Annotated in this window: 43 protein-coding genes and 1 other RNA gene (1 of these 44 running past the window's edge); 33 read left to right on the top strand and 11 right to left on the bottom strand. The window is 44.9% G+C overall.

All coding sequences use genetic code 11. The features are described 5' to 3' along the window. The 5 genes from FK220_RS02275 to FK220_RS02255 all read left to right on the top strand — a co-directional run. A protein-coding gene (locus tag FK220_RS02275; protein ID WP_152572655.1) for a CotH kinase family protein crosses the window boundary here: on the top strand, positions 1-585 show its 3' end. It extends 822 nt beyond the left edge of the window; only the last 585 of its 1,407 coding nucleotides appear in the window; the start codon falls outside the window, past its left edge; it ends in the stop codon at positions 583-585. Positions 586-591: 6 nt separating this feature from the next. Then, a complete protein-coding gene (locus tag FK220_RS02270; protein WP_152572654.1) occupies positions 592-1,890 on the top strand; it encodes a M20/M25/M40 family metallo-hydrolase in 1,299 nt (432 codons plus the stop codon). 1 nt (position 1,891) lies between these two features. Continuing rightward, the gene (locus FK220_RS02265) at positions 1,892-2,668 is read left to right on the top strand and encodes an aldose 1-epimerase (RefSeq protein ID WP_152572653.1); all 777 of its coding nucleotides are present in this window, start codon (positions 1,892-1,894) and stop codon (positions 2,666-2,668) included. Positions 2,669-2,683: 15 nt separating this feature from the next. Next, positions 2,684-3,316, top strand: coding sequence for a Crp/Fnr family transcriptional regulator (locus tag FK220_RS02260; protein WP_152572652.1), 633 nt, complete (start codon positions 2,684-2,686; stop codon positions 3,314-3,316). Positions 3,317-3,402: 86 nt separating this feature from the next. Beyond that, a complete protein-coding gene (locus tag FK220_RS02255; protein WP_152572651.1) occupies positions 3,403-3,993 on the top strand; it encodes a DinB family protein in 591 nt (196 codons plus the stop codon). A gap of 15 nt (positions 3,994-4,008) precedes the next feature. On the opposite strand, the gene FK220_RS02250 is transcribed toward FK220_RS02255, so the two are convergent. Then, a complete protein-coding gene (locus FK220_RS02250) occupies positions 4,009-4,371 on the bottom strand; it encodes a DUF1801 domain-containing protein (RefSeq protein ID WP_152572650.1) in 363 nt (120 codons plus the stop codon). Between the two features lie 94 nt (positions 4,372-4,465). On the opposite strand from FK220_RS02250, the gene FK220_RS02245 reads away from it, so the two are divergent. The 7 genes from FK220_RS02245 (at position 4,466) to FK220_RS02215 (ending at position 9,597) form a co-directional block, all read left to right on the top strand. Further along, a complete protein-coding gene (locus FK220_RS02245; protein WP_152572649.1) occupies positions 4,466-5,578 on the top strand; it encodes an Sb-PDE family phosphodiesterase in 1,113 nt (370 codons plus the stop codon). Positions 5,579-5,657: 79 nt separating this feature from the next. Beyond that, on the top strand, positions 5,658-6,293 hold the full coding sequence (locus FK220_RS02240; protein ID WP_152572648.1) for a hypothetical protein: 636 nt from the start codon (positions 5,658-5,660) through the stop codon (positions 6,291-6,293). 110 nt (positions 6,294-6,403) lie between these two features. Beyond that, positions 6,404-6,694, top strand: a complete 291-nt coding sequence (locus FK220_RS02235; RefSeq protein WP_152572647.1) for a winged helix-turn-helix domain-containing protein — start codon at positions 6,404-6,406, stop codon at positions 6,692-6,694. 49 nt (positions 6,695-6,743) lie between these two features. After that, complete coding sequence (locus FK220_RS02230; protein WP_152572646.1) at positions 6,744-7,199, top strand: Coq4 family protein; 456 nt, start codon at positions 6,744-6,746, stop codon at positions 7,197-7,199. Between the two features lie 20 nt (positions 7,200-7,219). Then, complete coding sequence (locus tag FK220_RS02225; RefSeq protein WP_152572645.1) at positions 7,220-8,620, top strand: DUF4153 domain-containing protein; 1,401 nt, start codon at positions 7,220-7,222, stop codon at positions 8,618-8,620. Beyond that, positions 8,617-8,907: a hypothetical protein gene (locus tag FK220_RS02220; RefSeq protein WP_152572644.1), complete on the top strand. Its 291-nt coding sequence runs from the start codon at positions 8,617-8,619 to the stop codon at positions 8,905-8,907. Before FK220_RS02225 ends, FK220_RS02220 begins: the two co-directional genes overlap by 4 nt. An 18-nt stretch (positions 8,908-8,925) precedes the next feature. Beyond that, positions 8,926-9,597: a DUF1361 domain-containing protein gene (locus tag FK220_RS02215; RefSeq protein ID WP_152572643.1), complete on the top strand. Its 672-nt coding sequence runs from the start codon at positions 8,926-8,928 to the stop codon at positions 9,595-9,597. On the opposite strand, the gene FK220_RS02210 is transcribed toward FK220_RS02215, so the two are convergent. Beyond that, positions 9,578-9,841: a hypothetical protein gene (locus tag FK220_RS02210; protein WP_152572642.1), complete on the bottom strand. Its 264-nt coding sequence runs from the start codon at positions 9,839-9,841 to the stop codon at positions 9,578-9,580. The two genes, FK220_RS02215 and FK220_RS02210, sit on opposite strands and share 20 nt — an antisense overlap. A gap of 173 nt (positions 9,842-10,014) precedes the next feature. Between FK220_RS02210 and FK220_RS02205 the strand changes: the two genes are divergently transcribed. Next, complete coding sequence (locus tag FK220_RS02205; protein WP_152572641.1) at positions 10,015-10,392, top strand: ribosomal maturation YjgA family protein; 378 nt, start codon at positions 10,015-10,017, stop codon at positions 10,390-10,392. Positions 10,393-10,417: 25 nt separating this feature from the next. Here FK220_RS02205 and FK220_RS02200 read toward each other — a convergent pair whose 3' ends face one another. Next, a complete protein-coding gene (locus tag FK220_RS02200; RefSeq protein WP_152572640.1) occupies positions 10,418-11,623 on the bottom strand; it encodes an NAD(P)-dependent oxidoreductase in 1,206 nt (401 codons plus the stop codon). A gap of 336 nt (positions 11,624-11,959) precedes the next feature. Between FK220_RS02200 and ssrA the strand changes: the two genes are divergently transcribed. Beyond that, positions 11,960-12,357: a transfer-messenger RNA gene (gene ssrA, locus FK220_RS02195) on the top strand. Between the two features lie 809 nt (positions 12,358-13,166). Here ssrA and FK220_RS02190 read toward each other — a convergent pair. After that, on the bottom strand, positions 13,167-14,432 hold the full coding sequence (locus tag FK220_RS02190) for a BamA/TamA family outer membrane protein (protein ID WP_317168298.1): 1,266 nt from the start codon (positions 14,430-14,432) through the stop codon (positions 13,167-13,169). A 47-nt stretch (positions 14,433-14,479) separates the two neighbouring features. Continuing rightward, a complete protein-coding gene (locus FK220_RS02185; RefSeq protein WP_152572639.1) occupies positions 14,480-14,950 on the bottom strand; it encodes a nuclear transport factor 2 family protein in 471 nt (156 codons plus the stop codon). A gap of 349 nt (positions 14,951-15,299) precedes the next feature. Here FK220_RS02185 and FK220_RS02180 point away from each other — a divergent pair, with 349 nt between their 5' ends. The 12 genes from FK220_RS02180 to FK220_RS02125 all read left to right on the top strand — a co-directional run bounded on the left by FK220_RS02180 (position 15,300) and on the right by FK220_RS02125 (position 34,933). Next, entirely contained in the window at positions 15,300-16,757 is a 1,458-nt protein-coding gene (locus FK220_RS02180) for an efflux transporter outer membrane subunit (RefSeq protein ID WP_152572638.1), read from the top strand. 4 nt (positions 16,758-16,761) lie between these two features. After that, positions 16,762-17,970 carry an efflux RND transporter periplasmic adaptor subunit gene (locus FK220_RS02175; protein WP_152572637.1) on the top strand — a complete coding sequence of 403 codons (1,209 nt, stop codon included), beginning with the start codon at positions 16,762-16,764 and terminating at the stop codon, positions 17,968-17,970. An 8-nt stretch (positions 17,971-17,978) separates the two neighbouring features. After that, the gene (locus FK220_RS02170) at positions 17,979-21,152 is read left to right on the top strand and encodes an efflux RND transporter permease subunit (protein ID WP_238718870.1); all 3,174 of its coding nucleotides are present in this window, start codon (positions 17,979-17,981) and stop codon (positions 21,150-21,152) included. Positions 21,153-21,173: 21 nt separating this feature from the next. Further along, complete coding sequence (locus tag FK220_RS20235; RefSeq protein ID WP_152572636.1) at positions 21,174-22,124, top strand: helix-turn-helix domain-containing protein; 951 nt, start codon at positions 21,174-21,176, stop codon at positions 22,122-22,124. 12 nt (positions 22,125-22,136) lie between these two features. After that, positions 22,137-23,639 carry a serine hydrolase domain-containing protein gene (locus FK220_RS02160; protein ID WP_152572635.1) on the top strand — a complete coding sequence of 501 codons (1,503 nt, stop codon included), beginning with the start codon at positions 22,137-22,139 and terminating at the stop codon, positions 23,637-23,639. Beyond that, a complete protein-coding gene (locus FK220_RS02155) occupies positions 23,629-24,990 on the top strand; it encodes a serine hydrolase (RefSeq protein ID WP_166204741.1) in 1,362 nt (453 codons plus the stop codon). Before FK220_RS02160 ends, FK220_RS02155 begins: the two co-directional genes overlap by 11 nt. 5 nt (positions 24,991-24,995) lie before the next feature. Beyond that, positions 24,996-26,384, top strand: a complete 1,389-nt coding sequence (locus FK220_RS02150) for a serine hydrolase domain-containing protein (protein WP_152572633.1) — start codon at positions 24,996-24,998, stop codon at positions 26,382-26,384. Positions 26,385-26,450: 66 nt separating this feature from the next. Then, a complete protein-coding gene (locus FK220_RS02145; RefSeq protein WP_152572632.1) occupies positions 26,451-27,578 on the top strand; it encodes a cyanophycinase in 1,128 nt (375 codons plus the stop codon). 732 nt (positions 27,579-28,310) lie between these two features. Then, the gene (locus FK220_RS02140; protein ID WP_152572630.1) at positions 28,311-29,966 is read left to right on the top strand and encodes a reverse transcriptase domain-containing protein; all 1,656 of its coding nucleotides are present in this window, start codon (positions 28,311-28,313) and stop codon (positions 29,964-29,966) included. Between the two features lie 3 nt (positions 29,967-29,969). Then, positions 29,970-30,911, top strand: coding sequence for a HamA C-terminal domain-containing protein (locus FK220_RS02135; protein WP_152572629.1), 942 nt, complete (start codon positions 29,970-29,972; stop codon positions 30,909-30,911). Further along, positions 30,912-33,638, top strand: a complete 2,727-nt coding sequence (locus FK220_RS02130) for a DEAD/DEAH box helicase (RefSeq protein ID WP_152572628.1) — start codon at positions 30,912-30,914, stop codon at positions 33,636-33,638. Between the two features lie 227 nt (positions 33,639-33,865). Next, a complete protein-coding gene (locus tag FK220_RS02125; protein ID WP_152572627.1) occupies positions 33,866-34,933 on the top strand; it encodes an IS481 family transposase in 1,068 nt (355 codons plus the stop codon). Positions 34,934-34,942: 9 nt separating this feature from the next. Here the strand turns inward: FK220_RS02125 and FK220_RS20275 are convergent, their stop codons facing one another. The 5 genes from FK220_RS20275 to FK220_RS02100 form a co-directional block, all read right to left on the bottom strand. Continuing rightward, the gene (locus FK220_RS20275; protein ID WP_394352415.1) at positions 34,943-35,212 is read right to left on the bottom strand and encodes a L,D-transpeptidase; all 270 of its coding nucleotides are present in this window, start codon (positions 35,210-35,212) and stop codon (positions 34,943-34,945) included. A gap of 260 nt (positions 35,213-35,472) precedes the next feature. Next, the gene (locus FK220_RS02115; RefSeq protein ID WP_152572626.1) at positions 35,473-35,976 is read right to left on the bottom strand and encodes a hypothetical protein; all 504 of its coding nucleotides are present in this window, start codon (positions 35,974-35,976) and stop codon (positions 35,473-35,475) included. 5 nt (positions 35,977-35,981) lie between these two features. Continuing rightward, the gene (locus FK220_RS02110; protein WP_152572625.1) at positions 35,982-40,328 is read right to left on the bottom strand and encodes a hypothetical protein; all 4,347 of its coding nucleotides are present in this window, start codon (positions 40,326-40,328) and stop codon (positions 35,982-35,984) included. Between the two features lie 14 nt (positions 40,329-40,342). Then, the gene (locus FK220_RS02105; RefSeq protein ID WP_152572624.1) at positions 40,343-45,823 is read right to left on the bottom strand and encodes a synaptonemal complex protein 1; all 5,481 of its coding nucleotides are present in this window, start codon (positions 45,821-45,823) and stop codon (positions 40,343-40,345) included. A gap of 549 nt (positions 45,824-46,372) precedes the next feature. Continuing rightward, entirely contained in the window at positions 46,373-46,897 is a 525-nt protein-coding gene (locus FK220_RS02100; protein WP_152572623.1) for an Hcp family type VI secretion system effector, read from the bottom strand. Positions 46,898-47,505: 608 nt separating this feature from the next. On the opposite strand from FK220_RS02100, the gene FK220_RS02095 reads away from it, so the two are divergent. From FK220_RS02095 to FK220_RS02080, 4 genes are all read left to right on the top strand, one after another. Continuing rightward, complete coding sequence (locus FK220_RS02095; protein ID WP_152572622.1) at positions 47,506-49,239, top strand: M6 family metalloprotease domain-containing protein; 1,734 nt, start codon at positions 47,506-47,508, stop codon at positions 49,237-49,239. 163 nt (positions 49,240-49,402) lie between these two features. Further along, a complete protein-coding gene (locus FK220_RS02090) occupies positions 49,403-49,564 on the top strand; it encodes a hypothetical protein (protein WP_166204739.1) in 162 nt (53 codons plus the stop codon). Between the two features lie 33 nt (positions 49,565-49,597). Further along, positions 49,598-50,086, top strand: a complete 489-nt coding sequence (locus tag FK220_RS02085) for a hypothetical protein (protein ID WP_152572621.1) — start codon at positions 49,598-49,600, stop codon at positions 50,084-50,086. Between the two features lie 260 nt (positions 50,087-50,346). Then, positions 50,347-51,132, top strand: coding sequence for a zinc metalloprotease (locus tag FK220_RS02080; RefSeq protein WP_238718869.1), 786 nt, complete (start codon positions 50,347-50,349; stop codon positions 51,130-51,132). An 81-nt stretch (positions 51,133-51,213) separates the two neighbouring features. Here FK220_RS02080 and FK220_RS02075 read toward each other — a convergent pair whose 3' ends face one another. Then, entirely contained in the window at positions 51,214-52,506 is a 1,293-nt protein-coding gene (locus tag FK220_RS02075; protein ID WP_166204737.1) for a ComEC/Rec2 family competence protein, read from the bottom strand. Between the two features lie 67 nt (positions 52,507-52,573). Here FK220_RS02075 and FK220_RS02070 point away from each other — a divergent pair, with 67 nt between their 5' ends. From FK220_RS02070 to FK220_RS02060, 3 genes are read left to right on the top strand one after another with little or no spacing between them, the layout of a single operon-like run. Beyond that, positions 52,574-54,298 carry a S1 family peptidase gene (locus FK220_RS02070; RefSeq protein ID WP_152572619.1) on the top strand — a complete coding sequence of 575 codons (1,725 nt, stop codon included), beginning with the start codon at positions 52,574-52,576 and terminating at the stop codon, positions 54,296-54,298. Further along, the gene (locus FK220_RS02065) at positions 54,295-55,167 is read left to right on the top strand and encodes a hypothetical protein (protein WP_152572618.1); all 873 of its coding nucleotides are present in this window, start codon (positions 54,295-54,297) and stop codon (positions 55,165-55,167) included. The genes FK220_RS02070 and FK220_RS02065 overlap by 4 nt, the downstream gene beginning before the upstream one ends. Further along, entirely contained in the window at positions 55,164-57,434 is a 2,271-nt protein-coding gene (locus tag FK220_RS02060) for a tetratricopeptide repeat protein (RefSeq protein ID WP_152572617.1), read from the top strand. Before FK220_RS02065 ends, FK220_RS02060 begins: the two co-directional genes overlap by 4 nt. The last annotated feature ends 237 nt before the right edge of the window (positions 57,435-57,671 follow it).

Below are 57,671 nucleotides of genomic sequence, written 5' to 3'. Positions count from 1 at the left end.
GCGCTTGCTTCCGATACCTTTACCGACCCCCAAACAGGCTATGCAAATTATATCGACGTCGACAGCTTTATCGATTTTTTTATCCTCACCGAACTTTCCAACAATGTAGATGGGTACCGTTTGAGTACCTATATCCAGAAAGACAAAAATGAAAAACTGGCCATGGGTCCCATTTGGGACTTTAACCTGGCCTTTGGTAACGCGGATTATTGCAGTGGTGGGGAAACCAATGTCTGGGCCTATAAATTCAACGAACGATGCCCCCTTGATATTTGGTTGGTGCCCTTTTGGTGGGAGCGTCTGTTACAGGATCCGGCCTTCACCGAACGCCTGAAGCAGCGATGGGCCACCCTTCGTGGCAGCACACTATCGAATGGTACCATCCTCGGTAAGGTCGACGGATACATCGGTCTTATGCAAGAAGCGGGGGCAATCGATAAAAACTTCGGTACTTGGGATGTCCTGGGTATTTATGTGTGGCCGAATAACTTTGTCGGTCAAACATACAATGACGAAATAGTGTATCTAAAAGACTGGATCACGAACCGGCTGGAATGGTTGGACGGCGCTATGAACGAATTATAAAACCTTATGAAGTATCGGATTTTTAGTGTGGCTTTACTCTCCCTTTTTCTCCTGGTTGAAGTGCAGGCCCAAAAGCTTACGAGAAAGGAGAAAAAATTAGTCAAGTCAATAGAAAACAATAATGCGGATGCCATCGCTTTTCTGGAAAAAGTGGTCAATATCAACAGTGGTACCTTGAATGCCAGTGGTGTAAAGGAAGTAGGTATGGTCTTTCGGGAAGCCTTTGAGGACATCGGTTTCGAGACTTCTTGGATCGATATGCCCGCTGAAATGAATCGGGCCGGCCATTTATTTGCCGAAACGAAGGGAGGCAAGGGGAAGAAATTATTACTGATAGGGCATTTGGATACGGTATTCGAGGAAGACAGTCCCTTTCAACAATTTGAAATGGTCAACGATAGCATTGCCCATGCCCCGGGAGGTAACGATATGAAAGGGGGCAATGTGATCGTGTTGTACGCCTTGAAAGCCCTGCACGAAAATGGGCTGCTCGGCGAGGCCCAGATAATCGTCGCATTTACCGGCGATGAGGAAAGTACCGGAAAACCCTTGGAAGTAAGCCGAAAAGACTTGATCGACGCGGCCAAACGGAGCGATATTGCCCTTGGGTTCGAAACGTCTACAGGATTCAATTATGCCACGGTTGCCAGAAGGGGTGCTTCCGGTTGGGAGCTGAAGGTGACGGGCAAACGTGCCCATTCTTCCGGAGTGTTTAGTGAACGCACCGGTGCCGGTGCCATTTTTGAAATATCGCGTATCCTCAATGAGTTCTACAACGAGGTGCGGGGAGAGGAATACCTCACTTTTAATCCAGGGATACTGCTGGGAGGTACCTTTTTGGAGTATGACCCGAAAAACGGTACGGGCAATGCCTTTGGAAAAAGCAATGTGGTATCGCAAACGGCTATCGCCAAAGGTGGACTCCGATTTATATCCGAGGAGCAAAAGGAAAATGCCAGGGCCAAAATGAGGGAAATCGTAGCAAACAACCTGCCGCGGACCACGGCGGAAATCAGTTTTACCGATAGCTATCCCGCCATGGGGCCGACGGAAAGAAATATGGAATTGTTAGCGCAACTGAACCAAGTAAGTCTTGACCTCGATCAGGGGGAAGTAGTGGCCTACGACCCGGGAAAAAGGGGTGCTGCCGATACTTCGTTTGTGGCCGGGTACGTGGCTTGTCTCGATGGTTTGGGCACTATGGGGTCGGGGGCGCATACCCCTGAGGAAACGGTGAACCTGAATACCATCGAAGCATTGACCAAAAGAACCGCCGTATTGATTTACCGACTTATTAACCAATAAAATGTTAGTACTACACCTCGAAGATCAACAGCTGACCATCGATGCCGGCGAACTGGTCGGATACCAAGTCGATGGCCATGAATGCATTCATCAAAAAGGGAGCCCCGGCTGGCGTAGTTCCGATACCGAGATGTTCCCGATCATAGGCCCCACCGCGGAAGCCCGTTTTCAGGTACAGACCCCTAAAGATATTGCCATTCAGGACCAACATGGGTTGTTACGCGAAATGGACTATGAACTGGTGTCCCAAACCGATACCGAGGCGGTTTTTGAAAAGAGTTACCGGGCACGGACGATGGTCGGGAATTCAAAGTATCCCGAAAAGTCGAACAAACAATATCTTTTTTGGCCCTACGATTTTACATTTGTGAAAAGCTTTCGACTGACCGCCGATGGACTCGAAATCCGTTTTACCGTTTCGGGGGAACGTGATAGTCCGTTTATGCTGGGGTACCATCCCGCGTTCAAATTACACACGGCCAATCCGGTGGTTGTTGCAGGGGAGAAAACCATCACGCTCGATGACATCTTGGCGGTGGGAAGCCGTGCCCTGGAGGTGCCCGATTGTACGGAGATTGTTTTGAAGGACGAAAAGCAACTACGTATCCGTACGGAAGGGTTCCGCAGTTTTATGTTATGGACGGAAGTCCGGAACATGGTCTGTATCGAACCCATTACCTTCTATCCATATGCCGTCAAGCAGCATCGACTCCATGAGGGGTTTGAGTTTCTCTTGGATACACCCAAGGAATTCAAGGTTATCATTGCCGTAACATAATTGATTCCAAAACCTATGAACGAAGTACTTCAAAATAACTATGGTTACCTGCTGGAACCCGAACTCCTAAAAGAGATAGAGGAAGTAGGTGTCTACAAGAAGATTGGTGAGGGTACCCAATTAATGGATATCGGGGAACCTATCAGTACCATGCCCCTGTTGTTGAACGGTGCCATCAAGGTTTTACGGGAGGATGAAAAAGGGGACGAATTGCTTCTCTACTTTTTGGAGCGGGGCGATACCTGTGCGATGACTTTTTCCTGTTGTATGGGGAAAAGTAAAAGTGAGATACGGGCCATTGCCGAGTCGGATACGGAGTTGTTGTTGATTCCCGTGGAAAAAATGGAAGTATGGATGGGACGTTATAAGACCTGGCAGCAGTTTATCCTCGACAGCTACCACACTAGGATGATGGAACTGCTCGATACAGTGGATACCCTGGCCTTTATGAAAATGGACGAGCGCCTGCTCAAGCATCTGCAGGACAAGGCCAAGGTGAATCACGACGACATGGTACAGACCACCCACAAGGATATTGCGTTGGACATGCACACCTCTCGGGTCGTTGTTTCGAGACTCCTGAAGAAATTGGAAAAGGAGGGTAAGATCGAGATGCACCGCAACCAGATCAGGGTCATTGACCTTTAGTGCGCTGGAACCGAGTCCTCGCTATGCCCGTCAAAACCTATACGACAACCAATGTACCTTCTTTGATACGATTAAACCGGCATTACATGAAATTGATTACCCTACTATTTTTGTTACTGACCTTCACCCATATGAACGCTCAAAACATCCAAGAAAATCCCTTGCCCTATGCAGAGATTCCCGAGGCCCCGGCAAGCTATACCCCGGGAACGGTTATTTCTAGAATGATAGACGGACTCGGATTTCGTTATCATTGGGCTACCGAAGGATTGACCCAGGAAGATCTGGACTACCGCCCCGGTAATGATGGCCGCACCATTGCCGAGACCATGGATCATTTGTACGGGCTGTCGATGGTCATTGTAAACTCCGCCAAAAAAGAACCCCGTGATTTTACCGTGGAACAACCTACATTGAGCATGGCCCAAAAACGAAAAGCGACCCTTGAAAATTTGGAAGTGGCGAGTCGACTCTTTAGGGAAACCAGTAATTTAGAGGAACACAAGCTTGTTTTTATCCGGGCCAACGGCCGTCTCGAATTTCCGTTTTGGAACAACATCAATGGTCCGATCGAGGATGCCATTTGGCATGCAGGGCAAGTGGTGGTCCTACGACGATCGGCAGGTAACCCCATTAATCCCAAGGTCAACGTTTTTTTGGGAAAATTGAATGACTAGGATTTTAATCCGTACTTACTTCTTCCAAAAACCTTGGTCCCGCACCGAAAAGGCGTCATTCAATACGTCGATAAGAATCTCGTTGTTGATTTCCTCCAGGCTTTTATAGCGTAGGGATCGCATCATTTTGCGACCGGTGGTGGTCATATGCTCCAAATGTACCGTCAGGTGGACGGCGCTCCAAAAACCAAGGTCCACGTAATCCTTGGATTGGTTGAGATAGCAGAACGGTTTTCCATCCAAATAATAAAACGGGATACGGTACTTGTATTTTAGGTCCACCCCGGGCACCGCATGTTCTATCACCGATTGTAGGTGCAAAAGGATGCCCCGGAACGGTTCGGGTTGTTCCAATATGTAGCTTTCCGCTGGATTCATACCCTGATAAATTTACTATTTCTTAACCAAATCACCTTAATATTCTGTAATTTGAAAGGCGTTAATCACGTATTTTTAAATAAACCATCCTGCCATGAAAAATCTTCTTTTGCCCATTAGCTTTCTGCTGTTTTCTTGGCTCCATGCCCAAGAGCATAGCCACGGGGGTGCTACGGCATTGACCTATCCCGATATTGAAGGATATATTACCTTGAAAACCGATCTGCATATGCATTCCGTTTTTTCGGACGGCAACGTATGGCCCACGATACGGGTCATGGAGGCCTTACGGGAAGATTTGGACGCTATCTCGCTGACCGAACATTTGGAATACCAACCCCACAAGGACGATATTCCCCATCCCGACCGCAATCGGGCCTATCGATTGGCCCTGGAAGAGGCAAGAGAACATGATTTGTTGATCGTCCCGGGTTCGGAAATCACTCGGTCAGAGCCGATAGGTCACAGCAATGCGGTCTTTATTACCGATGCCAACCACCTATTGCACGATAGCCCTGAGGACGCTTTTAGGGCGGCCAAGGAACAAGCGGCCTTCGTTTTTTGGAACCATCCGGCATGGTACGAACAAAGCCCTACTGGAAATCCTATTTTGAGCGATTTTCAGAAAGAACGCATCAAAAATGGGGAATTACATGGTATCGAGGTCATCAATACCCATGATTATGCGGAGGAATCCCTTGCCTTGGCCTTGGAGAATGATTTGACGATCATGGGCACCAGTGATGTACACGGGCTTATCGATTGGGACTATACCGAAAAAGGAAACCATCGGCCCGTTACCTTGGTCTTTGCCAAGGAGAAAAGCCTCGAAAGTCTGAGGGAGGCCTTATTTGATGGCAGAACGGTCGCAGTGTTCAATGAGTTGCTTGTAGGCAAATCGGATTTCTTGGAACCTTTGCTACGGGCGAGTATCGAAGTGGTGACCGCCTCCTACATCGAGGATACCCAAGTATTGGAGGTAGTATTGAAAAATAATTGTAGCAGCGATCTGCTTTTCGAAAACCAAATGCAGTACACCTTCTACACCAAAGCGCCTATCTTTGAAATCGGGGCGGGGGAGACTTCCACCTTACGGATCAAAACCTTGGAGCGTTTGTCATCCGTTGATTTGCGGTTGAAGGCTTTGGGAGCGTACACGGCACCCAAGCAACATCCCGTTGTATCGTGGAAGATACGGGTTGAATAACCCCCTGTCGGATTTTTTCAAACGAATTGTTGCGCGTTTCGGTTTTTAATTTAACTTTGTATTTCAAAGTACTTTCAATATGGACTCAAATAAATATTTGGAGGATATTTCCGAAATCAAGAATATGATGAGCCGTTCATCCCGGTTCATTTCCTTAAGTGGGCTATCGGGTATCATGGCGGGAATTTATGCACTCATAGGGGCCTATTTGGCACATGGTATAATGACCGATGCAGGCAGGGACTACTTTTCCGGTAGGGCGGATGTGACGGGTTCGGACGCGCTCCGGATCGATGCATTGTATGGGATTGCTATTGGGGTATTGGTGGCCGCGGTGGTGACGGGAATCATACTCACCATTCGTAAATCTAGAAAAAGCGGGGAAAAGATATGGGACGTCTCCAGCAAACGGTTGGTACTGAATTTTTTGATTCCTTTACTGGCCGGTGGGGTGTTCTGCCTCGTATTGATTCAATACGGGATTGTTTGGTTGGTGGCGCCCGCAACCCTAATTTTTTATGGGTTGGCCTGCGTGAATGCCAGCAAGTACACCTTGGGCGATATACGGTATATGGGCATCGCCTTTATCGTCCTCGGCTTGATCAATACCCAATTTATAGGATACGGATTGTATTTTTGGGCACTCGGATTTGGGGTTTTTCATATCCTCTATGGTGCGATCATGCATTTTAAATATGACAAGACATCAAGTTGACCAAGTAGCAGTTACCCGTGTAGTGACCCTAGGGGTGTTTTGCGGATTACCTCGCGTCACCTAAGGTTTAAAAATGAATAAAGGGATTCCCGCCTCGACGGGAGCGTACTATGAGTTTAATAGACAACATCAACAAGGCTTTTGACCATCGGATCCGGTTGGGTATCATGAGTATTCTCATGGTGAACGATTATGCCGATTTCAATATGCTAAAGGAGCTTTTGGAGGTGACCGACGGTAATCTCGCCAGTCATACCAAGGCCTTGGAGAAAGAAGCCTATATCAAGGTGGAAAAACAGTTTATCGGGCGTAAGCCCAATACTCGGTACGCAGCGACGGCTTCCGGGAAAAAGGCTTTTGAAAAACACATCGAAGCCTTGGAAAAATTGATTGGGAAATAATTTTTTTATGTATGTACTTTGAAATACAAAGTACTTTTAAAACTGAATCATGAGAGCACTGATTTTGGAAACCTTATACGAGCGGAGTAAAGTGCCTTATCAAAAGTACCTAAAACAAAATGAGGTGTGGAATGTTTCCCTGAGGGAGTTGTTGCGATACCCGTCGACCAGTCTTGGCTTTCATTTGGCCTGTTTTCTGTTGCAGCACAGTTTTGAGATGCAGCCCAAGCTCGAAAGTCACGATGTGTACCACGTACTTACGGGAACCGGTATTTCAGTGCCCGAGGAAATCAGCATGCAGTACTACCTATGGGGAAACGGAAAAAGGAGCCTGTACCTGTACGCCGTGATTGTTTTGGGCACGTTGCTCTACCCCGACGAATTCAAGCGCTTCAAGAGCGCTTTTCGAAGGGGCAGGAACGCCCTCACCTTTCATCAGCTCGACTTTCAAAAACTCTTGCATCAACCTATCGACAGGATAAAGACCACTTTTTTAATTCAATAAACATTTAAAATAAATCCACTATGAACATTCATATCAAATGCCTGCTGTCGGCAATCGCCTTTAGCCTATTGTTCTACAGCAAAAGTCTCGGCCTCAATCTATTTTTGATTTCCATATTGGTCGTTGTACTGGTCACCACGGTCTCCAAAGCGCGTCCCCCTGCATGGGAGTTTGCCAGCGCCTATATCATTACTTCCTTTTTTGTCTTCCTGAACCCCACGGGCTTCACCATCTTCGTCCATTTTATGGCTTTTTTGGTATTTGTGGGCAAATCGATTTCCAAGGAAAGTTCGCTGTATATTTCCTGGTTGTTGGGCGTCATCAATATGATGGTGGCATCCTTGGCCCATCTCACCATCCACCATGGGGACGCCCCAAAGGAAAGTAAAAAACTGTCCCCAATCCTTTGGAATCGAATCAAGGGCGGTTTTGCCGCTTTGTTGTTGCTATTGGTTTTTGGGTTGCTCTATAAAAATGCCAATCCCGTTTTCGGCAATCTCCTCGAGCGGATAAATTTGGATTTTATCAGCTTTCCTTGGCTATTTTTTACCGTATTGGGATACGTTGTCTTCCTACATCTTCTACGTCCTTATGAGGCCCTGCAACTGATCGAGTTTGATCGTTCGCAAGGGAATGTCCTGGAAAAACCGACCGAACTTGTGTTGATCGGTAGCAAGAAAGAATTACAAAGCGAAAATACCTTGGGTGGCATGGTGTTCTTTGCGCTCAACCTGCTATTGGTTTTCTTTTTGATCACGGATATCATCTATTTACTGCAGGAGAATGTGCTTACGAATTCCGACTATTCAAAATCGGTACATCAAGGGGTGTATGCCTTACTGTTTTCCATACTATGCGCCATTGGGCTTATCCTCTATTTTTTTCGTGGAAACCTCAATTTTTACGGGGGCAATCGACGCATCAAAGCATTGACCTTCCTTTGGATAGGTTTGAACGTGGTGTTGGTCGCTTTTACGGCTTACAAAAACTATGCGTATGTAGAGGCATTGGGGCTCACCTATAAGCGCATCGGGGTATTTGTATATCTGCTGCTGACACTGACCGGTCTGTTGACCGCCTACATCAAAGTGGCCAAGGTCAGGAATTTCACTTTTTTGGTCCGAACCAATATCGCTACGGTATTTGGTTTTCTGATCATCAGTGCCGCCATCCCATGGAACCAAACCATTACGCACTATAATCTCGGGAGTATCGGAAATCCCGATTTGGAGTATCTGATCCATCTGGGGTCCAATAACAGTACAGCACTTCATCGATTTTTGCAGGAACATCCTGAAACGATTCCCCCGGATAGCAGGAAAGCCATTGAGGAAAAGTACCGGTCGTTCGTAAACGAGCAGTACGAAAAGACCTGGCAGGAATACAGCTTGGATAATCTTGTAAATGCCGATTCCAGATGAGGGCTTATTTTAAGAGCGGTTTGAATCGGGTCGCCTTACGGATTGCACAGGTCTCTTTTGCCGTTGGCACGCTATTTTTTTTGATCTATTTGTTCGCACCCGTTGACCCGGTCATTCTCTGGGGAATTGTTTTTCTGGTTCTCTTTTTCGGAGTGTATGCGGTCTTGGTGATGACGCTATTCATCAATCTACTGGTGCATTTCAAGGATTTCGAGGAGCACTTGGTGGCCTTGGTGCTCTCGCTCCTCAATCTCTCGATAGCTTTCTTATACCTGCAGCTACTATAAACACTTAAAAACAAATAAATGAAAACACTTTTAGCAAAAAACAGGGCATTGTATCTCAATTTGATGTTGTCCACGGCATTTGCCTTGGCACTCCTCGTATTTCGGATACAACTGACCCAGACCTATTTTTATCTTTTTTTGGTATGGAATCTTTTCCTTGCCGGAATTCCCTTTGTCATTTCCCAAGCCTTGTGCCATGGCCGTTGGTTGCGAAATTCGAAACTACTGGGAACCGGTAGTTTTCTCATTTGGCTGTTGTTTTTGCCCAATAGTCCGTATATCATCACCGACTTGGTGCATTTACACGACCAAGCATCCCATTTGCGGTGGTTCGACCTCTTTCTGGTCTTTGTGTTCGCCCTAAACGGATTGGTTTTTGGCTTGTTGTCCCTGCTGGATATATATGGGCTACTGGCGGAACGATATGACAGGACCGTTGCTTCCTATTCGCTGTTCAAGATTTGTCTACTAAGCGGATTCGGGATTTATCTAGGACGGTTTTTGCGTTTTAATTCCTGGGACATCGTGACTAAGCCTACCACGTTGTTTCATCAGGCCTGGTTTAGTATGAAAGAGCCCAAAATGTGGTTGTTCACGTTGGCCTTTGGCGGATTTCTATGGATTTTGTTCACGTTGCTCCGGGCCTTGTTGAAGCATAATGAAGTGGCGGTCAGCAACAGTTATGATTGATCTCGGTCTCGAAATCGGCCTCGATCAATTGCCGGAATCGGGAAGGGGTCTTGGGGGAGAGCGCGATTCGCTTCGCCACCATATCGACCTCAAAATGGAAACAGGAAAAGTCGCCCTGACACTCCTTTTCGACCCGATCCATCAAGAATCGGGTGATTTTGCGTCGTAATTGGTATTCCAGCTCAATGCAGAACTTTTTGAGCTGCTCGTCTGTGGTTTCGTTAAAGGTCCAATGGAAATTCACAGGTGCTAATCAAAGGAAAAACAATATACGGCATTCTTTTGAATTGAAAGCCCCACAGCATCAATTTTTGGCAGCGGGCAAAAAACCGCCATGAAAGGGAGGAAAGATGTTTAAATTTTGGAATGCATACACCTCCTTGTCACTGATGGGAGGAACTTAATGGGATTCAACTTATGATACGATTTGTGTGTAACAAAAAGTACCTGCTCTTTTTCATATTGCTTTTCCTTATCGAAGCGGGAATTGCCTACTTTTTAAAAAGTGGCTTTATTCGTTATACCGTGGGGGATTTTTTGGTGGTCATCCTGCTCTACTGTTTTTTGAAGGGCTTTTTGAAAGGAAATTCCCGGGCCATTGCGCTCGTAACCTTGGGTATCGCCTATACGGTCGAGTTTTTACAAGCCACCAACTTTCTCGGGGTATTGGGTTTGAAACAGCATCAGTGGGCCCATCTCGTTTTTGGAAACAGTTTTAGCATTCAAGATCTGGTCGCTTATACCTTGGGAATTTTGCTTGTTATTTATCTGGAAAACCGTTCACCGGATCACTAGCACTTCCCATCGAACACGGTACCCATTACTCCTTCCCATCCACGTAGTCCTGTAGATAGGCATAGTGTTTGGTGAGTTGCCCGTTGCGGGTCATTCGGGCACGTTCGAGCACCCCGTCTTTATCGCCATTGAAAAAAGCGGGAATCACGTGTTTTTGAAACGCTTCGGCAAAGCCCACACTGGCGTCGCGCGGCAATTCGCAGGGCAGGTTGTCCACCGCCATGACGGCAATGGCCTTCATGTCGCTATAATCGGTTTCCGATTCGGTTTCGGGGTCATAGCCGTAGACCGGTTCTTCGATGGTCGAGGGGCGAATGGTGGTCGCGACCGGTCCGTCGATATCGCAACTGATATCGGCTACGACGCTGATATGGAAGTCGGGCTGTTTGACATCCTCCCTTGTATAGAGATAGGGAGCCCCTTGCCCGTAGAAATGCCCGGCAATATAGAAGTCGGTCACCTTGGCAAAGCGGAAAAAGTCGGACCGATAGTCTTGCGGATTTGCGAAAAAATCGGCTTTGTTCCCACGAACGCCGTCCTTGCGTTTATTGTATTCGGAGGCATCGATCTGGCAGTAGACCGGTTCGTCGAAGGTTTCTTCCAGGTATTCGCCTACGTTCACCCTACGGAGCTTCATGGCATCGAGCATTTCCCGTGCACCGTTGCCCACGCGACCGCGACCCGTAAGAAGTATCTTGATATTGGGCAGCTCGATTTTTTGGAGTTCGGCGATGAGTGCCTGTTGGTCGGCAAGGGTTTCGGCCTTGGGCAATTCGAACAGCCGATGTTTGAGTCCGTAGGCCCGCACCCCGTTATAGGCACCGACGATGCCGGCATAGCGACCGAAGGCGACCAAACGGATCCCTTTGGAATTGGTGATCAACTCGTGGTCGTAGAGTTCGATGTTCTTTTGTAGGACGGCCTGTAGCAGGCTTCGGTTATAGGGTTGTTTTTTGATGGTATGGGAAAAGAAAAAGTATTTTTTGTCGGGGATGAGGTGCTCGATGGGCACTTCCTTGACGCCCAGGAGTACGTCGCAATCTTCCATTTTGGGAGCCACTTCGATGCCGGCCGCCACGTACTCCGCATCGGTAAAGGTGCGGATGGGGGAGGGCTCTACGATGATTTCGGCTTCCGGGAAGGTGGTCAGGACTTTTTGGCAGGCGGTGGGAGAGAGCACTACACGGCCATCGGGCGGGTTTTTGCGTTCGCGGATGATTCCAAATTTCATGGACAACTATTTGGTATAAATTTTGCTCGAAAATACATGGAATTGTAGCGATAGGCAAAGTTTTTGTTAACTTCGCAATCCTTTTTCGAAAGGCGCGTTAGGGATAGCAGCGATTACCCCGGACCCTTCGTAGCTCGCGTGCAGCGGGAGCGCGGCAGGGGAGGAGTAAAAGCGGATAGCCCGGTACCCCGAAGCTCGAATGAAACGAGAGCGAAGGGGGTAAACGCCCGAATACGTTCTTTGAAAAAATACAATGTGTGAAGAAGGCCTTGACCGAGCTCGCGAGCGTCAGGGCACAATTCGTATACGGTAAGCACCACTTACCTAACGCATTACGGGGCCGACTGGTTTTGACAGCGAGACCAATGGTGATGTAAGCATGCCGAGCGCTGGGATACAGCTCGTTAATCTCATATTTCACACTTTTAATTGGCGATAATAACTACGCTCTTGCCGCTTAATCTGAATTATAGTAGGATTTAGCCTCGTCTCCGCAAGGCGGAGAAGCGAGATGTCCCTGGATAGCCCTTGTTGACGGCGATCCATTCAGGGGCACCATAAAAGTCAACACAAGGCCGTTAGCGCTTCGATAGCGGCACCAAAACGTAAGAAGCTAAGCGTTCGTTAGGCCGTTTCCGGTCAGGCGTGCGTCGAAAACCAAACGGAAACTAAGCATGTAGAAAGCATTTTCGTTGCTTGTTTGGACGAGGGTTCGAATCCCTCCGGCTCCACTTCAAAAACCACCTTCGGGTGGTTTTTTTCGTTTCGCCGTCGGGATTCGAATGCCAGCGCGCCATCTCGCGCCATCGCTAAAAAGGTCCACCGGACCTTTTCTTCACGCTCGGCCGTCTCCGGCTCCACCTACGCCCTCCATAGCTTCGGGTTTACGAGAAGCGACGGAGGGCTTTTTAATCATATCTACAAGTCTCACCTTCCGAACCGTCGGGCTCCGGTGGACCTAAGTCAACGTATCACGATCAACATTTTTATTCATTCATCCTCCGAAGCTCGGGCAAAGCGAGTGCGAAGGAGGACCTCCTTCCCGCACATTACCTTTACCTGAAATAAATCAAACGATTTTGCCCAAATTACGCCAAAATCCCTTAAAACTCCACCATGACCCTTCCCTATGCCGTATACATTCTCCACTGTGCCAACGGCAACTACTACACCGGCTTTTCGGCCAATCTACACTAACGCATCAGGGCACATGAACGTGGCGAGGTCAGTTTTACAAAAGATAAGCTACCCCTGAACCTAGTTCATGTTTCCTTCTTTGCCGACAAGCAAAAAGCGTACGAATTTTAGCGTTATTTAAAGTCCGGCTCTGGCATAGCATTTCGGAACAAAAGACTGGTTTGATGTAAATAGTACGCCCTCCGAAGCTTGAACAGAGTGAAAGCGGAGGAGGGCTTTTCATTTGTGATGTAGCCATTTGCGGATAATGGTCAGTCCGAAAGCCTCGTATCACGCTCTTCTTCATATGTGATACCCATATGCCTCGGGGTTTGGAATCGTTGTTTCCGGATAGTGGGGGCTCCACTCAAAAGGCCTCTGCGATATCCAGGTATAAATTGTTCGATGCCTCCCCAAAACCCCAGTCGAGACGAATATTCAAATTCTCGCTTCGATCCAACAAAAATCGAAGGCCAATCCCAAAATTGGGTCGAATATTCCCGAGTTTGAAATCGCCGAGGTTGCTATTGACATCCCCACCACCGACAAATGCCACCATCCCGTAGCGAGAGTCACCAAAAGTAGTTCGATATTCCAGTTGTCCCGCCAAGAGGGTACGGGCAACATACCTTCCTTCCCGGTACCCGCGCAAGATTTCACTTCCCCCGAAGAGACCGAGCTCGGAAAAGGGTACCTCGCCCTGGGAAAAATGCCCGATGAACTGCACCGCCAGCACATCCTTTTTATTTTTAAAGGGGGTAAAATAGTGCCGCAGGTCAAATCTGGAAAGCTCAAAGTTATGGGTGCCCCCCAAGACCTTACCGTAAAACCCATGGGTAAACTCAAAATACCAACCACTATTGGCGTTCAAAATATTGTTGCGACTATCGTAGAGCATCGCGAACTCCGCGCTCATAGAGGTAGAGCCCTCGTAGCCGAGCGGCTGCTCGGTTTCCAGAATACCGCCGGCTTCGGTCTGGACATCGAAAATTTGATTGTATCGTACGCCCGCACCGACAAATAGATAGCGAAAAAAAGCCTGTTTTAGGAAAATCGGTTCCACCAAGACCTGCACATAATTATACTCCTCCTTGTTTTCCTTGGGGGCATCCCTTCCAATACCGTAAAATAACCTGGGATAATTTTGAACGAGCACGTTGCCTTCGATGACCCATTCCTCCTGATTGGTAAAAACCTCAAAACCGGAGAATAGCACAAATTGATTGTTCAGGGTATATTGTAAGGTCGCAGGCATATTGGAAGTGCGGGTCTCGGGACCACTGCCATTGAATTTAAAAAGGTATTTGGCGCCCACGCCGATTCCAAGACTTGTTTCGGGAGAATAGGAAATGACGGGTGCGGCCACCAATTTGGCTAGGTAGCGTGAACTGTCTTTTTGTACCTTCCTTTTGTTAGGGTAGAAGGTGAAGATGTCCTTGAAATCCTTAAAATCCTGTCCGTACGCGAGTGGCGTAGCCATGGGCAGTAAGAAGATGGCGAGCAAAACAACTCTCAAAAATATCGGATACAACATAGGCATGCTGGTGCGTTGGATTGGTCGGGTGGTTGAACCCCTGGACTGGTCGGGTAGTGCCGTAAAAAGCGAGCGCCATCCCTCGGCTATTCGAGGCATCACGGATTCATCCAAGGGACGGCTGGGAAATTTCCGGTTCGGGGAAATCAGGATAATTTTTCCTTGACCGTTTCTATCATATTTTGGATGCCCTGACCCATTTGAACGATCCATTTGCCACTGGGATCGACGGTAATCTTGTGTTCCGCAATTTTCCATCCCTCCGCCGTGCGCTTCAGCACGTCCGTAACCTGCGAGGTCGCTACGGCAGCAGGAATAAGGCTCGCTTCGATGACCAACATCAAGTGCTGCGTACGTGCGGTATCCCCCTCAAAATCGGTTACGATATGATTCAGCATCAAATGTCTTTTTTTTCCAGGTTCCCCCGCGTAGATTTTTTTCAAATCCTCTTCCTGATGGTCGGGGCGCATGCTAAAGTCGCCACTAATGATGGCATCATCGGTGCAACAGGCCAGGGCGGCCTCGACATCCTTTTCATCATTGGCCAAGTAATAACGGGCTATCAACTCATTGATTTCAAAACGGTCTTGGACCGATATGCGTGTTTTCGTCTCCATAATTCCTTTTTTTATATAGTCTTCTTACTGATTCCATAAAATTAGCGACACACCCGGTATCCGAATTGCACCATTTGTAAAAAAAATGAATCCATTTGCCCCGAACACCCCCCTGAAAGTGTCTTTTTTTACTAGAAAGTTTGTTGAAAACCCCTTTGTTGATACACGCTGGCATCGTCACAGCGGCCTTCGTAGCTATGGTGGCCCGGGAAAGTGGCGGCACGGGGTCCGATGTTGATTTTCCTTACGGGGTCATTTCTTGTCTGCCATAGACGGTGTCGATATCCGTATAAATTATTCCCTTTTTGTTTCCTCAAATATTCCTTGGAAAGCCTTATTTTAGGGAGTGATGAAATACCGCCAACCTTCATGCAACGCCTTAATACCTTTTCGACTGTACAAAGGGGTTACTCTTTTGGGAAGTCGCAGGCCCCGTTTAGTTTTTTTCTTGGCAGTGGTACTCTGGCTTTCTGCCTGCTCTCCCAAATTTTCGAACGTGGCCTTGCCGCTGGATGAGGTGCAGGATTTTTCCCATAAGGGGATAGCCGTTTTGGAGGATAGGTGGTGGACGGCCTTCGGGGATGAGCAGCTGAATCGATTGATCGAGGAGGCCTTGGGGTCCAACCTTGACCTTGCGGCCACCTGGCAACAATTCGTCGCGGCAAAGGCAGTGGTACGGGGGCAGGCTTCCATCAAATGGCCCCAGTTCGATGCCTCGGCCCAATCCGCGATCAACTTTCCCCAAAACGACTTTAGGGGTGGGGAAAATATCCAATTGGGCCTATCCACTTCCTATGAAATCGATTTGTGGGGTCGGATCCGCACCGCGGTACAGGCCGAAAAGTTCCGGGCCGAGGCGAGCCTCTACGACTACCGTGCCGCCGCCATTTCCCTTTCCGCCGAAATCGCAAACACTTGGTACCAATTGCTCGCAGCGAGAAACCAATTGCGGATCACGGAAGACCAAATCGCGGTCAATCAGGATATCATCAAATTGATACGAAGCCGGTTCGTTGGCGGACAAATACGGGCGGTCGACATTTTGCGACAGGCGCAGTTGCTGGAAAGTACGAAGGAACAACAGCTTATTTTTAGTACCAACGTGCAATTGCTGGAAAACCAATTGGCGGTGTTGTTGGGCAAACAACCCCAGGAAACGATCGACTGGGAGCAGGGCGAGCTTCCTGCCATTCCGGAACTTCCCGAAACCGGACTGCCCCTGGAGCTGGTACGCCGTAGGCCGGACATCCAACAAACCTACGCGCTATTGCTGGCGGCGGATCGCGACATGGCCTCGGCGGTACAGAGCAAATATCCCAGACTGAACATCAGTGGCCGCGGTCAATTGCGCGCCAATAATTTTGCCAACCTTTTTGAAAACTGGGCCTACTCCCTTGGCGGAAACATCCTGGCCCCCTTGTTTTATGGCGGGCGCCTCAGCGCGGAAGTAGACCGCGCCCAGGCCATTAAGGAACAGCGGCTCTACCAGTACGGACAGGCCACCCTGGTCGCCTTCCAAGAGGTGGAAAACGGGTTGGTACGGGACCTGATGCAGAAAAAACGATTGGAAACCATCGACCGCCAGTTAAGGCTAGCCGAAAAAAGCAATAAGCAGTTGCGGGTGGAATTCCTAAACGGTTTTAGTCCCTATTTGGATGTGCTCATCGGCTTGGATGGTGAGCAGCAACTTCGACGGGATTTTGTAGCCGCCCAAGCACAGCAGGTACAGATTCGCATCGACCTGTACCGGGCCTTGGCCGGAGGTTTTGAAACGGAACGGGAACTGGAAATCGAAGCGGTAAAATAAGGGTATGAGCACGAAAAAAATTCTATTGATTTGTTTGGGAATCTTGCTGGCGGGCATCGCCATCACGGTCATTATCTTTTCCACCGAGCCCGAGGCACAGCGGGAGGGCGCTACCTTGGAAACCGCCATGCTGGTCGATGTGGTCCCCGTGGAAAAGGGCACTTTTGAGCCCGTAATTGTCGCCACGGGCACCGTACAACCGGTCGAGGACGTAATTTTGAGTCCCTTGGTGCCGGGGCAGATCATTCGTAGGGACCCGGCCTTTACCCCTGGTGGATTTGTCAAGAAGGGCCAGGTACTCCTGCAAATCGACCCGGCCGATTACCGCAATACCCTTGAACTGCGAAAAAGCGAACTGATGCAATCGCAAAGCGCGCTGGATACCGAGATGGGGCGACAGCAAATAGCGGTACAGGACCTGCAGCTCATCGCCGATGATTCCCTCTTTGGGGATAATCCGCTTTCCGAGGAGGAACGCCAATTGGTACTGCGAAAACCACAGCTTACCGCCGTACAGGCGACCATTGGTGCCTCGAGGGCCGCCATGGAACAGGCGCAATTGAATCTGGCACGGACGACCATTCGCGCCCCTTTCGACGCCCATATTTTGAGCCAAAACGTGACCAAGGGCTCCCAGGTGGCACAGGGGGACAACCTGGGCCGTATTGTGGGCACCGAATATTACTGGGTGACCGCTACGGTTCCGGTGGCCAAATTGCGATGGTTGCAATTTCCGGGGAACGATGCGGAAATGGGTTCGCCGGTACGCATCGAAAATTCGACGGCCTGGCCGACCGGGGCATTTCGAGAAGGGTTTTTGGACAAGCAGATCGGGGCCTTGGACGGGCAAACGAGACTCGCCCGGGTGTTGGTCAAAGTGCCCGACCCCCTGGCCAATACAAAAGAATCCAAGGGCCTGCCCAAACTGATGATCGGTACTTTTGTGGAAGTGAACATCCAGGCGAACCCGATTGAGGGGGTCGTGCGCCTCGACCGGGAGTATGTTCGGAGCAATGAGACCGTTTGGGTGATGAAGGATGAAAAACTGGAAATACGGGAGGTAGCAATCGAACTGACCGATGACCAATATGCCTATATCAGCCAAGGATTGGACGATGGGGACCAGGTGGTCATCACCGACCTAAGTACCGTCAGCGAGGGTATCGGATTGCGCACGGAAGAGAAAACGGCCGACAACAAAGCACCGCAATAAAAAATAGAATGGCGAAGAACGAGAACATGGAACAGGGAAAACCTAGAAGAGAGGGAGCGATTGCCTATATGGCGCGCAATTCCATTGCCACCAACCTATTGATGCTCATTTTGTTGGGGGGCGGTATTTTTACCATGTTCACCATCCAGAAAGAGGTGTTCCCGGAATTCCAACTGGATTTTGTAGAGGTCTCCGTCGTCTATCCCGGTGCATCCCCCGCGGAGGTAGAGCAGGGTATCCTTCAACCGGTGGAGGAGGCCGTACGGGCCGTCAACGGTATCAAGGAAGTCGTTTCCGAGGCCAATGAAGGCTCCGGCCAGGTCACCATCGAACTGGTGGCCGGTACGGAACGGATGAAGGCCTTCCAGGATATCGATCAGGCAATCAATCGCATCCAGACCTTTCCCGACGATATCGAACGGCCCCAAGTAGCCTTGCAAAACCGCCAACGCGACGTGCTCCAAATAGGCCTTTTTGGCAAGGCGGACATTTGGACGCTGCGCCAACTGGCGGAGCGTTTGCGGACCATCCTCTTGAACAACCCCAAGATCACCCAGGTAGAACTGGGTAATGTGCCCGAATACGAGACCCGTATCGAAATCCCCCGACTCACCCTCCAAAAATACAACCTTACCCTGGGCCAGGTGGCCGATATCATCGAACAGAGCAGCAGCGATGTGCCCGCAGGGGCCGTGCAGACCCAAAGTGGGGAAATATTGCTGCGCATGCAGGAACGTAAGCAGTGGGCGGACGAATACGGGAACATCACCATTATCACCTCCCAGGATGGGGCGAAGGTCGCCCTCAAGGACATCGCCCGAATCACGGATGGGTTCGAGGAGGTCGGCTTCCATGGGCAATTCAATCAGCAGAACTATGTAGAGCTTCGTATTTTCCGGATCGGCGACCAATCGCCCCTGGAAATCGCGGAGGCGGTGCAGGCCATTTTGGATGACTTTCAACTACCCCCGGGGATCCAATACCGAACGGATAGCAACCGCGCCGAGGACTATCGGGAACGGCTCTCCCTGCTGACCGAAAACGGGGTGCTCGCCATCATTATCGTGCTGATCATCCTGACCCTCTTTTTGGAATACCGCCTGGCCTTTTGGGTGATGATGGGGATGACGGTCTCTTTTGTGGGGGGAATGATTTTACTCCCTTTGATCGGCATCAGTGTCAACATGATTTCCATGTTCGGCTTTCTGGTGGTGCTCGGTATTGTGGTCGACGATGCCATCGTCGTGGGCGAAAACGTGTACGAATACCGGCAAAAGGGCATGAGTCCCATGCAGGCCGCCATTGCGGGCACCAAGGATGTTTCCCTTCCGGTCATCTTTAGTATCGTAACCACCATCATCGCTTTTGTTCCCCTGTTGTTCATGCCCGGGGAAACTGGAAAGTTCTGGCAACCGCTCCCCGCCGTGGTCATCGTTATTTTGGCCGTTTCGCTCCTGGAGGCCTTGTTCATTTTGCCTTCCCATTTGGCCCATCTCAAGGAGGAAAAAAAGAAACGGAAGTGGCTGGTATTGTTGGAAAGGTGGCAGCGTTCCTTTGCCCAGGGATTCAACAACTTTGTGGAACAACGGTATCGCCCCGTCCTTGATAAATGTCTGCAGTACCGCTATATCACCCTGAGCGCCGCCGTGGCCCTTTTATTGATCGTCGGGGGCTATGGCTATAGCGGGCATATGGGGATGATCGTGATGCCGGAGGTCGCCGCGGATGAAATCGAATGCGGGGTACGGCTGCCCGTGGGCACGACGCCCGACCAGGCCGCCAAGGTGGCGAATGCCATTTCGAATGCGACCCAACGGATGTTCGAGGAGCATAACCTCTATGAAGTGGCCGAAGGTATTAAGACCAATGTACGGGGCCAGAACTTTATCGACGTGGAAATCGTGATGCTACCCCCAGACCAGCGCGATATCACCGCCGGCGAAGTGATTGCGCTATGGCGCGATAATATTGGCGATATCGAGGGGGTCGACCAGATTACCTTTGAGGCCGAACGGGGTCCCGGGGGTGCACGGCAGGCCATAAGTATCGACTTGAGCCATTCGGATATCGACGTATTGGAACGGGCAAGCGCCGCTTTTGTCCAACGGATGAAGGCCTTTTCCAACACCCGCGACGTGACCGACAACTATAACAAGGGCAAGATGCAGTACGATTTTAAGCTTTTGCCCCAGGGACGCAATTTGGGACTCACCTCCGATGCGGTCGGCAGACAGGTGCGAGACGGTTTTTTCGGAGCCTTGGCGATGCGGCAGCTGCGGGGTATGAACGAAATCGAGGTACGGGTCAAATTGCCCTTGGAAGAACGAAAGGACATCAAGAACCTGGAGGATTTCCTGATCCGCACCCCCGACGGTATCGAGGTGCCCTTGATGGAAGTGGTGGAAGTACAACAGCGCGAAGCCTTTAGTAGCATCAACCGCCGGGACGGACGCCGCGTCGTGAACGTGGGGATGGATGTGGAACCCGCCAATTCCGTAGGTCGGGTGTTGGAAACGGTGCAGGAAGAGACCCTGCCGCAACTGCGGGCCGATTTTCCGGGCATTACCTGGACGTTTGAGGGAAGCCAGGCCGATATGCGGGAAAGTACCAACACGCTCCGGGCCGGATTTTCCATCGCCATGCTCTTGATCTACGCCCTGCTCGCCATTGCCTTTAGCAGCTATACCCAGCCGCTGATCGTCATGACGGCCATTCCCTTCGGGATCGTGGGGGCGGTTATCGGGCATATTTTGCTGGGCTACGACCTTTCCTTGGTGAGTTTGATGGGGGTCATCGCCTTATCGGGGGTGGTGGTGAACGATTCCCTGATCATGATCGACTATGCCAACAAGCGCCGCAAGGAAGGCCATTCGATTTATGAAGCGATTCACGAGGCGGGGCTCCGTCGGTTCCGACCCATTGTGCTGACGACCATGACCACCTTCGGGGGGCTGGCACCGATCATACTGGAGACCTCCAGCCAGGCCTTTTACCTGATTCCCATGGCCATCTCCCTAGGATTCGGGATTGTCTTCGCCACGGCCATTATTTTGGTCATCGTTCCCTGTTTGTACCTCAGCTTGGAAGACCTGCGCCTCCTGTGGGAAAAGGGACGCACCGTAGAACGGGTAGACGTGTTGGAGACCTCGGAGAGCGGTCCGCAGGTAGTGGCGGATAAGTGATGCATTCGTAAATAGCTCCTGGTGACTGTTTTCAGTGCGCCCTTGATTTTTCATCTTTTTGAAATAGTGTCCCAAAAAGTGCATGGAACGCCCTTTGGAGGTATCAGCCCGTCGCGAATATGTATTTTTGGGACGCGCATGGACTATAAAACCCTTCATTTTCATCAAGAGCATTTCTTGGCCCCCTTTGTGGAGTTGGGCTATGTGATGTCGAATTCGGAAAAAGCCCTCGAGTACAAAACCATCACCAATGGGGTCATCGGGTTGGGGGTCATATTGGATGGAAATGCCTATATCAAGGAACGGGGGCAATGGACCACCATCCCCCGCTTTTCCATTTTTGGCATGAGCGACAAGTCATACCAAATAAAGCTCAGCGCCGCCTACAAGGAAATCTCGGTCGGTTTTAAACCCTATTACTTCAATCTGTTCGTCAAGGAAGGATTGAACGAATTCACCAAGGGCAAGGTCATCGATGCGGAGTCCGTTTTCGGGAGGGATGCCTTGCATCGCCTCTTTGAAAAAGTACGGAATGAACCTTCGCAACAGCTACTCGCAACGTATTTCTCCGATTTTTTTCAAAGGCAATTTTTATCCAAGAAAACCAATCAAAAGGTATTGTTCGCTACCAAAATGATTTACCAGGACGATGCGAACAAGGTAGATGACATCGCTCAAAAACTCAACGTTTCCACCACAACGGTCCGAAACCTGTTCAAGCACCACATTGGGGTGTCGCCCAAGGAACTGATCAAGATTACCCGTACCCATCGGGCCTTGAACTATCAGAAAAAACAGGTGCAGACGCTCACCGAACTGGGACTGCAACTTGGCTATTTTGATCAATCGCACTTTATCAGGGAATTTAAGGCCATCGTAGGGGTGTCGCCCAAAACCTATTTTAAGAGTGAAAAGCTAGCTTTCGATTTTTACAATTATGGAAGATGGTTATCCGATAATTTTGCGGAATAAACATCATTTGGCATGCGCTTACTACTCTTTTTCCTCTTGATATGGGGCATTACGCCGGTTTTTTCCCAATCCGGATCGACTATCAAGACCAAAATCCGTCACATTTTGGAAGCCACCGATACCCCGGGGGCCGCAGTGGCCATCGTACGTAACGATACGCTGCTTTTTTGTCAGGGTTTGGGGTATCGGGATATCGAAAAAGAGTTACAGGTAGATGCCCACACACGCTTCCCTATAGGGTCTAGTACAAAGGCCTTTACGGCAGCCCTGGTCGGTATCGCCCAGGAGCTCGACTCGCTCGATCTGGAGCGCTCTCCCCGCGCTTATTTGGAAGAAGTGACATTCAACACGGAAGAAATGAACCGGAATAGTACCATCAGGGATATGATGAGTCATCGCACGGGGCTTCCTAGACACGACCTGTCGTGGTACCTGTTTCCCGAAACGGACAGGGATCGGCTCGTGGAGCGATTGCAATACCTACAACCTTTTGCCTCCGTTCGACAGCGCTACCACTACAATAATTTTACCTATATGCTCCTCGGCTATTTGGCCGAAAAAAGATTGGGAGCAAGCTGGAGCCGGCTTATCGAGAAACATTTTTTTTCAAGCCTGGGTATGACGGAATCCCTTGCCGAAATGATTTCAGACCCTAACGGCAATACCGCCATCGGTTACCAAACGACCTCGGTCGGAAAATGGGCACCCATGCCGTATTATGATTTAAGGGGGATGGCCCCGGCAGGAAATATCAGCAGCTCCGCCAGCGATATGGCCCAATGGTTACGCTGTTGGTTAAACAATGGTAAGTTCAACGGAAAACAGGTGTTGCCGGAGGCCTATGTGAAGGAGGCCATCAGCTCGCAGATGGTGATGCGCCCGAACCTGCCTGACGAGGAGTTCCCTGACCTTTTCTTTTCCAATTACGGTTTTGGATGGATGCTGAGCGCCTACAAGGGTCATTACCGGGTAGAACACGGTGGGAACATCAACGGTTTTTCGGCCAATGTCTGCTTTTTTCCAGCCGAATCCTTGGGCATCGTGGTCCTCACCAATTTAAATAATTCCGATGCGCCCTATCTCATACGCAATACACTGTCAGATCATTTCTTAAAGGCCGACACGACCGACTGGCTCGCCTATTTCCAAAAGGAAAAGGAGGAAAAAGAGGGGGCTGCCTCCCCGGAAACCGCGTTATCCGATCCCCAAAAATGGGCACCACTGGATATTTCCGGTTCCTATACGAACAAGGGGTATGGGACCATCACTATCAAAAGACTCGAAAATGGATACCGTGCTGTTTTTCCAATCGGGGCGTTTCCTTTGGAGCGCACCGCCACAAAACACTTTCAAGGGCAACCGGAGCGGCAAGCCACAATCGATTCCGAAACAGTGCCGCCGCTCGTCTTGGAGATTGATACCGATGCAAATGATACGATTCAAGGCATCCATATTCCAATGGAGCCCACCCTGGAACCCCTTTATTTTTCAAAAACAATATCCTATGAACGGTAGAATTTCGCTTGTGTGCCTGCTACTCTGGTGTAGCTCCTGTACCGAGAATCCCAAAAAAATGGCTGTTTCCGACAGCCCCGAAACGCGCTTTGAATCCCTCGAAAAAAAGGTGATCGACTGGCAACAGGAGCTCCATATTCCCCATGCGGGCATCGGCATCATCGAAGAGGGGGAAATCGTTTTTAGCAAGGTCTTGAGCCCTCGGGATTCGACCCCAAACCAACAACTGCTTTTTAATATCGCCTCCATCACCAAAGTCGTTTTCGGGACCACGGTGATGAAGCTGGTGGACCGGGGGCAGTGGGACTTGGATGCACCCCTCTATCCCTATCATGTGGACGAGGATGTAAAGGACGACCCCCGGCATAAAGAGCTCACCTCCCGGGATGTGCTCAGCCAGCGTTCGGGCTTTGTCAACTGGCGTTGGAACCATCCCACCGGAAAATTGACCTTTGATTTTGACCCGGGAACCACCTTTAACTATTCCGGGGAAGGCATGGAGTACCTCCGGCAAGCCATCGAAAAACGATACGGCACGGTGATCGATACCCTTGCGGACACCTTGCTTTTCAAGCCCGCCTCGATGCCCGACACACGCCATTCTTGGGACGGAACGGCAAATTGGGACCGGTTCAGCCGCTTTTATGACGCCCAGGGAAAGGAGCATGTATTGGACGATTACAGTTTTGAGGGGCAAGCAGCCGACGATATCATGACCACCGTCGACGATCTGACAAATTTTGGGCGCTATGTCCTAAATGGGGCAGGACTGCGTCCCGAAATCTTTGAGAAAATGGTCACGGCCCAGACTGCCATCAACGACAATCAGGACCAAGCATTGGCATGGCGGTTGATCCGGAACCTGCCGAACGGGGAATATGCCATCCACCACGGAGGCAACGACATTGGGGTGGCGACCTTGCTGGTGCTGCTCCCAAAAAGCAAACGCGGCATCGTCGTGATGACCAATTCCGATGCCGGGCTGGTGCTTTGCAACAATGTAGTGCGGGAGGTCTGGGGCGAGGGCACCGAAATCATCCATCGTGCCTATCGGAGCGGTTCCATGGATGAGATCCCGAAGGCGGTGCCCGTGGAGGCGGAGTTGTTACTGACCTATGAAGGGGTGTACGAACAGCCTAGTGGGAGAAAGGTGACCATTTCGGCCAAGGAGCAAAGCCTTTTGATGGAGATGCCGGGCGTGCCCAATTTTCAGTTGTACCCCCAATCGGATACGGAGTTTTTTCTAAAGGATTTCGACCCCATCATCGCCTTTTCAAAATCGGAGGAGGGCGACCCGGTGCTTGAGATTATCGAAGGGGAGAACACCATTGTGTGTAAAAAAATAGAATAATTACCATGAAGAAGGTACTCCCTTCCCTATTGTTGACCTTGGCATGGACACTCTCCATCAATGCGCAGCAACTCCCCTTGCTCGATACCTACGTAAATCAATTGACGGCCGGGGAGAAATCGTCGGGGACCCTGTGCATCGCCCATAATGGAAAAACGATTTACGCCAAAAGTGTTGGGTGGGCAGACAGGGAAAACAACCGTCCCATCGACCTGGAAACCAAATTCCTGATTGCTTCGGTGGCCAAACCCTTTACCGCCTCGGCCATGTTGTTGCTGGCCCGTGATGGAACAATTGAACTATCCGACCCCATTTCGCGCTATCTTCCCGAATTGGAGGCCTACCAAGACGTGACGATAACCCAATTGCTGAACCACACCAGCGGCATCAGCGGTTTGTATGGTGAAGGGACTATCTTGGAACAGCCGTCGGCCGAACAGGTCAAGACCAATCGGGATTTGGTGGCCTTTCTTGCCGAACAGGAACGTTTTAAAGACTTTGAACCGGGGGCGAAATACGCCTACTCCAATACCAATTATGTGCTGCTCGCCTCCATCATGGAGGCGGTCACCGGACAATCGTTCCAAGAATGGATGAACAAGCACCTCTTTCTACCCCTGGGACTTGACGACACCGGCATCATTTCGCTGCAACGGTCCCGCTTGGGGCTTGAAAATAGTGCCGTGGGCTATGTCTATTCCGATTCGCTGCAGGCCATTCTACCGGCCGACGAAGCGCCCGAAACCAGCGAGCTGTTGGCAAGCAATGCCGGACTCTTGGGGCAAGGGTCCATGTACAGCACCGTGAAAGACCTGGTCCGTTGGACGCAACACACCCAAGGCGATTTTTTTACCAAGGCCGAAAAGGCACTGATTTTCTACCCCGAACCCTCCGGGGAACGGTTGACTTATAGCTATGGTTGGGATATAGAGGTCGATGAAGAATTTGGCCGTATTGCCCAACACAGTGGGCGTTGGGGCGGTTGGAATTCCAATCTGGAACATCAGATGGAGCATCATATCACCATCGTATACCTCAGTAATCTGGAAGGGGCCGACTACGAATATCCCGACTTTCAAAAGATACGACAGATCGTGGCAGGCACCTATTACGACCTGAACGACACCAATCTTCCCCGGTACACCGGTAAGTATGAAACAGTAGAAGGCAAAACGGATGAACTGATCGCCAGGGATGGCCGGTTGTACAAAAAGTACCGCTCGCTCGAATTGGAGCTGGTTCCCCGCTCCAAGACCCGGTTCGAACTCAAAGGCTTTGCCCCGACGGTCACCTATGTTTTTGAATTCGGTGACGATGATACGGTGGTCGGCTCCAGAATGACACAGGCGGAAACCGGAGTGGATGTGAAGTACCGTAAACTCCCTGAGGAATGAACCGAGACCAGGCTTGCCCCATAAAGAAAGGTCGAATTGGACCAAAAAATGTAACTTCCACAGCTCATGAAAACACAATCCTTTCTATTGGGCCTATGGCTTTTTCTCGCGGGGAGCCCTGTCCAGTCGCAGGAAAGCGACCCTACTATCGCCTCCAAATACGATCAAGGCTATGTAATGCTCATGGGTGGGGGTATCTCGGAACAGCAGGCGGCATTTATCAACCGCTTTTGCTCGGCGGAACGGCCCTTGGTGGTGATTCCCACGGCCTATTCCGATAAGGCCATTCAGCGGGACACCCATTTTCGGAAGGTACGGGAGCGCTTTAGAAAACTGGGCATCGATTCCGTTCAAATGCTGCATACCCGAAGTAGGGCAGTAGCCAATACACCCGCTTTTGTGCAACCGCTTGAGGAAACGAAGGCCGTATTCTTTTTGGGTGGAAAAACCGCCCATATCGTGGATGCCTACAAAAACACCGCAGTACAGGAGGCGCTCGAAGCAATTCTTCAGCGTGGGGGACTGGTCGCCGGGGTCTCCGCCGGATCCGGTTGCCAGGCCAGCTATTTTACGGGGAAGGATAGTTTGCATCCGGGTTTTGAGTTCCTAAAAAATACGGTGATCATGAACCACTTTCTCAGAAAAAACAAACAGTTCGACCATACCGATTTCTTTCAAAAGAACCGACACTATCTGGGTCTGGGTATTGATGAGGGTACGGCCCTAATTATCCATAAAGGCGTAGGGGAGGTAGTAGGCAGCAGCTATGTGGCCATTTATGATGGTACTGACTATGTACGTTCCAATGATGAAATCGTCCCCTTACCCTCCGATTCGGAACGTTTTTATTTGTTGCAGCAGGGCGACCGCTACGATTTGAACCAACGCCAGGTCATTTCGCACCAGCGATTACAACCCATTGAGCTCCCATTAGCCGAGTACGTTGGGGCGTATACCTCCAGCACCAACGATTTTGGGTTGCAGTTGACCCAACAAAATAACGGCTTACTATTGACCAATAGCTGGGGCTGGAAGCCCTATCTGATAGTACCCTTGGAAAAGGATGTCTTTTACGCTACCAACCGACCCATATGGTTTCGGTTTCGGCGGTCGGCAGCGGGAGCGGTGATCGGGGTGGACAAACTTAAATCGGTGTTGTTGGGGGAGGTGATCCATCGGTTGGGGAAACTGTAGCGGTTTAGAATCGTACCAATGGCGTGCCTATTGAAACTGTAGGACAAATGCTCGGACATAAAAATCTCAGAACCACCCAGCACTATGCAAAAATTATTGATAAGAAGGTGAGTGAGGATATGGCTATTTTGAAAAAGGTGTTGGCTCAACCTAAAAAAAATCTTGATACAAAAACTAGTATTTAAGTAGTTCACTATCAAAATTGCTCGTCAACTTTATCACAAGGCTTTATCAGTTAATTAAGTTAAGATAATCTACCAATTATATCTTTACAGCCTACACAAATTACGGCATTCTCTTTATTAAAAATTGTGATTTAAAGCAGAAACCATTATAGCTCAGAGCTTGTAATTCTTATCCCATATTGCGCTTAAAAGATAAATCTATTCTGTTTGCAACATCAGTACAGCTACCATAGCTACTATTGAAGATAAAGTTTTGGAAGATATGTGAAAATTGTGCGATATTGCTGACAAAAGATAAAGTTCTTTGAGCGTCTGTTTAGAATATTGAATCTACGTTGTGCTTTCGCAACGCTTTATAATAAAGTCAGTGCAAGATGCCTTTGCCGTTAACCATCAAATATTTAGGCAATTATTTTTATATATTAAAGCTATTTTGATAATTGAAATTTACACTCCTAATTTGATACGACATTAAATATTGAGATATTTTGTCAATAAGCGGTTCGGCATTCATGAGTGAATATTTACAGGCGCTCATTTTTTATTTATGGAACCAATAGATATCAAATCCGAAAATATCTTAAAGCAATTCAATTCTATTAGTGGAATTCATGATTTTGTTGAAGTGCTAAATGAGATTTACAAGCTTTACTTTCCTGAAGGAGAAAAAAAGCTATTCAGAGTTGGTTCAATTAACTACTACGCTTTTCACGCTCAAAAGAGATACTACACTTTTGATATCCCAAAAAAAAACGGAAGCACGAGGCGAATAAATGCTCCTGTTTACCAATTAAAGTTGCTTCAGCAGTGTATTAATCAGCTTTTGCATTTGATATTTAAACCTCATCACACCGCCCATGGGTTTCTTTTGGGAAGAAATGTTGTTACAAATGCGGGCATTCATGCGGGCAAACAGGAAGTATTGAATGTTGACTTACAAGACTTTTTTAGTAGTATAAAGTTCAGGAGGGTAAAAGCTGTACTAGAACTACCACCTTTTAACCTAACAGGAAAAAAAGAAAAGGTTGCTTTCTTAATTTCCAACTTGTGTTGCAATAACGGGGTGCTACCTCAAGGCGCACCGACCTCTCCATTATTGACTAACATTGTTTGTCAACGACTTGACAGGAAGTTGTTCCAGCTTGCCAAAACCTCAAAAGCACGGTATAGTAGGTACGCAGATGACATCACTTTTTCATCAAACAATGCAATTTTTAACGATGAGTTTATCAAAGAATTGAATTACCAAATTGAAAATGAAGGTTTTCTACTGAATGAGGCAAAAACACGAATACAGGATCGGAGGCAACGTCAGGAAGTAACAGGCCTGGTAGTAAATAAAAAGGTTAACATCAATAGGGACTTCATCAGAAAGATAAGAGCCATTTTCCATAATTATCAAAAGGGTGGGCAAAAATTTGCTCAAAAGCAATTTGCGAAACATTGGTCCAAACCAATTACCCCTCCTGATTTTAGGAGTAGTCTTAAAGGACAAATTGAATACTTAGGAATGGTTCGGGGAAAAAGTGATTCTATTTATCTTAAATATAAACAAACCTACCTTCGCTTATTTTCTTCTAATTTCATCGACTACTCCTTCATTTCTCACAAAGGAGTTAGAGCCCAACTTGAGCTTGACTATAAAAGAATGGAAGCTGCTCGCATTAGGTTGACCATGTCTGATGAAGAGCGTTTCACAGAATACTGTCTTACTGCTGCGTTTCAACTGGAAGAATTAGTTAATTACTACCTCGCGCAAAAGATGGATTTTGATAAGTTGGTTAACGAACTTGTGACTCATACTTGGGCTACGACATCAGGATTAAATGGAAAAAATAATGTAAGTGAAATTCCAGCAGTTTACAAGTATTTCCTATTTGAAAAATACTTTTATTATAAACCGGGGGTCTTTTATGATTCCGTTATTACAAAATTGCGAAACATCCGTAATCAAAAGTTGCATCGAGCCACGGTTGTGCAGAGGTCAGAAGAGCAAATATTAATGGAATACAAGGCACTAATGGCAAAGGCCAGTAATCACAAGATCAATTCTGATGGCCGGGTATATCAAATGAGTAAATCGGAAGCTCGTTTGAACAATGAAGCTAAAGCAGTTTATTTTTTTAGGGAAAAAAATTATAAAGCAGTATTTGAGGCAGTAAAGGATGTTTCCGATAAAATTAGAATGGATCTAGCCAACTAAAAAATGTATCCAAAATCAACAATAGACTGGCAAAAACTGATTTCTGTAGACCCTGCCTGGGTTACAAAACACTTAACAGAGCATCGGGTAAAGACTGAAAACAAACTCGTACTTCGAACATATTCGCTTCAATTTTCAGGTACCAAATATGAAACTAATGCCCTTATTGAATACATGGCCGACTCTATTGTAAACTATGTACTAACTCCAAAACAAATTAAAAAAATTGAGGAAAAAGGTCGGCAACCATTCCGTGAAGCCATGCGCTATTTTGGAGACAAAAATCCAACTTATGATGGAAAGTATGGTGAACTCTTGCTGTACCTTATTACAGAAGCAGTTCTAAAAACACCTCTTATAGTATTTAAATTGCCTTTGAATGCCAAAGATCAGGTAAAGGGCGGAGATGGCATCTTTCTAGGAGATTATGAAGATAAACCTGCAATCCTCATTGGAGAGGCAAAAACCTGGAAAACTCTTTCTGAATCACTGAAAGATGCTCTGAAATCATTAGCAAGATTTCATTCTAACCAAAATACTACCGCCATGGAGTACGAATATTTCATAGCAAGAAATAGGATTAGAAATGATCTTACCGAGAATGAACTTGATTACATCTATGACTGCTTTACCCCTGGAACAGTGGAATACAAAGGCCGCGTACAAGTTCATCCAGTGCTTATCTTATATGATGATAAGCGGATTGATGGAATAGATGCATCAGACAACGTAGATGGTAATACTAAGCTTAATAAGTTAATCGAAGAATCTCTTGACCGCAACTTCAAGTCAATCAAAAAAATCTGCGCTGATAATAATGGTGTAGACAAGGTGTATTTAGATTTTTTTCTTATTCCCCTTAATGATGTAGATGCATTTAAGCATTCAATATTTACAGCGATTCATGGCGTATCCTGGAAAAAGGAAAATAAAGATGATTCATAGATGGCCTCCACTTATGAATCAGCAAGATATCACCCAGTTTTGCGCTCCGTATTGCGGAGCTTGGTAATCAATCAATTTACCAAAGAATACAACCTGCCAGAACATGAGGTGGAAATTAACCCCGAAGATTTTCGAAAAGCAGCATGGTTAGCAACCATTTGCGCAAATAGTGAAAACGAAAAACATCAGTTTATTGCGGCAACATTTGCTAAGCTCACCTACTTACAATCTCCAAACGATGAAAGTAGAACACAGTTAGCTTATACCATACTATCACGAACAGGAAACCTTGCTGCCTCCAGACATTTAGAAACAGTTTTCGAAATTACCGAAGAAAAAACCGATGATAAACAATTCAAGAAGAGTTTTGGTGGTGCACTAGACCTTGAACTCGGAACAAAAAGGAATATAAATCGCATTGAAATTAAGAATCAGTCGTATTTTGTTACGGACTTTCAGCGAAAGCTATGGGATAATTTGCAAGAACACAATAATATAGCCATTTCAGCCCCTACTTCTGCGGGAAAATCGTTCTTTATTCAGCATTTTATAGGCACACTTTTTGGTAAAAATGAAGAGTTTAAGGTCTTATACATTGTTCCAACCAAAGCATTAATAAGTCAGTCAAGCGATACATTTAGAAAAATGCTCAACGGACAGGATATAGCCGTGAAAACAGCATTCGTCGAAGAACCTGTAACCAAAGAGAATGAAAGCAACCAATCAACGAAAAGTAAAAAGGAAATCTACTGTGTAACACCCGAAAGATGTCTTAAATTAATCCAACAAGGGCGTAAAGGAAGCTTCAAGCCTCACTTTATTTTCATTGATGAAATTCAGAATGTTGAAACAAACGACAATCGTGCAGTATTATTTGAGTATGTCCTCGCTGAGTTTACTAAAATTTGGGACGAAGCTAAGATCTTATTTGCAGGACCCTTCATTAAAAATGGAAAAGAACTTTATAAAAAACTGATATCACTTACTGCAGAGGAAGTAACAACTTATTTGCCCCCTGTCTATCAGCTAAGACTAACTGTACGAGTTCAGAAAAAAGGCTTTAAAGTACTTATTCACTTGGGTAGTGGAAATAAACGTTACGAAATAGAAATTCCACAAAAAAACAATTTAGGTGCCGGTAGCAATAAGTTCTTCTTGGCTCCAGTCGTTATGAGGTTTGGCAAAAGTGATGGCAATCTAATCTATGCTCCGAAATCTAACTATTGTGAGGGCTATGCAATTGAGTTCATTAAAGAATTAAATAAACAGGGTAAGGCCAATCAAAACCTCCATCCGGCAGTTATGGATCTCATTGAATTGCTAAAAGATGAAATTCATCCTAATTACTATCTAATTTATTGCCTTAAATACAAAGTTGCTTTTCATCATGGCAAACTTCCCGATATGGTAAAGAATGAAATCGAATACCTTTTTGAACAAGGGCATATTGATTATCTATTTTGCACATCAACACTTCTACAAGGTGTAAACCTACCGGCACCTCGTATGTTTCTTATTTCGCCTACCAAAGACACTACTTCGTTATCTCCGTTTGAGTTTGGAAATCTTATTGGTCGTGCTGGGAGAATCAAGAATTCGATGGTTGGAACGGTTTTATGTGTGGAAACTGACCCAGAAAATTCTTGGTCACTTGATTACTTCGATGCCGAATATACAAAGGAAGTAGTGCCTACGACAGATAGGTCCCTAAATAAAACAAGTGAAGAAATTATTAATACACTAGTTAGAGAACCCCGTTTGCTAAAGCACACAGGAGCAGAATATACAGGAGTGTTGTTAAAGCAAAAATATCTCATTGGAGAGGACACACTCCGATCTTATTTATTGGAGAAACAGGTAGATGACAACATTTCGGAGTTAATAATAACAGAAGTGTCCAAACAATTTGAGGAAATTTTGATACCCTCAAGTATTGCTGAATTAAATCCGACCATCGATCCGTTATTGCAAAATAAACTTTACAAAGAAATCAAGGAAGATGGAATAAAAAATTGGGTGCTAATTGATGAAGAAGGAGGTAATCCCAATTATTCTAGCAAAAGAATGACTCGAATCGCTGCGGAGCAACTCCCCTATGAGCAACGTAACTTCTACTTTCAATTTGAGAGTTTACTGCTGCGAATGGATGAAATTTTTGCCATTTGGAAAGAGGCATCGATGAGACGTGTAGGAATGGGAACAAAAAAAATGGCATATTTTGGTAATACCTGGTTAAATAGTCTACCTATTTCTAAACTAATAGAAAATGACCTTAAATACCACCAGGTAGATTTATCAAAGCCTTTATCACTTGAGAAGCTCAAAGTCATTAATTCACACATCAACGGAGTAATAAATATTAATTCGGTAATCGTCACATACATCTTGGTAAAGTACTTCAAACTGCTTTCCGACATACTAGACAGTCTTATGACCCAAGTCCAAAAAGAGCAGTTTGGAAGAACATTACGACTTCCCACAATGCTTGAACTAGGAACAAGAAAAATTGAAGTCTTGATAATGGTTTCATTGGGTATACCTCGTCCAATCGCTTTGAGAACTGCGCATTTTATACCTGAAAAAAATAGAGAAACTCCTATCAAATGGTTGGAAAGTATTACGACAACAAAATCGCTACGTATGAAGCGGTTCTATTTACGATTTCTTCACAGAAAAGGGTACTTACCGAATCTGAGAGAAGATGAAGTCAAACGATTATTTAGCTAAATCATCTGCTAAGTCAATTTTTGATTTATTTGACACATTTAATAATCCATTAGAATTTTAATAACCGGGGCATTTTTAACACTATAAGAACCTATTAAGAATTTTGAATGCTTTGATTTTTGAAGTTCAGAATAAAGTAACGGCCTTCATTACGTTTAAATGTAATAGTTAAGACTTAATCTGACAATTTCAATAAATTAGTTTAACCCTTAAATTAGATTTGTCAGATGAGTACAGCAGAAAAGATCATTAAACCAAAGTTGGGATTATTGGAACTTGCCAAGCAATTGGGCAATGTATCCCAAGCCTGTAAGGTGATGGGCTATAGCCGTGATAGTTTTTATAGGTTCAAGGAACTTTATGAACAGGGTGGAGAGCTAGCTCTCCAAGAAATTTCAAGGAAGAAGCCCATTTTAAAGAACCGTATCGGAGAAGAAATTGAAAGGGCCGTCGTGGAGATGGCCATTGAACTCCCTGCCTATGGACAGTTACGGGTGTCCAATGAACTGAAGAAACGGGGAACTTTCATATCCCCTGGTGGTGTGCGGAGCGTTTGGTTGCGCCATGATCTGGAGACCTTTAAAAAACGTTTGAAGGCCTTGGAGGCCAAATCCGCACAGGACGGCTTTGTTCTTACCGAGGCCCAGTTACAGGCCTTGGAACGTGCCAAAGAGGAGAAACAGGCCCATGGGGAGATAGAAACGCACCATCCCGGTTACCTAGGCTCACAGGACACCTACTACGTAGGTTCCGTCAAAGGAATCGGCCGCATTTATGCCCAGACCTTTATCGATACCTATTGCAAAGTGGCTTTTGTAAAGCTCTATGACAGAAAGAATGCCATCACGGCGGCCGACCTGCTCAATGACAGGGTAATCCCCTTCTTCCAACAAAAAGAGCTTCCCTTGCTGCGCATATTGACCGATAGGGGAACCGAATACTGCGGGAAACGGGAACACCACGAATACCAGCTCTACCTGACCATTGAGGACATCGACCATACAAAGACCAGGGCAAAGAGCCCACAGACCAATGGTATCTGCGAACGCTTCCATAAAACCATGCAGAACGAGTTCTTCTTTGTCGCCTTTAGAAAGAAGGTCTACAAGTCCATAGAAGGACTACAGGAAGATCTCGACCAATGGATCGATTGGTACAATGCCGAAAGGACACATACCGGAAAACACTGCTACGGAAAGACCCCTTTGCGGACTTTCGAGGATTCCATACTTTTAGCAAAAGAAAAGCTCATCGAGTACAATGAGCTTAAAGGTTCTTTCCAAGTGTCAGATTAAACACAACTGTCAGGTTAAGTAGTGGCTAGTACACGTAAATCCTTCCCAAGGATGTTCAATAGTAATTCTTGTACGGCTATTTAACCAATTGAATAATTCTTCTATTTGTGGTTTCTCCAAATGAATACATCCAGCCGAATCTGAGTTTCCATTTGAAGCTATATTATCGGCTCCCCAGTGTATATAGATACCCTTTTGTCCCCAAATCAAAATCGCGTATTCAAGCCAAACGTTAAATTCTTTACTCCAATATTTTAATTTTTTGTCTGAGGGGTAAATCGTTATATCTTTAGGATAATTTCTCCCCTTTTGACCTAAGCAATTATGTGTTTTGCCGTTAAAAGTAATACTTCCCTCCCCATTTTCCCTAAATCTTATTTTAATTAAAAGTGCGATAGTCTAATTTTTTATTTGATTAATCCTCTTAGTATTGATGCCTCTTCGTTCTTAAAAAATAATTGAAAATTTATTTGTTCCAAAATCTATTTTCCAAAAGACATTGTTATTATTTCCTCTTCTAATAATTGGAGACTGGCTAACTATCTTACTTTGTATTTTGATAAATCCTGTTCTTCTCCACAGAACTTAATTGGGTCATCTGGCGTATAATACTTATTTAAATCTATAACCTTAAGAGTAGTATAATTATCACAAACCGTATCAAGAGAGGAATGGTTGTTCAAAACAATTTTAACTCTAGCGCAATCTTTTGAACTTGTAAGTTCACAATCATTATCTATATGGACAGCATAAAAATCTTCTTGCGGGTCCCACTCCGACAAAACAATTTTGTCCACATTACAATTCTTCTCCCAACACTCATCTGCCTCTTTCTTAGTCAAAGGCCCGCAAATCAAATCATAGTTTTGAGGGTTTTGAATGTCTGGACCCCAAATAGGATTTGGGCATATAGGCCTATTTTTTTGCTTATACACGTACCAGTTTTTCTTATTAGGATCAGGGTCATTTGTGGTTTTACTCTTCTCCTTGCATGACACAAATAACCCGCACATTATTAGCAATAAAAATAAATACTCTCTCATGATATTTATAATTTAAATTGAACATAATTAATTAATCTTAAACCTTCTTTTCCCTCAGAAGTCCCAAATAAGGGGTTGAAATTCAAATACTTTGCAGTACCAATCTTCATTTCTAGTAGTTCCTTTTTTGAATTGTCATGTAATTCAAATTCAAAAATGAACAGTTTCTTGATACCTTTATCCGATAATATTATTTTAAAATCCGGTGAGGGAGACGGTTTATATGCAATTACTTTGTTTGGAGTTTGACCATCTATGACCGGAAAAGTCAACAAATTCACAAAATCATTGAGTTCTGGATGACCTATTTCCCTTATATTGAAAACGGATTTTCTTCTTTTGAACTTTGAACCCATTAATACATATAACTTGTTTTGATAGACCGATTTATCAAAAGCCCTTTCTGGATTTATCTGAATTGAAATTTTATTATCCTTAAGGTTCTCTATTTTGAATGATTTTATACTATAAATGGGAATAAATGCGGGTTTAGTGAACTGTGATAGGTTGGTATCAGTAGAATCCACCAAGAGGTTATTTTCTCTTTTTAAGCCATGTCCCTTAGCAACCTTTGTTAGAATTAATCTCGCAAAAAATGTTTCTATTCTGCCTATGTTTTTAAAGGCTAGTATAATTTGCCACTTTCCGTCATTAGCATTATAATAAGGGTTAAGATGAAGAACCTTGTAAATACTTCCATCAATCAGGTAAGAATCAATTAGTTTGAGTTCATCTGAATTGATAATATTCTTTCGACTAAATTTTGCATCTTCTTCAAACTCTAAATATTTTTTAATCTCTGGAATCAAAGGGATACCTGGAGTTTTTCCTAAGTTCAGGTATTCTTCTATTTCATTTTTCTGCCAATTCTCTGAGGACAGTTTAGTAATATCTTCACCTAAAGTTGAGAAATCCTCTCCTTTGACTGACCCGTATTGAGGAGATTTATCAAGAACTAATCCTAGTAAATTAGGCCCTTCTTTCATAAAATCTTGGCTCAATGTAATCCTCAATAATTGTTGATTACTTATTTCCTTGATTTTACTTGACTCATCATTTCTCCATAATAAATCCATGTCTTTCATAAAAAGAACATCGGCATCAAAAATAGGTGGTTCTGGCTTTACGTTATTTGGAATTTCTATTTCAAAAGGTTGTTTTGCAAAACGCCCTATTTCGATTTCTGTTTTGTCCTGAAAAAACGGCTGGAAAATAGAAGATGAAAATAGTTTGATTCTCTTTTTTCTGTAATAAGGATGTACCTCTCTAGCTATCAAGGCCCTATTATTCGTAAAGTTCAGTTTTAAGATGGCATCATTTAAAGATATCATCTCTGAGTAATAAGCAATACCATTAACCTCTTCGGGGATTGCAGCATCTGTATGTACTTTCAGCTTGTCATTTACAATAATATTATCGTAACAAAAATCCTGATAAGGGCTCTTATTAAGCTCAATTACATCCAATTCATTTATTTTTAGACAGTACTCTAATTTATACGGATCAAATACAGAAGTTATTTGGAAAGAAGGTTCCTCACTTTGAAATAATACATCCGATTTATCTTTTAATCTCCAAATAAATTTATTGTCCTTAGACGAGAGTTCGATTGAGTCTTCATCCGATAATTTAACAGCCAAAATTGACTGGTCAATCTTGTTTAGAGTTATAGGTTGTAGACTTATATCTATTGCAATTGTTTGATGATAAATATTAGTTCGTAAGTCAGTTTTCGTCTCTATGTTCCCTTCTTTCCATAAAAACATGTCATAAGGAAATTCATTATCCAATAAAGGCTTGGGATGCTCAATAATCGTTTTTAAGTATTTCCTATAAGATTTTTCTAAATCATTTTGGAATAATCTTAGCACATCTGTTTCTTCGATGTATTTTAAAGATTTCCTGGCGGGATCTTGTTCCGTCACATTAAAATCAAGGGACCAAAAGTAGCTATGTTTAGTAGATCTGTATACTGGAAATATTTCATTTTGTTGAGGTATTCTTGGATAATCCACATTTGAAAATCTCAATTCCAAATTAGCTTTAGAATTATTTGCTCGCCAATTAAATCTAAAACTGCCGGCTTCTATTTCAGGTAAAAGTACATTTCCATTATATATCAATTCTACCTTATTCCTTCTTTTTCGTAATTCTAATTTAGTTCCCTTTGCGGAATTATAAAATGGGTAATTTTCTTTTAAATTGAAACCACTTTTATTTCCAGAATAGAAAATATCGATTAAGTTGTGTTTTGCAAAGCAATTGGCGGTTTTGAGATCAAAGGGTGAAATAAAAATAAAATCACTCCTCAAATCAGCCAAATATCCAATTCTTAGATTTCTATCTTGTATTTTTTTCGGGTCTAATTTGGACCTACGTTCTAGTTCTAGCCACCGGTCAACAAACTTGGAAATGGTAAGAATCTCATTATTTTTCTTTTTTAACTTATCCTTTGTCAAATTTCCCAGAACTCTAAAGTTAAAAAAAGATATATAAGGAGGGTATATATATCTAATCTCAGCTTTTTCATTTTTGGTGCCATCTAAAACCATATGGGTTGGCCCATCCATATTTTCATTTTTTTTACTATCTCGATAATCTTCATTTCCAATTACGATTAGAGAATTCGTATCGGGCGCGGGAAAAGCTGTATCAACAAATGGACCTGGAATCTCCCTAAAACCGTTAGGATTGCTCATATGGTCGTTGCTAAGCAAATCATTAAACTCCCAATAATTTGAAACGGTGGCACTCGATTTTAACCCTTTATCAACATCCAATTCCAGTTCCTGTTCTGTCTCTAGATAGTATCCAGCTGGAGTCGTTGTTCTTAAATAAAATCTTTGTGGATAATTTATTAATAATGGCTTGTTCCCTCCTTTAATGAAACTAATCTTTTTCTCAAATTGTTTGCAAATAATTTCGTCTTCTATTTGGGATTGAGATACTAAATCTAATTTGTTGTTATGTTCATTTTCCGAATTTTCAATTTGTTTTGGTTTTCGATTTGCAATCAAATTCTCACCTTTAAAGGCGAATAGTATGTTGCTTCTTACAGCGGTTTCTTGATCAATAATTATATCGGACTCACTAATCATTCTACCCGACGTGTAGTTTTCGAAATAGCTTTTTTCATTGTCCTTCATTTGATACTCTATTTTATGAAGGCTTAGAGATTTACCAAAAGAAACAACATTAAAGCCGGAAACCCATTTGCATTCTCCAATTGGATCAAGGATTTTGTTATCTTTTGTTTGATATGTTACTAACACATAAATTCCATCACGACTTAATGTAGTATCATTATTAGTGTCCTCATCTAATTCTGAATGATATGGATCATTGAAAGATACTGATATGGCACTATCTTGGCCATTAGCTGGCTTGTACCAATTTTCCTTGAATAAAACGCTATTCTCATGTATTACATAATCTCTTAAGCCATTATAGTATTTATTAGTAGATTTTCTTAACCTGAATGGTTTTATATCCGAAAGAAGGGAAATCTGCAAATTATTAGAATTGCTTTCATTATTATTAATTTGACTTATTGCTATATCGTAGTATAAGTTTTGATAAGAACTATTTTCAGTCATAAATACATTAATAGGTATTCTAAATGCTCTTATTAAACCATAATAATGTTCAGCAATAAAATGATTATCAAGTAATTCTGAATAAAGGGCTGTAAAATTTGAATTAAAAACACCTTGATTTCTCAGTGAGTATTTATTATCTCCAATCTCTACGGCAAAGTCAGATGATTTATCAAGAGTCTGCCGTATAATCGATTTATTATTGCTTTTGGATGCTGCTTTATTAGAAACGCCCTGGGTTAAGTTCATTCCGAATTGAGTCGTTTTTAACTGAACGAAGTTGATTTTTTTTTGTGCAGCTTTATTGTTTATTGACGCTTTATCCCTTTGGATAAAGCAGTCATCCACAATTTTTAGAATTTTATTACCTTCTTTATCTCCCCCAAAATTAAAACTTCTACCTTCCGAACCGTTAGGGTATAAAAATGAAATTGGTTCTAACCCCCTTAAATCATTACAGTTTTCAGCATTCTTTATTTCAAGCAGTAAATTTGATTTTATTGAATCTTTATTGTAAGAAAATTTTAGTCTATTTATATAATTAATGGAATTAACAATGTCGTTTTTTATTTCCTTATTATTTTTCTTTTCATTTAATAGTGGGATACTGGTAATTACGGCTTTGAACAAAGCATAAACTTGCCCATCACTGTTAATAATTCCATGGGGGTAAACGGCAATACTAAATCGATCACAGAGTTTTCCATCATCCTTTGTTGAATCATGCACATACAATATTTCTTCTAGTTCATCCATCTGATCGATTATTATTAAGCATAATAAGCGGAAATATAATTAAGGTCATTTTCCTTTTCACTAGTCTCAAACCCGCAGTTTGATTGCATATCAGTGCAACAATTTGGCTTATTATAATTTAACTTTCTGTTGAATTCATAAATATCCACTTCTAAGTCATTTTCCTTTGAATGAAGCAATCTTAACTCGATTTCACTTTTGTCTAGATTTATTGATTTTGATTTCAAGGATTCGAAATCAAAACTAATAATAGTATCCCTGGAAACCTTGGTATTATGTTTGACACCTCTTATTGAGTAAATGGAATCTTCAGTTACTAACTGTAATTCAAAACTTCCTTTTTTAGGTGTTTTAATTGTAAGATTAGCTGATGACAGATTATCCAAAGTTTCATAATTCTCATTCAAAATATTTGAATCAATAATAACGATGTCATTATTGGAGTTTTTTAAGTTTAACGCTGTTGGTTGACCCGAATTAGGATTACTAATAGTCTTTTCCATCTTAATGGCTACTACTATTTTGAACCATTTGGAAAAACGTTTTTTAACTCGAACAAGACAAGTACCTTTCAAACCACCATTATAACTTCTAAGTCCAAGGTAGAATGTGACTGAAGCTGAAAACAGGCTAATAATGTTTAAGCGGCCAACACACAATATATATCCTCTTATATCATAAGCACCATCATATTTTTTAATATAGATGCCACCAACTAGATATGCTTCACCTCTGGCAATACCCCCTGGAAGGTCAAGGTAAAATATCGCCCCGAATTCAAGTACGATTTCCAGCCCAACGATTCCTCTCTTCGGTTCAGCTATAATCAAAAAATATCCCTGGCCTCCGAAGATGAGGTAGGTTATGGCGAATTTGCTATAAGGAGATCCAAAACCAAATTTTAGTTGCAGCGATTTATTTGGATCAAATGGCAATGTTATGAAGGCAGAAAGATTGAGGTTGTAGAAATTGAATGCGCCAAGCTGAAAACTACCAATTGGAAAATTGTATCCTATATTTGCATAGTCACTAGTTATATCGAAAACTAAATTTCGATCAAGATTTTTGAGATATTTTTTGAATCCATCAACAAATCGCAACAATCCATCAAATTCAACATCTCTTATCTTAACCTGAAAGTCATCCTTAACCTCGGAGCCATTTATGAAGGATACCTTTTCAAAATCAATACTTATCAAGTTTAAAAAACCAATCTTGAATTCTATTAAGGCACTTTCAGTCTTAAAAGTTTGCCGCGAAATAGTTGGAGCTCTGTCCAGTTGAGTAACATCAAATTCAATTTCATAATTAACATCTACCGTGAAACTTGTATTTCGATTGGCCTTGAAGGATATACCCCCAGCCAAATCAGCGTTTTTGAATTTGTTAGTTTTAAACTGATGCTGTAGGCTTTGTTTTGATACCTCTTTTAATTTTTCTTTTATTCTGTAGATTTCTTCTATTTTCCGCTTAGCACTTACTAAGTCAGGATTTCTCTTTAGTTCGTCTATTTCTTCCTTTAATATCGCATCCAATTCTGCAATGAATCCATCGGCATAAGTTTTCAGTTCGTACTCCTTTTTCTTTATTGAATCTTCTAGCTCCCTGACGGACTTTTTTAGTTTATGAATCTCCTCTGAGAAAATCTTTTCAATTGTAATGTCAGAAAGATGTTCCTCTATAATTTCCTGGTAATCGGCAACAAAATTTTGATAATGCTTGAGAGGACGATCAAAATCATTCAAAAAATTACAATTATCTGAGTCCTCTATTTTTTGAAGTTTATAGATCTTACTTCTAAGGTTCTCAATAAAATTTGTGATATTATCTGATTTGCTATAGTGCAACTCATCAAGTCGTACAGAAGACAAACATATTAAGCTCTTTTCGAAGGATAGTGAGTCAAACCCCCATTGCAAATTCTTGTCATTTGTAAGAGTTTTTAATTCTTCAATCATGTTACGATAATGCCCTTCTTTTATATTATCGTAAATTCCTCTTATTTGATCATAATGAGTTAGGATAGGATATAAGGCTTGTATTTTCTCCTTGACTAATTGACTCGGATATTTATATTTCTTTAAAAATTCTTTAAAAGTTGATTTTAGACTACTCCACAATTCCTCTGAGTAATACTTTATCTTCCTTTCAATATCCCCAGTTTCATCTTTTTTAGACGTAACGTATTGTTTGGAAAATTGTAAGGCTTCTTCAATAGCTGATTCAATCGATCTATAATACTTACCATAATTTTCAATTTCTTGCAATCCAATTTTTCTAATTTTCGCGATAACTTGAATAGAATTTGCTGCAGTATTTAATGCGTCGGATTGCGATTTACTTTCCTTACTTAGAAATTGTTTAAGCATCCCAATCTTTACAAGCTCTGCTAGGTGCCTTTCATCAAGTTTTTCAGTCTTAATCAGAGTGTCAATTATGCTATTGAAATTGAGATTAGTTCTCTCAAGTATTTCATCTAATTTTTGATCCTGGGATGTGAAGAAAATTAAACTATGAATCGAATTTATTAGAATGTCCAATCCAATCTTCAATTGATCGTCTACTTCTTCTAAGAGATTAATAATGGAATCAAATAATCTAGATAAGTTTTCTAAAAAATCATCGTAATCAACTGATAGCTTAATAGTGTAGCTTTCACGGAGTATATATTGCTCAGCTATATTCTGTAAAAAAGTTAAAAAGGTTCTTATTTCATCTTCAAGCCCTGTTTCTAATTCTTTTAATCTCGTTTTAACCTTAACAAGTTGTTCCTTTTCTTTGACTAGTGTTTCTTTGCGATCATCATACCTGGACTTCCATTTCCTATAGGTGTCCTTTAACTCAACAACAATTTTTTCAATTTCCAGAAATGATTTTCTAATTTCCTTGATAAAATTGAACTCAGGAATCTCGTCAATAGGTAAACTCCCTTCAACAATTTTTAATAAGGGAATTCCCAAAATCTCAGCGTCGACTCCTGGAAACAAAGAGTCCGTAGAAAGATTGACACTTACATTTGAAGTTTTCTGAGTAGTAATATTTTCATCATCGCTAATAGTGCTTCTCAGAATCTGATTATGGGTTGGATTGTAAACGATTCCTTTTTCTAATACCGATATATGTGCAATAGTTATTCCCAGATTGCTCATTGCACCAGCTCTTCTGTAATTCTCACCGAAAAAACCAGAAAGAGGACTTGGTGTTATAAGGTTTGGAGTATTAACTTCAGTTACACTATTATTAAACAGTTTTTTGTCAACATCGATAAGTTTGAATAAAAGCCTCGTTGGATTGCGAGTATCAACAATTTCAGGTTCTTCGTCTATATTATCTTTACTGAAATCTTTATCAAATGAGGGAAAATCTTCCGTTCTGTCTAGATTTAGATTAAAGAAGTCATCCGCCAGTGTGACATCTCTTAACTTGCTCTGACCTTCAATCTGATCTATTTGAGAAATTTTAAGTTTGGCAGAGTGAAGAAATGGGGTAAGCGGGGTGTCGGTAACAAATGAATTGCAATAGGTGGAAAAGAGAAAAATCGAATCAGTGAAAAAGGTTGAGTTTTCTGATTCAGGTAATACCTTGAAACTGTCAGATGACCGAAATTCTTGTAGTGCTATTTCTTCATTTGTTGATTTAAATCGGATATTTTCAATATTAGCATAAGTGAATTCATTGTTAATTGTAATACTGAAATGATCAAATAATGACTTGTTGTCAATTTCTTGTGCAATTTGATTTATAATTGAACATATTTTGTTTTCATCATTGAATATCTTACGTAGCGTGTATTTATATACTTGCCTCTTTGCCTCACTAAATTCGCAATCTTCAAGTGTTTGTGCTTCATTTTCAGTTTCATTACAATCAGTTTTTACATAATTCCTTGGGTCCAACCCTCCAATGTGTAAAATGCTAATTGGAATGTTCTCCTGGGTACTAGTATAGGTACATTGAACTCCATTCACCTTAGAAATATATGTTCCGCAATCTGCAACAATTTCATACGATTCAGCTGGTATGAAAATTATCTTGGATTTGAACCGATGTGATCGATTGTTTTTGTCAATCCCTATATACTCAAATTCTAGATCGTTTTCCCTAATATGTTCACCATTAATCTTACATGAATAGTTAAAATCTTCCTTCTGCACATAATACCAGTTTTCTTTTGACTCGCCTTGTTTAGGAGTAAAATAATGGCCTTCCGTTTTGGGGATAATTTGCTTAAAAACCATTCTACCAATATGCATTGGTTGTTCATAGGTTTTTTCCTTTTCTAAATAGGAGATATAATACCGCCGTAGTAGATAAGATTTACCGTTAGTAAATTTTCTTTCAGCAACAATTGATACGAGCAGTTTAATGCCAGTAAATACATCTATCGCCCTGAAAGTAATCGAGACATAATTATCTCGTGCGTATTTTATAGTTTGATTCCATTCTACAATAGTTGCGTTAATATTATTTGGAATTATATCATTCTTATATCTCAGCTTTGTTGAACCACCCAGAGAAGAAATTTTAAAATACTCAGAGACAACATCACGTTCCGGCGGAGGCATCATTGTAAGCTTATGCAACTGTCTACGATGGTCTGGATAAGGGAGTAATTCAAGCTTATCAGCGCTGCATTGGTAACCAATGACTTTAAATCTTGGTGGAGATAATTTACCATCTAGACCCTGATAGAATAATTCATTTTCCCAAGGCTTAATTATCTTCCGAATACCTCGTTCATATTTCTTTTCCAGCAATATAGACTCGATATTATCTAAGAAAGTATGTTTGCCAAATTCTCTATATATATGTCCTAAGTTTTTTAATCCAGGAGCTAGTGGACTTAAGATCATTTTGTAAGGAATTTCGAATGTGGTTATTGGCCAAGCAATATCATCATTAGCATTATCATGACTTATGTCATTAAAAAAATCTTTGTCTTTGAATTTGTCTAATACATCATTAACTATTCTCTTTTCAACTACACCATTGTTTTCGGTCGACCGGAAAAAATCATCAATAGTTATTAGGTTAAAATATTTGTCCCAATCAAGAAGCTCGTTAATGTCAATGGGGATTTCCGCAGTACCATTTTTCGATTCCCTTGCTTTAAAAGCCAAAAATGAACTTCCAGAAAGCAAGGATGATTTTCTAGAATTGATCTTTGCAGGGTTAATAACAAGTTCTTCCGCGATGTGCTGTGAAGGAATTTGAATTCTAAGAAACAATGGTCTATTATTCTTTTGCTTTTTGATTGTATTTCCAACTTTTCTTGCATTTACAAATGAATAATGTAAATACAAAAAATCTTCTGGCCGAAACAAACTTAAACTCAATGATATGGCACCTGAATACGTAAATTCTTCTGCGTAACTCGTGCAACCCCATGTTAAGACAAGTTCCGGAATCGCCATTCCCATCAGGGAAATTAAAGAAGTGTTCTTTAGAAAATCGCGTCTCGTATTTGAATAGGATTTTTCATTCTTGTCGTTCATAGGCAAGTTAATATTCAATTTACTTCTCAAATCCAGGTCAACCTAATACTAAGCGTTACATCTAAGAGAGCGAACATGTAGGACGTTTTGGTATTACAAATATTCAATCTCCATAAATGATTGCATAACTAAATTTTTCAATTCAATTACGTTAATACCTATATATGCCCATTAAATGGGCAAGATTAAAATGGGGGACCACCTTAGACGGAAGTAAAGAGCAAGGTTCAAAATATTGGGGCGGTATGAAGGAAAATTACTAATAATTTTTAATAATACAAAAGCCAGTAAAGATTTTGCATACCCAATTGATTTCAAGAAAGCTCAATTCATTCATTTTTTATGAATTGATTTATTGAATCCAAAATATGTTTGACAAAAGTCACCTATCCGGTGAGCACAATTTTCAACACCTCCAGAAAGCCCTAAACACAGGGCATTCCAGCCTTAGGTTCTAGTCCCTCCGGATTTCAACCTGAAAAAAGCAACGCACGAATGATTTTTTGTTACTACAAAAGGCGCGTCAAGCTAACTCAAGGGTGCATCAGGCTAACGCTCCCTTTCCAAATCATAGTTAGCCTCCACTTTTTGACCGCTGCTGTCGGTGTGTTCCCAGGAGATTTTGGTGAAGCTTAAAGCTACTTCTTCCATCACTTCACAATCCGGAGAACAGAGGCCACTGGAGTTGACACCCGTAATCAGTACATTTTCCAAGGTGACCATATAAAAGGTTTGAGGTGCCCCGCGTTCACTGCCGGAGGTCATTTCCATCTCTACTTTGGGATGTACCTGACCTTTTGCACAGCTTTCCATCAATTTTGGGGTGGACTTGTCTATCTTTTTTGTGAACACCACCCTGGTCATGGTAGGAGCGACACTCCTTCTGGTGGTCCCTGCCGATGTCTGTTTTTCCAACGTCTGGTTAAAGCTTTCTATCACGATCCAATTCCTATGGGTTGCTTCCACCGCCTCGCCTTCGATATCGCCAATTTTTATAAATCCTTTTTGTGCTGTAGCAATACCGGCAAAAAAGAGCATCATAAAACACGTCAGAATAAAATAGTTGTTTTTCATTTTTTTTGGTTCTTAGTTCAACAGGAAGGAGCCGTTTTTGACCTACTTTTTTATCAAACATCCTTTAATAATAGAAGGATATTTGTTCGCTTCTGGGGGCATCCTATGGATCGGACTTCGTTTGTACGGATAGTACCAGGATGTTAACTTGAACAAGCTAGCAAATGAAAAAGCAGTGCACAATGACCAATATCATCTAACCTCTTCCGAACTGCGCCTCCCCTCATGCCCATATCGTACTTTAATAGCCATGATACGAATTATCGGATAGTCCATCCATCCAAGGAAGCTTACAAACCATACCGTATTTTCGTCCACTGATACATTAGTAGTTCAAATGTTGGTTGGTTATTCCTACTTTTACGTCGGTAATTGGAAAGGTTACCCCACAAGGGTGCGAAATACATCGCACCATGACACCGATACCCCCTTACATAGGGCTATCGGTTAGAACCATAAGAACGTAAGTCACTACTAGCTTACGAAGCCTTCCCCTCGTATTCCCCTTGTAATTTGAATTTGGAAAGCAGCACGTGCGCTCCTTTGCCGTACGCTGGCTTGACCGGGTTCCAGGAATCATATTCATTTCATCCAAAAAATTAAAAACGATGGCAACACCATTTTTTAATGAAAAATTTACATTCACAAATCCTGATGGTAGCACTTTCGAGGTGGTAGGGTCGGGAAATCAATTTTATGCCCATTTCGAGACCGAAGACGGGTATACGGTGGTCAAAGATCCGGATACGGGCTACTACAAATACGCCCAACTTTCCGATGATCAACACCAATTGATACCCACCGCAAAGACCGTAGGTGAGGTCGACCCCAAGAGCCTGGGACTACAGAAGCACCTTAAGGTTAAGAAGGAAGACGCCAAACGAATGGCCGAAAGCTCCTCGATGGCCCAAGGTCCCCAACCGCGATGGAAAACCCGTCGCGCCGAAAGGAAGGCCGCCCTGGCACAACAACGCGCCGCCCTGGGGCCCCAAGCAGCGGCCGTCGCCGCACCCACGGTGGGGAACTATGTGGGGCTCTGTATTCTCATCGAATTTCCCGACGTTCCACAGACCATTAGTCGGCAGGAGGTGACCAACTTCTGCAACCAAACAGGCTATTCGGGCTTTGGGAACAACGGCTCGGTAAAGGATTATTTTTTCGATAATTCAAAGGGAAAATTGACCTACACGAATGTAGTGACCGAGTATTACACCGCCCAGCACAACCGGTCGTATTATACCGATCCCTCCGTGTCTTTCGGTTCCCGGGCCAGGGAATTGATTACAGAGGCCTTGGACCATTTGGTGGCACAGGGTTTCAACTTCAGTCAGTTAACGGCCGATGGCAGTAACTTTATCTATGCCTTAAACGTCTTTTATGCCGGGCCCAGGGTGAATAACTGGAGTGAGGGTCTTTGGCCACATCAATGGGTCCTAAGCTCCCCTTACAATGTTGCGGGCGGCAAGAAGTTCAATGACTATCAGATTACCAACATGGGCAGCAGCCTTACCTTGCGCACCTTCTGCCATGAAAACGGACACATGATCTGTAATTTTGCCGACTTGTACGATTACGGCGGGGAATCTGCCGGGGTCGGTCATTTTTGCCTAATGTGCTACGGGGGAAACAACACCAATCCCGTACAGATAGGGGCCTATATGAAAAATGAGGCGGGATGGGCCAGCAGTCTGAACACGATCAGCCCGGGAGTTACCGCCACGCTCGATGCCGCAAAGAACGATTTTTACATCCATTCCAAAAATGCAGATGAATATTTCATTGTAGAAAACCGTCAGAAGACAGGCCGGGACACGCACCTGCCGGATGCGGGACTCGCCATCTGGCACGTCGATGAGCAGGGGAGCAATTCAAATGAGCAGATGACGGCGGCCCAACATTACGAATGCTCGATCGAGCAAGCCGACAACAATTTTGATCTGGAGGGGAACGCCAATGCCGGCGATGCCAATGACCTGTTCAGTGCGCCGGGCAATACCGAATTTTCGGATACGACCAGCCCCAACAGCAAGTGGTGGGATGGTAGCAATTCGGACCTGAAAATCACCAATATCTCCAATTCGGGCCCCGTTATGACCTTTCAGGCCCAAGGCGTGGCCGGATGGGTGTACGGGAAGGATGTCCGCTATGTGAGTGGGGATGCCCATACAAAATGGGCCCATGCCATCATCCAGGATTTTTCCGGTTGGAGACGCATCGCGCCCACCTCTACCGATGGCATCACCAATGTATTGACCATCCTGAAGACGGCCGCCGCCAAAAATAAAAAGGTGAACGTCAATTTCGGGGCAGATGGCATGATCTACGGGGTCTACATGTCTTGATCTCGGACCCTGGGAATAGCAATGGCATCCGAACAGGGTGTTGTCCCACTAAAATTCAAATAAAATCTATTAGTAACATTTAAAAACAAACATTATGTGGTATTACGGTAAAACAGTCAGGTATGTATCTTCGTACGTCAATTCAAAATGGTGTCATGCCATCATGAACAATATCCCGGGGCATACGGGATGGTTACAGATCGCCCCCACCTCGGCCGATGGGGTAACGAATGTGTTGGGTATTTTGACCGCGGCAAATGCCAATGGCCATCAGGTCAATGTCAAAATCGACTCCAATAAAATCACGGCGGTGTACATGTCGTAATAGACACTGCACCCCATTAAAAGACTCTTAGTTATGACACATTTAAAAGTATCATTCTCCGCGGATTCCCTTGAAGGGATATCCACACTGGCAGGGCTACTCACATCGACCGGGCAAGGTGAGGCCCATACAACTGCCAAAGGGACACCACCACCAACCCCCTCATCGCAAGGTGCAGGGGGAGCTGGGGAGGGGGCCACGGGTCCCGGTTCGGAGGCTCCGCCGCCCCTTCCCGGGGCACAAGTCGGTACCAGCGGGGATTCCGGAATAGATGAATCCGCACCGCCTGCACCATCGGCACAGGGAACGGCAGACGGTCCGGGCTTTGACCTAAATCAGCCCGCGCCACCGCCTTCGCCGGTCGCCACGGGCAAGACAGCAAGTGGGGTGCCAGACGCCGGAACCCCACCGCTGGTTCCGGATTCAGGTTCTTCGGACACCGGAGACGGACAGGCATCGGATCCTCCTCCCGGCCCGCCAAAAAGGCAGGCCAAGAGCACCAAGAAAACGGGCAAAAAATAAGTCTTGTGATTCCCTATGATGAAAATCAGGGGGTGGTTTACCGCCCCCGTCATTTCCTTTAGTAGCTCGGGAAGTTCCTGGTGGTGCCTTTTGATGGGAAACAGCGAATGATCGTTGGACCCATCCCATGCAACACCATGGGCTTCGTGCTATTTTGAAACGCATTCGGCAGTGGATGCAATCCCGATAGGTACCTAGCCAGTGAGCCTCGGACACGTTTTATCCACCAGCCTGGAACATCAAATTATACTCCATACACTATGTCCAAAAAAACGAAACCCAAAAAAACGGATAGCGATTCCAAATCGTTGTTCGCATTAAAAGACAAGGAGGAACTACCCTCGGCCAGGGCATCCGGCGTGCATCGCTACGGTGATTCCTTTGTTTGCGCCACCGATGCGAGGGGCCATGCCACGCCGGGCAACCGCTCCCGTTTTGAGATCGTGGTCGATGCCAGCGAGGGATTTATCCCGTTATGGGCACAACATCAAGTACTTCGGTGGACCTTCGACGAAGTGTCGCTCTCCTATTTCAAAAACCCCGAGGCGATCAAAGCCTACCTGCGGGAATTGCTCGGTGAGGCACTCATGGGTTGGGGGATGTCGGTGCCCATCCGGTTTAGTGAGAACTCCGATAATTCGGACTTTCAAATAGATGTGCGGCAAGCCGACAGCTGTACCCCCTATGGGTGTACCCTTGCCAGGGCCTTTTTTCCCGATGGCGGCAGACATCGGCTGGTCGTCTTTCCAAAAATGTTCGGCCAAAGCAGAAAGGAACAGGTCGAGACCATGATGCACGAGCTCGGTCACGTTTTCGGGTTACGGCACTTTTTTGCCAAAATCCATGAAACGGCCTGGCCTGCTGAAATCTTTGGGGAGCACAAACCTTTTTCTATCATGAACTACGGGAGTAAAAGTGTGCTGACCGATGCGGATAAAAACGATCTATACCAATTGTATCGGATGGCCTGGTCGGGAAATTTGGTTGAAATCAACGGAACGCCGATCCATTTGGTGAAACCGTTCCATACGATGGGCATCGTCTGATACCTTACTTTTGGAGCCGCATGCAGGGTGAGGAAGTTGACTTGCTCATAAGGCAACAAGGGTCCATCGCTACCCACCCAACTAGTCAAGGGTGAGTTTCACATATCCGTCCGTGCCGTTTCCCCATTGATCCACATCGGGCCAAAGTACCCCATAGTTATATTTTTGTTTAGAGGCGGAGTTATCGATCGCGAGCAGTCGCTCCCCTTGTCGGTAGTTAAAGACCATCGTTTTAAACGTGTCGGCGCCATGACTTTTTACAATCCAGGCCAAGGTTTCGAGGTGGGGATGGTGATGGCGCAAACCATTACTAGAAAATAGGTAATGATCGGCTTGGAGCAATCGGATAAGCTCCGGACTGTTGTTCGACCAGGCCCCGTGATGGGAGACTTTAAGGACATCCAGGGGCAAGGGCAATTCGGCTGCGGAGGCCAGCTTCTTTATTTGTTGTACAACCTGGCCGGGAATGGCATCCCCGAGGAACAATAGCTTCTTGCCATTGTATTCCAGTAAAAAGGTGATGGAAGAGCCATTCGTAGGGGAGTCGTCCTCCGACTCCCATGCTACCGCATTCGCTTCCACCCAGTCAACCCCTTCCGAAACCAGCGCCTCCTCATCCCTTGCGGCCCGAACCTCGAGGTCCGTCTGCCGCATTTCTTCCATCAATAACTCGAACGCGTCGTCGAAATAGGCATCCTCATTGATTTTTCCACCAAACCGTTCCCTCAAATAATCGTACCATTTATCGGCCATCGTATCCAAGGCTTCCTGTGTGGGACCCAAGAGGGTCAATCGCAGGTCATCGGACAAGGAGATGGTCAGCGGTTCGTCTGCCTTGACCGCCGAGCCATCGAAAGTGGTATTCCAGGCGTAATGGTGCTTCAACAGCTGACTGCCCAGCGTGGTGCCCTGTTTGTAGCTGACCAATTGGTTTTCATCCTCGGTCTCGGCGCTTACGAGGCCACCGCTAATCGGTATCTCCGGAATCTTGCCTTCAAAGTCACCCTGTTCCTTTTCCTCAAAGACCAGATGACGGTAGCTGTTGAACCAAACCTCATCGATTTTGATAATCGAAGGATTGTCTGCCGGCCCGTTTTCTTTGATGAAGGCGATGGCCCCGGAGATATGGTCCGCATCGATGTGGGTAACGATGAATTTGGTAAGTCGGCGACCGGCCCTATGGTATTCCAACAATCTTGGTTTGATATGATCCCGGAAAGTGGAGGTATACCCACCATCGATCAGTAGGAGTTCCTGGCCCAGGTCGATGAGGATGGCGTCCCCGTTTCCGGCAGGAAATAATTCAATGGATATTTGGTTGGAGGAAGACGGGCCCATGACCTTAAGATAGGGATAATGCGACTCATTTCCCATTTTTACCGGAATACTATTTGACCAACTATATGAATTATCGTATCTTAAGGGAAGAAATATAGGTGTCATGGCTGATTCGCTGATCAATCTGCTTCAAGCCAGGACCGTTCTCATTCGTTCCGGTGCATCCATAGGTACGGGAACCCTGATTGCCCCCGGTAGGGTACTTACCTGCGCCCACGTTCTTAGAAAGGCGGTCGAGGCTGGCGATAATATAGAAGTATCCTTACCCGATCTTACCCAACCCGGTCACTTTATATGGTCGGAAGTTGCCGAAAACGTACACCTGTCCATCCAATACGAAGAACAGAACCGGACCACAGCTGCCTTGGAAAATCGGCCCAACCCGCCATTGACCACCGAATACCCCGATGTGGCGGTCGTTGCTATCACCAGAAAGGAGCATGCGATGTTGGCCTTTCCCGAACCCGATGAGGGGATGGGGGACTTAAAGGATGGCCAATTTTTGGCCTTCGGATTTCAGAAGAAAGATCGCGAGCTGCAGCGCAACGTTCCCCAGGCGGTGAGCCTTAACTACAGTGGGGAACAGGTAGATGGCATTATTCGCAAACTGATGTTTACCAATGGCCTTATTCGTCCCGGTATGAGCGGGGCGGCCCTCATGGAAAGGGAATCGGGAAAAATCATCGGTATCGTGCACATGACGCTAAGCCCCAACGATGATCTCGGGGCCTATGTGATACCATTGGAAACGATTTGGACCGTTTTCGAAAAGTGGAAGGAAGAGGGGGGCAATACGCTCTTCGACGAACTTCGAAGCACGGCCCATAAGGCCAGGATCCGTAAGCAATACAACAAGGAATACCCGCGATTTCCATTACTTCGAAAACATGGCGTAAAATTGATTTTCTTACCATTGCTGCTGTTCTTAGGATTGTGGTGGGTCTTTTATCACGTGGGATCCATCGAGGACTCGGGATTGATATCCGTGCTCTTGGTAGCTGTTTCCATCTCAGGGAAACTTATCGGGGATTGGCTCGGGGAAGGGGGGGCTGCCGAATCGGGGAAACTTCGAAACAGCATCGGCAACGTGCTCATCAGTACTCCTTTTTTAGTTGGTTTGGCAGCGATTATTGCCGTGCTATGGACGTTCAGTTCATCGGTGTGGATTCACGGAAACTCCGAATTGGAGGAGCTCCCCATTACCTTTTTTAAGGATACTACCTTGACCGAAGGGAATCGCAAAACCTTGGATCCCACCGGAACGACCCGATTTCTGCTGTTCGCCACGCCCTTTCAAAAAAGAGCAGCCTTGGTGCCCGAAGGCAGGGAACCCAAATATATCGAGGTCCAGGCATTTTCAAGGAATGAGTGGTATTACCCGAGGGATTTTCTATTGGAGCCGGTGGTTTTGATCCGTTTTGATCCCCGCTTTGTACGGATTATGAAACGCTACAGCGTACAGATAGAAGTTGAGGGATCGTCAAATAAGGAGGATGCGCCTTCCTTGAAATATATAGACAGCACCCTGGCCGGCTTTGGGGCCCTTGCCATTGGGAAGCGAGACCTGGGCATCGGGAAGGATCGGGAGTTGGAATGGAAGCAGTTCTTGCAAGGGCAAAGCATTTCCGGGACCGCGTTGGAGAACGTGGTAACCCATTGGAAAAAAATTAAGGAGATTCCGGAAATAGACTTGGATATCGGGGATAGGATCAAAGTAACGGTGATTAGAAAAAAAAACGATTCGATCTTGAACGAACAGGCCTATTCGATTCGGGACGACCTCACCGATAAATTATTAAAATTTGAATTTAAAAAGCCAAACCCATGAGAAAAAATGAATTTGCCTTCGCTTTTGTATGGATAGTGCCACTGCTGGTTTTTCAGCTTAAGGCACAAAAACCAGCGGTTCAGGTCATCTTTGAAATGGAGCCCGACATCGTGTTCATCGATACCTTCGACGGGGAATTGGATGCTATAAAGGATGGGGCACTTCCCATTCTGAGGGATGGCCTCGAAGAGTATATCGGCTTTGTAAATTTTGTAACCGACTCCGTACCCAACACCCTAAAAATTACCCTGAGGAGCAAGTCGGTGGGTACCATGGGGCTCAGTCAAGAGTACTGGCTGTTTCTTGAGCTAGCGGATGCCGATGACAATGTGTACGAACACGCATGGCAGTATCTCGACAATGACGAGTTCAACGCGGTCAGTAGTTCCAAGGATGCCCTGTTGGAAAAGTTGTACCATGACTGGGAGGCCTACCTCCAAAAGTCGTATAATCAGGAACTGGTGACCCATTTGTTCGACGAAATTTCGCTCCCCCTCCCCGATAGCAGTCACTATTATATCGATGCCGATTCGGGCATCAAGGAAGCCATCCTACCTTTTAAAAAAGAGATATTGCGTATCAACCCCGACAAAAGTGAATTTCGGGTAATCGTTTCGGGAGAAACGGGTAGCGGGGTCCCCGCCACCTCGACCGAACCGGTGGCACATGCTTCGGGAGAAGTGGTTCCCCTGGCCATGGGTGTCCCCGAGATATTGAAAGGCTGTATACGAATCGAGCTCAAAACACTATCCCTCAACCGATTGTTAAACGGAAAAGTCTATATCACCGATTATATGCGGAAAACCTATGACGATGAAACAATCGCCACTTCCGCCGATTTTTTTGAATCAAACCCAGACAGGCCATGAAAAAGAGCAGCATAATCGCCATCGTATTATCCCTATTTTTAGGTCCCATCGTCCAAGGCCAGGATAGGCCGGTTGAACAAAAACAGAGTAAATTCATCGTAGCCAATGCCACGCTGAAAATAGAACGAATGATGGCCGCAGGTCTTATCGGGGACACCGACGGTGATGGGATCATTAATTTAGATGATCCCCAGTACGGCGCGACCCCTAACATCGAAAGAGAGGTGTATAAAACCGAATCGTACATCAACCAGAACAAGGCAATATGCGCGCAAGCGGAAAATCCGGACCTGTGTATTGCCGGATTGAACTTTAGCGGCGGATTCCTCTTTCAACAAGCCGCTCTCAAAAATGAGGGATCTACCAAAATGTTCGTCGAAAAAGCGACGGAGTATTACGACAAGGTGTTGGAAGCCTACCCCGATAACAAAGCGGCGCTATCGAACTTGAAAAAACTGAACCAGGCCATAAAGGGTAATAGTGCCACCATCGCAAAGCTAGAGGAACTGGCAGCGAAATACCCAAAAAATCGGGTGGGGTACCTGGTGCAGATAGGCGATCTGTACAAGGAGGAGAAAAAGTTCGCTTCGGCCTGCGCCAAGTATCAAGAAGCCTACCTAGAAGATCCATTCTCGGAAAAGGCCTGTGGAGGTATCGTTGCTATGTATACCGAAGACGGACATGTATGTACTACGGGTTGGAGTATTCGGGAATTCGCGGCCGACTGCCAGGAAATCGATTTGCCCAACTATTCCGAGGAGTTGTTACGAAAAGAAATGTCGATAGCATTCGCCAAGAAGAACTATAAAAAGGCCATCGAGTCGATGGTGCTTTGGGCGTACGTGTTGGCGGACAATGGTTGGCTTGACTCCAAGCAGGTGGCCCGTCTTTCGAACCAACTGTTCCTGGAAGGAGCCCCTAGTCGGGAGGCTGCCAGGATGAAGCGGGCATTGACCGAATTGATACGGGTATTGGAAATAGAGAAACCGGGCGATTCCCGAGCACTGGTCTTTTGGGACACGTACTCCCCGGAGTTGACAATTTCTACGGATTGGAAACGAATTTCGCCCATGTCGGTATTCTTGAAAATAATGCACGCCAAAGGGGCAAAGGCCTTTCTCAAGAAAGATTTTAAAAATGCGGAGGCCCATTGGCAGATTATCCTTGATCGCGCATTGGGATACGATAACAATCTCTATACGACCACAGCATCGGATATGGCAGAACTATACAATGCCTACCCGCGTATGGACCCTGAAGGCCAAAAACTCAATAGAATAGTTCGAGAGCTTTTTGATAGAAAAAGCGAGGCCTACAGAAAAGTGGACGCCAAGATCATTCGTAACATGCACATGACACTCGGTGCCATCTATTATAACAAGGGCATATGGCAGAACGGCGATTATGCCGAAAATGCCGAGTTTCAGTTATCGAGGGCGGTATCGGACCGATTTGGGCCCATCGTCAATCCCCGGCTGAGAAAAATGTTAGGGGACGTCTATATGCATATCGATACCTTGAACAGCGATGAACGCAAATCGAAGGAAGCACGTCAAAAAGCCATGAAAGCCTATTCGGCCTCCATTAAAGACTACTTGTCGCTTGATTTGCTAAGGGATGCTTCGGCGTTGCACACCGATCTTTCCAATAAATACCGTTCGGAAATGGGGCGAGCCCGGTCCGACTCGTTCGTGGCCCTAGGGTCGGTCATTGCCTGGCGAACGCAAATGGCGGATCCCAAAAACGAATTGCTTCGAAATCAAAAACCCATTAACACCTATCTGAACGACGTAAACAAGGCCGCCGAGGAATTGGGCGGGGTATTGCCCAAGGAATTTGTGGAAGTCCAATTTTTTAAGGGGCTTAGCGATCTAGGGTCCCAAATGTCTGAGGACAGGAAACAGGAACAGCAGCTTTTGTATGCCAACGCCCTATCGCAGATCAAGGAAGTAAAGGAGCTTTCGTCCCCCACTGATTTTAGACGCATCAACAAAATAAAAGGGAGCTTGGAGGCAAGTGTCGAGCAACGAGGACAATTGAAGAAAACCCAAATGCATGGAAAAGCCGATTTGAGCTATTCGCCCGCAACATCCAAAACAGGGTTCAAGGCCTATAGTATTTCGACTTTGGATAAAGAAATCCTGGTGCCCGACGAGTTGTATGAATTGAACGGAACACTGCAAGAGCATTACAAACGAACCAATACCAAGAACTTGGTGAAATTGAAAAAGCAGAACGGGAAATTTATGGTCAAGGAAAGAGGTTGAGCAAATCAATGACCGTCCATTGTTCGTTGGAATTCATGGCTGAAAGAAAAGGAGGTTTTAACCACTATACAAAATGGGCAACGATGAGCCCTACCATGTATATGGTGTAGACAGTACCTAGGGTTAAAATCACCTCAATAAGGCCGAATCTTTTTCGCATGTGTTGAAATTACTCCCGATTTCCCTACTGGAAAAAGATAGCCGTTCAATGAACCTATATTTTGGATAAGCCGCCCA

Origin of the sequence: Pelagihabitans pacificus (genome assembly GCF_009371985.2) — a bacterium.
Taxonomy (GTDB): Bacteria; Bacteroidota; Bacteroidia; order Flavobacteriales; family Flavobacteriaceae; genus Pelagihabitans; species Pelagihabitans pacificus.
Note: the sequence above shows the minus strand (reverse complement) of the source record. Positions and strands in the feature narration are given on the sequence as shown.

What these genes read in the sequence shown, in the direction of transcription:
- FK220_RS02270 (WP_152572654.1), top strand. Translation starts at nt 592, where the DNA reads ATGAAGTATCGGATTTTTAGTGTGGCTTTACTCTCCCTTTTTCTCCTG.
- FK220_RS02265 (WP_152572653.1), top strand. Translation starts at nt 1,892, where the DNA reads ATGTTAGTACTACACCTCGAAGATCAACAGCTGACCATCGATGCCGGC.
- FK220_RS02260 (WP_152572652.1), top strand. Translation starts at nt 2,684, where the DNA reads ATGAACGAAGTACTTCAAAATAACTATGGTTACCTGCTGGAACCCGAA.
- FK220_RS02255 (WP_152572651.1), top strand. Translation starts at nt 3,403, where the DNA reads ATGAAATTGATTACCCTACTATTTTTGTTACTGACCTTCACCCATATG.
- FK220_RS02250 (WP_152572650.1), bottom strand. Translation starts at nt 4,371, where the DNA reads ATGAATCCAGCGGAAAGCTACATATTGGAACAACCCGAACCGTTCCGG.
- FK220_RS02245 (WP_152572649.1), top strand. Translation starts at nt 4,466, where the DNA reads ATGAAAAATCTTCTTTTGCCCATTAGCTTTCTGCTGTTTTCTTGGCTC.
- FK220_RS02240 (WP_152572648.1), top strand. Translation starts at nt 5,658, where the DNA reads ATGGACTCAAATAAATATTTGGAGGATATTTCCGAAATCAAGAATATG.
- FK220_RS02235 (WP_152572647.1), top strand. Translation starts at nt 6,404, where the DNA reads ATGAGTTTAATAGACAACATCAACAAGGCTTTTGACCATCGGATCCGG.
- FK220_RS02230 (WP_152572646.1), top strand. Translation starts at nt 6,744, where the DNA reads ATGAGAGCACTGATTTTGGAAACCTTATACGAGCGGAGTAAAGTGCCT.
- FK220_RS02225 (WP_152572645.1), top strand. Translation starts at nt 7,220, where the DNA reads ATGAACATTCATATCAAATGCCTGCTGTCGGCAATCGCCTTTAGCCTA.
- FK220_RS02220 (WP_152572644.1), top strand. Translation starts at nt 8,617, where the DNA reads ATGAGGGCTTATTTTAAGAGCGGTTTGAATCGGGTCGCCTTACGGATT.
- FK220_RS02215 (WP_152572643.1), top strand. Translation starts at nt 8,926, where the DNA reads ATGAAAACACTTTTAGCAAAAAACAGGGCATTGTATCTCAATTTGATG.
- FK220_RS02205 (WP_152572641.1), top strand. Translation starts at nt 10,015, where the DNA reads ATGATACGATTTGTGTGTAACAAAAAGTACCTGCTCTTTTTCATATTG.
- FK220_RS02200 (WP_152572640.1), bottom strand. Translation starts at nt 11,623, where the DNA reads ATGAAATTTGGAATCATCCGCGAACGCAAAAACCCGCCCGATGGCCGT.
- FK220_RS02190 (WP_317168298.1), bottom strand. Translation starts at nt 14,432, where the DNA reads ATGCCTCGAATAGCCGAGGGATGGCGCTCGCTTTTTACGGCACTACCC.
- FK220_RS02185 (WP_152572639.1), bottom strand. Translation starts at nt 14,950, where the DNA reads ATGGAGACGAAAACACGCATATCGGTCCAAGACCGTTTTGAAATCAAT.
- FK220_RS02180 (WP_152572638.1), top strand. Translation starts at nt 15,300, where the DNA reads ATGAAATACCGCCAACCTTCATGCAACGCCTTAATACCTTTTCGACTG.
- FK220_RS02175 (WP_152572637.1), top strand. Translation starts at nt 16,762, where the DNA reads ATGAGCACGAAAAAAATTCTATTGATTTGTTTGGGAATCTTGCTGGCG.
- FK220_RS02170 (WP_238718870.1), top strand. Translation starts at nt 17,979, where the DNA reads ATGGCGAAGAACGAGAACATGGAACAGGGAAAACCTAGAAGAGAGGGA.
- FK220_RS02160 (WP_152572635.1), top strand. Translation starts at nt 22,137, where the DNA reads ATGCGCTTACTACTCTTTTTCCTCTTGATATGGGGCATTACGCCGGTT.
- FK220_RS02155 (WP_166204741.1), top strand. Translation starts at nt 23,629, where the DNA reads ATGAACGGTAGAATTTCGCTTGTGTGCCTGCTACTCTGGTGTAGCTCC.
- FK220_RS02150 (WP_152572633.1), top strand. Translation starts at nt 24,996, where the DNA reads ATGAAGAAGGTACTCCCTTCCCTATTGTTGACCTTGGCATGGACACTC.
- FK220_RS02145 (WP_152572632.1), top strand. Translation starts at nt 26,451, where the DNA reads ATGAAAACACAATCCTTTCTATTGGGCCTATGGCTTTTTCTCGCGGGG.
- FK220_RS02140 (WP_152572630.1), top strand. Translation starts at nt 28,311, where the DNA reads ATGGAACCAATAGATATCAAATCCGAAAATATCTTAAAGCAATTCAAT.
- FK220_RS02135 (WP_152572629.1), top strand. Translation starts at nt 29,970, where the DNA reads ATGTATCCAAAATCAACAATAGACTGGCAAAAACTGATTTCTGTAGAC.
- FK220_RS02130 (WP_152572628.1), top strand. Translation starts at nt 30,912, where the DNA reads ATGGCCTCCACTTATGAATCAGCAAGATATCACCCAGTTTTGCGCTCC.
- FK220_RS02125 (WP_152572627.1), top strand. Translation starts at nt 33,866, where the DNA reads ATGAGTACAGCAGAAAAGATCATTAAACCAAAGTTGGGATTATTGGAA.
- FK220_RS02115 (WP_152572626.1), bottom strand. Translation starts at nt 35,976, where the DNA reads ATGAGAGAGTATTTATTTTTATTGCTAATAATGTGCGGGTTATTTGTG.
- FK220_RS02110 (WP_152572625.1), bottom strand. Translation starts at nt 40,328, where the DNA reads ATGGATGAACTAGAAGAAATATTGTATGTGCATGATTCAACAAAGGAT.
- FK220_RS02105 (WP_152572624.1), bottom strand. Translation starts at nt 45,823, where the DNA reads ATGAACGACAAGAATGAAAAATCCTATTCAAATACGAGACGCGATTTT.
- FK220_RS02100 (WP_152572623.1), bottom strand. Translation starts at nt 46,897, where the DNA reads ATGAAAAACAACTATTTTATTCTGACGTGTTTTATGATGCTCTTTTTT.
- FK220_RS02095 (WP_152572622.1), top strand. Translation starts at nt 47,506, where the DNA reads ATGGCAACACCATTTTTTAATGAAAAATTTACATTCACAAATCCTGAT.
- FK220_RS02090 (WP_166204739.1), top strand. Translation starts at nt 49,403, where the DNA reads ATGAACAATATCCCGGGGCATACGGGATGGTTACAGATCGCCCCCACC.
- FK220_RS02085 (WP_152572621.1), top strand. Translation starts at nt 49,598, where the DNA reads ATGACACATTTAAAAGTATCATTCTCCGCGGATTCCCTTGAAGGGATA.
- FK220_RS02080 (WP_238718869.1), top strand. Translation starts at nt 50,347, where the DNA reads ATGTCCAAAAAAACGAAACCCAAAAAAACGGATAGCGATTCCAAATCG.
- FK220_RS02075 (WP_166204737.1), bottom strand. Translation starts at nt 52,506, where the DNA reads ATGGGAAATGAGTCGCATTATCCCTATCTTAAGGTCATGGGCCCGTCT.
- FK220_RS02070 (WP_152572619.1), top strand. Translation starts at nt 52,574, where the DNA reads ATGGCTGATTCGCTGATCAATCTGCTTCAAGCCAGGACCGTTCTCATT.
- FK220_RS02065 (WP_152572618.1), top strand. Translation starts at nt 54,295, where the DNA reads ATGAGAAAAAATGAATTTGCCTTCGCTTTTGTATGGATAGTGCCACTG.
- FK220_RS02060 (WP_152572617.1), top strand. Translation starts at nt 55,164, where the DNA reads ATGAAAAAGAGCAGCATAATCGCCATCGTATTATCCCTATTTTTAGGT.